The organism is Pseudomonas sp. FSL R10-1350 (assembly GCF_009600525.1).
Classification (GTDB): domain Bacteria; phylum Pseudomonadota; class Gammaproteobacteria; order Pseudomonadales; family Pseudomonadaceae; genus Aquipseudomonas; species Aquipseudomonas helleri.
Map to the genome: position 1 here is coordinate 1 of NZ_WIVR01000023.1, position 54,125 is coordinate 54,125.

Consider the following 54,125-nt stretch of genomic DNA (forward strand, 5'->3'; position numbering starts at 1 on the left):
CGCTGGAGCCGCCCGTGATGCAATCCGGGTCCCACGGGTTGCGGGCCGCGCCCTGTAGCGAGCGGTCGCCCGTCGGGCCGTAGGCGAATTCATGGGTCAGGGTTTTGCCGACAATCACCGCACCCGCCTCGCGCAAACGCTGCACACAAACGGCATCACGACGCGGCCTGAAGCCTTCGAAATGCGCCGAGCCATAGGTGCTGACGTAGTCCAACGTGTCGATGTTGTCTTTGACCGCCACGGGTATGCCGTGCAGCGGCCCCAGGTCCTGGCCTTGGGCCAAAAGGTCGTCGGCCTTGCGCGCCTGGGCCAGTGCAACCGGTGCATCCACTTGAACGAAGGCGTTCAGGGTCGGGTTCAGCCGCTCGATGCTGTCGAGAGCGGCCTGGGTCAGTTCAACGCTGGTCAAGCTGCCGTCGCGCAGGCGTTCAGCCAGTTCGACGACCGATCGACCGAAAAAATAGCCAGCATGGGCAGGTAGTACCGGGCTCATACAAACACCTCAATCAAACAGCAGCAGGAAGGGGGGAAGCAGCCGGACGGCCGCCTGGGCGCACCATCAACATCGCGCTCATGCCCAACGCGGTCGCCACGGCGGCGGCCACGAACATCGACGAATAGCCGTAGCGAACGGTCAGGTAGCCGGTCAGCATCGGGGCAATGAACGAAGCGGTGTTGGCAATAAAGTGGGTCATGCCGCTGTAGGCGCCGACGCGGTTGGAGGGCGCCGTGTCGATGACCACGGCCCAGTACACCGAGTTAGGAAGCGCGTTGAGGGCGTTGGCCAGGGTCATCAGGGCAATCACGCCCCAGACGGTCTGGGCCTGCGAAACCATGATGAAGCACAGCGTGGTCAACAGCAGGCAAGTCGCGGCCAGCCAGCTGCGGGCGACTTTCAGGTTGCCGGTACGGCGCAGCAGCAGGTCGGAGATTTTGCCGCCCAGCAGCACGGTAAAGCAGGCACCGGTCCACGGGATCATGCCCATGTACCACAGCGAGGACAGGTTGTAGTGGAACTCGTCCTGAAGGTATTTGGGGGTCCAGGTCAGCAGCAGGAAGGTCACGTAGACGAACGAGAAGTAGCCGACCGCGTTGAGCAGCAGGTCCTTGTTTTTGAAGAAGTGCCAGACCGGTGTCAGCGTGGTGGTTGGCGTCGAGGCATTGACCGCTTCGGCGCGCTCTTTGCGCAGGTAGTCCAGTTCGGCCTTGGACACTCGCGGGTTTTCATCGGGGGTGTTGGTGAAGCGCGTCATGAAGAAAATCAACAGCGCCAGGCTGATCACACCCAAAATCACGAACATGCTGCGCCAGTCGCCGGTCAGGGTTTGCAGGCCTACCGCAATCGGCGCGGTCAACAGAGCGCCCAGCGGTGTGCTGAGCAAACCCACCGACACCACAAAACCGCGCTCTTTTGGGGTCGCCCAGTTCGCCACGCTCTTGTTGATGACCGAGTAAGCCGGGCCTTCGGCGAAACCGAACATCACCCGGATGGTGGCGAAACCGGCCATCGCCGAGCCGCCCAAAAATGCCAGACCGAAGTCACCGGCAAAAGCGGTCGCGATTTCAAAGATCGACCAAGTGGCACCGGCAATCAGCCAGATACGCTTGGCGCCAAAACGGTCGGCCAGAATGCCGCCGATCAACGCCCCCAAAATGTAACCGTAACCGAAGTAACCCAGCACCTTGCCCCAGTCAGCTTTGTCGAAACCGTACTCGGGAAGGATACTCGCCGATGCGTAGGCAATGGCGCCGCGATCAATGTAATTGAGCAGCGCCATCAGCATGATCAAGAAGAAAATCTGATAGCGGAAGGAAGGGATAGCTGGGTTGTTCATAGGTATCTGACTCTTCAAATGATGGCAGAAGTCAAAAAGTCGGCCGCTTCCGGCGTATTTTTATTTTTTTACCCAAACGTTTGGGTTGACGAAATGTAGAGCGAGTAAAAATTTTAGTCAAACGTTTGGGTAAAAATTTTGTCCGGCCGAAAATCGCCCGTTCAGGTAGAATCCGCGCGCTCATAACAGACAGCAGGAAACCCCTCGAACATGCCAAACCCAGCCCGCCCCGCCACCCTCAAGTCCATGGCGACTGCACTTGGCGTGCATGTGTCCACCGTGTCCAGGGTGCTCAACGGCGATCCGGCGGGCGTCGAACGGGCGGCATCGGCCGAGGTGATTGAGCGTATTCGTGCATTGGCGAAAGAGCTGGATTATCGACCTAACACGCAGGCATCTAACCTGAAACTGCGTAAAAGTGAGGAAATCTGCGTACTGATGCCGCGCATCACCGACCTGGTGATGGCGACCATTTACGACAGCATCGACAGCAGCGCTGAACAGGCGGGCTACCTCACGTTCGTGTCCAACACCGACGACCAGCCCGTGCGCCAGATGCAACGTGCCGAACACGCCTTGCGCCGCTCGGTGGCCGGACTGATCGTGGCTGACTCCCACGTGGGGGAAACCCAGCCACTGTTCGAGTTATTGACCCGCAAACACATCCCTTACGTGCTGGTCAGCCGCCAGATAGCCGGGCAAGTCGCGTCGTGCAGTAACGATGAGCTGGGCGGCTGGTTGGCAGCGGAGCATTTGTACACCCTGGGCTGGCGCGACGTCGCGATACTGGCGGGCGAACGCCACGCCTCAACCGGCGCCGATCGCACACGCGGCTTCACCCGTTACTTTCGCGAACAAGGCATCACTTTGCGCCCGGAATGGACCCTCAACGGCCCCTTTGACAGCCTCACCGGGCACCAGCAAGGTGAGCACCTGCTGGGGCTGAGCCCGCGCCCGCAAGCGTTTTTCGCGGTCAACGACTTCCTCGCCATCGGTCTGATGGGCGCTGCACGGGACAAAGGCCTGCTGCCGGGCAAAGACATCGCCGTGGTCGGCTTCAACGACATCGCCCTCGCCCACGAACTCACCGTGCCACTGACCAGCGTGCGCTTGCCACTGGCTGAAATGGGCCAGCAGGCGGTGGAGTTATTGCTGAAACGGATCAAGGGCGAAGCCGTTGAATCGATTGTGCTGACCCCGCAGTTGCAAGTGCGGGCCAGTTCTACAGTGCTGCCCAAGCTGCTGTAATCCGTTCAGTCCCCCTCAGTAGGTGCTGCCGCAGGCTGCGATCTTTTGATTTTTTTAAAAGATCGCAGCCTGCGGCAGCACCTACGAAAGGGGGCAGATCATGTAGTAACTACGCATGTCGAAAGCCAGTTTAATTCCCCTCTTATGTAGTCCCGTTTGATATGTAACAACCCAGACAAGGCAACGGACTACACACCAAGCGGACACAACCGACATACACCCGCACTGATAAATCCTCTTACTAAAGACCCGCAAACCAGCGGGTCATAACAATAAAAAAGAGGTGTCAGCCATGAACGAAGCGGTCAGTGCAGTGCGCGTTGCGGTTGTGCAATTCGATCCGCAGGTGGGTATTCAACATAGCCAGGCCAATCTGGAGCACAGCCTTGAATTGGCCCGCGAGGCGGCCATTAACGGGGCAAATCTTATTGTGCTGCCGGAGTTGGCCAATACCGGGTATTTGTTCGGCACTCGCCAGGAAGCCTTCCTGCATGCCGAGTTGATTCCCGAGGGTCCGAGCATGCAGGCCTGGCTCGATTTTGCCCGAAAGCATCAGGTGTATCTGGCCGCAGGGCTGGCGGAACGTGACGGTGTGCAGTTGTTTGACAGCGCGGTGCTGGTGGGCCCGGGCGGTTTTATTGGCAAGTACCGCAAGGCCCACTTATGGAACCGCGAGAAGCTCTGGTTTACTCCCGGCAATCTGGGGTTTCCGGTGTTTGACACGCCCATTGGCCGCATCGGCCTGCTGATTTGCTGGGACATCTGGTTTCCCGAAGTGCCGCGCCTGTTGAGTCTGCAAGGCGCCGACATTATCTGCAGTCTGAACAACTGGATCTGGACGCCACCGCCTCTGTTCGATGACAGCGGAAAATGCATGGCCTCGTACCTGACGATGACCGCTGCTCACGCTAACAACGTGTTTATTGCCGCCGCCAACCGCATCGGTGAGGAACAAGGCGAACGCTATCTGGGCTGCTCGCTGATTACCGGGACCAATGGCTGGCCCATCGGCAAGGTGGCCTCAGCGGATGAGCAGACCATTCTCTATGCCGATATTGATCTGACCAGCGCACGCAGTGCGCCGATCTGGAACAGTTTGAACGACCTGCATCGCGACCGCCGGGTCGATGTGTATGACGCCATGCTCGGCTATACCGACCACCCTCTCCTTCCACGCTGATGAGGACGCCATCATGTCGTCTTTATCACCAAGAGCGTCTTCCACTGCGTCAGTGCGTTACCTGGTTTTGCTTGCAGCCAGCGCGCTGCTAATCATTATTTTGATGGGCGGTTTATCGTGGTTCTACTCAGCATCGGCAACCGGTTACTGGCCCGGATATGCCGACATGATGGGCGACTGGCCTTCACCGCTGGCCTGGCTGCGCTGGGTGATCGGCGATATCAGCGAAGTCGCTTTTTACAAGCACGAGTTCGCCTCGCTGGGGCTGTTGTTTGGGGGTGCCCTGGGGTATTGGGCCAATCGGTACGCCAAAACGTGGCAAGGGTTCAGCATCAGCTATGGCACGGGACTGTGGCCCTGGCTGGTCACCAGTTCACTGCTGGGGTTGGCGCTGAGCAATGCACTGTGGGGCTGGACGTTGACTGCCGACACCTGGCAGCCAACGTTTGCCGCCTTTGTGTCCTTGCCCGCCGCGATGGTGTTGCTGTTTGGTGCCGGCTGGAAAGTCACCCTCAACGGAGCGGTTCTCGGGGCCCTGCTGGTCACACCTTGTTGCCTGCTGATGGTTAACTTCGTCTGCCTGCCGTTGGGGTTGCCCGTTGTGATTGGCAATGTACTGGGCATGGCGCTGGGCAGTGCGCTGGCTTTTGGCTTGTGCCGGTGTGTGCCCGTACTGGTCAAAAGCCAGGTCGAACCCGTCGTTGAAAAGCCCGCCGCCAGGCCCAAGCCTGACTACGGGGTGATCTGGACGTTACGCCGGGTATTGGCAGACTTTTCCGAAGCGCCTTTTTTTGGCAATGAGTGGGCCAGCCTGGGAATGTTGGCTGGCGTTTTACTGGCCTATGCATTGAACCCGTTGAGCCCTGCTTATGGTTCAGGCTTGCTGCTGCATTTGGTCGCAGCACAGGCATTCACCTCGTTAGTGGGCGTGATTATTTGGCGCAGCCAATGGCAGAAACTCGGCTGGTACCCCACGTATGTGCCGCTGGTGTCAGTGGTTCCGGCTGCGGTGCTGACCTACGGCGCCAGCGCGACGGTGATGATCGCCAGCGCTGTGCTGGGGGCTCTGGTCGCCCCGCCTTTGGCCCACGCCATTGCCCGGCAGTTGCCCCAGTACATGCACCCTTACATTGGCAATGTGTTGTCGATGGCGATCAGCACGCTGCTGATTGTGCCGGTGATTGGTTATTTCATTCCGTAGGAGAAGCCGCGATCTCTTAGATCAAAAGCCAGATCAAGATCAACAGATCGCGAGACAAGCTAGCTCCTACACAGTGAACTGCCCCCCCTCTGCGCCCATCCGGGCGCATCCTCATATAACTAAAAGATATTTCATATTCGATACATATATTGGATTGTTCCTAGGGAAATGCTTTTAATCGCGGCCCCAACGTCTTGTGTTTGCTGATGTTTCAGCGACTTCTGTTTCGGTACTTTTTATGAACGCGTCTGCCGCTGTGGCGCCTGATCCGCTGATTCGTGTGTGCGGTTTGAGTAAATCGTTCGGGGCCAACCGTGCCCTGGATCGTGTGGACTTGCAGATTTACCCCGCCGAAGTCGTGGCGTTGTTGGGTGCCAATGGCGCGGGCAAATCGACGCTGGTGAAGATCCTCGCTGGCAGCCAGTCCCATGATGCGGGCGAGCTGTTGGTTGACGGGCAGTTGCAGCGTTTCAATTCGCCGCTGGCGGCGCGTGAGGTCGGGATTGTGGCGGTGCATCAGCACGTCAATGACGCGATTGCGCCGGGTTTGAGCGTGGCGGAAAACCTGCTGCTGGATGAGTTGTGCCAACCCGGTGCCGGGTTTTGGCTGGGGCGCAAACGCGTGTTGCAACGTGCCTCGGTAATCGCTGCCGGACTGGGGCTGGATCTGCCACTGGAGCAGCCGATTGAGCACCTCGGCCAGGCAGAACGCCAACTGGTGGTGTTGGCCCGGGCTTTTGCCTTGCAGCCCCGTTTGTTGATTCTGGATGAGCCGACCGCCGCTCTCTCGGACACCGAAGCGCAACGTTTATTTGCCCTGGTCGATACCTTGCGCGAGCGCGGGGTGGCGATTGTTTATATCTCCCATCGCTTGTCCGATTTGCAGCGTCTGGCGGATCGCGCCGTGGTGTTGCGTGACGGCAGGCTGGCCGGTGAATTTGCTGCCGATCAACTCACCGAAGCGGTGTACGCCATGCTCGGTGAAGCGCCGGACACCCGGCCTTTTGAGCCGCGTGCGGCGGGCCGCGAGGTGTTGAGTTTGCGCGCAGCGAAGGTCATGGCGAACGCCGCTGAGTTTGATTTGAACCTGCACGAAGGTCAGGTGGTGGCGCTCACCGGGCTGTTGGGCGCGGGCAAAAGTGAAATTGCCGAGGTGCTGTTCGGTTTGCGTCGCCCGGCTGCCGGAACGCTGCACGTGGAGGGTGTTGCCGGGCTGTTCAATTCGCCGGAACACGCAGTTAAAGCCGGGGTGTTTTACGCCGCCGAAGACCGCGCCAGCCATTCGTTGATTCCAGGGTTTTCATTGCGCAAAACCCTGACCCTGCCCTTTTTGCAGCGTTTTACCCGCTACGGATTTATCAATACGCGGCTGGAGGCGCAGGCGGTACAAGACGCCGTGACCGCGCTGGGGGTGAAGACCGCCGGGATCGAATTGCCCATGGAGACGCTGTCTGGCGGCAACCAGCAGAAAGTCGTGCTGGGCCGCTGGCTGCTGGGCAACGGCCGTGTGTTGATGCTCGATGAGCCGTTCCAGGGTGTGGATGTGCGCGCCCGCCGCGAGATTGGCCATTTGCTGCGTAACAGCTGCGAAGGCCGGGCCACGTTGGTGATTTGCACTGACGTGGACGAGGCCCTGGAGATCGCCGACAGAATTTTGGTGGTGCGTGATTTTGCCGTGGTCGCTGACTACGCTCGTGCCGGGTTGAACCGCGCCACGCTGGTGGCGCAATTGGTGGGCAGTGACGTTCCATCCCCTACCCCTTGCTCTTCCCCTTTAAACCGTACCGCAACGCCCGGGAGTAGTGCGCGTGGCTGATTTGATTTCTTCTTTGCCGGGCAGTGCCCCCAAGCCCAAGCGCGTGCTGGACGCGTTGATCCGTTATGGCCTGCTGCTGGTGCTGGCCGCCGTGGTGGTGTTTTTCAGCATTGCCGAACCGGCCTTTTTGCGGGTCAACAACCTGTTCATCATTTTGCAGTCGGTGTCCATCGTCGCCTTGCTGGCCCTTGGCGTGACCTTGACCATGGCCGTGGGCGGCCTTGATTTGTCCATCGGCGCGGTGGCGGCGATGAGCCTGATGATCGCCAGCTACGTGATGGTGGTGCTGGGCTGGGGCGCCGTGCCTGCGGTGTTGATCAGCCTGGCGGGCGGGGCTTTGGTCGGTCTTTTTAACGGCTGGCTGATCGTCAAAATGCGCGTGCCGGACATTCTCGCCACCTTGGGCAGCATGTTTTTGGTGATCGGTGTGCAACTGATTCCCACCGGCGGACGCTCGATTGCGGTGGGCATGACGCTGCCCAACGGCGAGGAAACCGAAGGCGTATTCAGTGCGGCTTTTCTGGCGCTGGGGCGCGGTCGGTTGTGGGACACGGTGCCGGTTCCGGTGCTGGTAACCGCTGTCGCAGCGCTGGCCGTGTGGCTGTTTCTGGAGCGGGCGCGCATCGGCCGGTTGTTTTATGCCATCGGCGGCAACGAGCAAGCGGCGCACCTGGCGGGCGCTCCGGTGCATCGCTACAAACTGCTGGCGTACGTGCTGTCGTCCTTGCTGGCGTCAGTGGGCGGTTTGCTGCTGGCGGCGCGGCTGGGGCGCGGCGATGTCAGCTCCGGCAACGGGCTGGTGCTGGATGCACTGGGCGCAGCGCTGATTGGTTTTGCCGTGCTGGGCGCGAAGAAACCCAACGCGTTTGGCACGTTGATAGGCGCGTTACTGGTGGCCACCTTGCTCAATGGATTGACGATGCTCAACGCACCCTATTACGCCCAGGATTTCGTCAAAGGACTGGTGTTGGTGCTGGCGCTGATTTTCACCTTTGGTGTCGGACAGCGCGTGCGCTGATCTGGACGCCCTTACTTGCAAGGATCACCTATGTACACATCCATCAAAAGCGCCATTCGCCATGCTCTGGCCGGTGCGCTGCTGTCAGGCGCGGCTTTGGGCGTGCAGGCAGCCGGCTTGCCGGGCGCCCCCGCGCCCTTCGACAAAGGCAATGTGCAGATCGCCATGGTCGGTTATCTGTTTTCCGGCGACTTCCCTGAAGCCTACCTGCAAGGCGTCGAGAAACAGACCAAAGCCCTGGGTGCGACGCTGCGGATTTTCGATGCGCGGCAACAGGCAGCCAGTCAGCGCGAGATGATCGAGCAGGCGATTGATCTGGGGGTCGACGGCATCATCGTGCAACTGGGCCTGGCCGAAACCCTCAAGGACTCGATCGATAAAGCCGTGGCCAAAGGCATCAAGGTGGTGACCTTTGACGTCGACCTGAACAACCCGAAAGTGACTCAGGTCGAGCAGGACCACCACGCATTGGCGCGTTTGGCGCTGGAGCAGGCAGTCAAAGACAACGGCACGAAGTTCGATGCCGGGTATGTGTACATCAGCGGTTTTACCCCGATGGAGTTGCGCAACGAGATCTGGACCCAGGTCAAGGCGGCGAATCCGGGCATTGTCGAGAAGGCCCGTTTTGGCACGCTCAACCCGCCGATTGCCAACTCGGTCGCCGACCAGGCCAGTGCCGTGTTGCGCGCCAACCCGGGCATCAGCGTGATATTTGCGCCGTTTGACGAGTTCGCCAAAGGCGCAAAAATTGCCGTTGATGAGGCGGGCCTGAGCTCCAAAGTGAAAATCTACAGTGCCGACATTTCCACGGCCGACATACAGATCATGAAAGAACCTGACAGCGCCTGGGTGGCGACCGCTGCGGTCAACCCGCAAGTGGCCGGGGCAATCAGTGTTCGCAGCCTGGCAATGCTGATTGCCGGCGAGAATCCGGGGCAAAAAGTATTGGTCCCGCCAACGCTGATTACCCGTCAGCAGTTGCTGGACCTTGATGTGAAGAACGTTCGCGATCTGGCGCAGAAACTACCTGCGTTTGGGGACACATCAGGGATTGCCACGGCGTCCTGGATACCGCTGGCCAAGTAACACGTTTCGCACTCAACCAACACTCAACAACAACGACAGAGCAGTACTGCCGCGACGCTAATGCCGAAAACGCAAGTTCTCGGCAACGGGCGAGTATTAGCTGCAGTTCAGGAGTTGCATATGCATAACCGTTCACTTTCTTTACTGGCTGCAGTGATCTCAACCTTTACTTTGCTGCCAGCTTACGCCGACGATCCGGCACCCGGCGCCGACAGCAGCGAGCGTCTGGACACGGTGCTGGTCACCGGTACACGCGGTAAGGCCCGTACCGTGCTGGACTCGCCGGTCCCGGTGGATGTGTTGACCGCTGCCGATCTTAAGTCGGCCGGTGCCAACAGCGGGGAGCTGGGCCAGGCGCTACAGACCTTGCTGCCATCGTTCAACTTTCCGCGCCAGTCCAACTCTGGCGGTGCTGACCACGTGCGGGCCGCGCAATTGCGTGGCATGAGCCCCGATCAGGTGCTGGTGCTGGTCAACGGCAAGCGTCGGCACACTTCGGCGGTGGTTAACGACTCGTCGAAAATCGGTCGCGGTACGGCGCCGGTGGACTTCAACTCGATCCCGATCAGCGCCATCAAACGTATTGAAGTGCTGCGCGATGGCGCGGGCGCCCAATACGGTTCCGACGCGATTGCCGGGGTGATCAACATCATTCTCGATGACGCTCCGGAAGGCGGCGAAGTGTCCACCACGTATGGCGTTTATCACACCCGTGAAAACGCCATCGGCAAGCGCATCACAGACGGCCAGAGCAGCCAGACTTCGGCCAAGATCGGCACCCGCCTGGGTGAAGACGGCGGGTTTATCCGCGTGGGCACCGAATACAAAGACCGCAATCCGACCAACCGCGCCGGTTATGACGGTTTCGCTGACACACCGGGGCAACGCAACTTCGCCATGGGCGATGGTCTGGCGCGGGATGTGAACGTGTGGTTCAACTCGGAACTGCCTGTTGGCGACAGCAAGGCCTATTCGTTCGGCACCTACAACGAGCGCCATACCACCGGCTCGGATTTTTACCGCGAAGCCTATGAACACCCGGAGTTTTACCCCAACGGCTACCTCCCCCAGTCCCTTGGCGACAACAAGGACTTATCTTTGACCACAGGCTTTAAAGGCATGCTCGATGATGACTGGGACTACGACAGCAGCCTCACCCACGGGCGCAACCGCTTCGATGGCTCAACCCAGCGCACCTTCAACCCCAGCCTCGGAGCTGATTCGCCAACCCGCTTTAACACCGGCGACTATGAGTTCCGCCAGACCACCGCCAACCTGGACTTGAGCCGCGAGGTGCGCTTTGCCGATCGCTCGTTCGTGCTGGCTGTGGGCGGAGAATACCGTTACGAAAACTACCTGACGTTTGCCGGTGACCAGGCCTCTTACTTCGGCAACGGTGCCGACGGCGCTAACGGCCTGCGCCCTAGCGAAGAGGTGAACCTGGACCGCAATGTGTTCGGTACGTACGCCGAGTTGTCTGGCGACCTCACCGACCGTTTGTTTGTCGACGTGGCCACACGCTTTGAGCATTACGACGACGCGGGCAGCAAACTCACCGGCAAGCTCAGCGGGCGCTACCGCCTGACTGAGCAACTGGCCTTGCGAGGTGCGGTGTCGAACAACTTCCGCGCGCCGTCGCTGGCACAGGTCGGGTTCCAGAACACCACCACCAACTACGGTGACAACGGCGTGCTGACCGACATCCGCACGTTGCCGGTCAACAGCCCGATCGCCCGCGCCCTGGGGGCCCAGAAGCTCGACCCGGAAACCTCGAAAAACTTCAGCCTCGGCCTCACCGCTCAGCTCAACGACCGCTTTGATGCGTCGCTGGACGTGTTCCACATCGCCGTCAAAGACCGCATCACCTTGTCTCAACGGATTGGCAGTGATGCGCTGGAGCAGTACATCAACGACAACTTTGGTGTGCCGGGCGTGCATGACGTGAGCTTCTTCACCAACGCCGCCGACACCAGCACCAACGGTGCCGAGTTGGTGCTCAACTACCACCAGCCGCTGTTCGACGGCGTGTGGGGCGTAACCGGCGCTTACACCTACAACCACACCAAAGTCACCAAAACCCGTGGCACACCTTCGCAGTTGTCGGGGCTGGGCATCGGCAGCGATGCGCTGGTGGGTGTCGAGGAACGCAACACCTTGACCGACGCGGCGCCCAAGGACCGCATCGTGCTGTCGACCAACTGGGCCAACCAGCACTGGGGCCTGATGAGCCGCCTGACGCGTCAGGGCAAAACCACCCGCGTGTTCGATTTTGGCGACTCCTGGCCGACGCAAACCTACGGTGCGGTTTGGCAACTGGATGCTGAAGCGCAATACAAATTCACCCCGGCGTTCGACATCGCGGTGGGCGGCACCAACCTGACCGACAAATACCCGGACCGCTCCAACTCGCAAATCAACTACGGGGGCAACCTGCCGTATGACGTGCTGTCGCCGATCGGCACCAACGGTGCGTACTACTACACCCGTCTTACTTACGCGTTTTAAATCTTCTGTGTAGGAGCGAGCTTGCCTCGCGATCTTTTAAAACGTCAAAAGATCGCGAGACGAGCTCGCTCCTACAGGGGGATTCGGGCTTTTGGGGAACACTCTTATGCGCGAAGACGTATCTGCCATTGCCGGTGTGCAGCGCCATTTGCCGGTTTTCCAGGCATTGCTGGTCACCCTCGGCATGGTGATTACCACCGATATTTTGAAAACCGCACCCACTGTCGCGCTCAATGTGGGCAGCGACCATTTTTATTGGGTGTGGATCCTCGGCGGGCTGCTGTCGATGGCGGGCGCCTTGTGCTTTGCAGAGATGGCCACGGCGTTTCCGCACCCCGGCGGTGACTACCATTTTTTGCGTCTGGCCTATGGCGAGCGCGTGGGGATGCTGTTTGCCTGGTCGCGCTTTTCGGTGATGCACACCGGCTGGATCGCGCTTTCAGCCTTTATGTTTGCCGATTACGTCAACGCGGTTTTGCCGCTCGGGCCTTATGGTTCCGGGCTGTTTGCCGCCGGGGTGATCATCGCCCTGGTGCTGTTGAATTTGCTCGGCCGTGAGATTGGCTTTCTGACCCAGACGGCCTTGGTGGTGTTGCTCGCCCTGGGGTTTCTGAGCATTGCGGCAGCAGGTGGCTGGCTGGCCTGGCAAGATTTTGTACCCGAGGTGCCGAAAGTCTTGGCGGTGCCTGAGCAAACCGGTTTTGCCGGATTTTCTGCAGCAATGATTTTTGTTTTTCTGGCCTTTGGTGGCTGGAGCGATGCGGCCACGTTGTCGGCTGAGGTGCGTGATGGGCGGCGTGGCATGTTCATCGCCATGCTCGGCGCGCTGAGCCTGCTGCTGGCTATTTATCTGGCCTTGAACTGGGCCTTTATTCAGGGCCTGGGCTATGAGGGGCTGGCGGCCAGCGAGGCGCCGGGTGTCGAACTGCTGAATAGGGCATTTGGTGCGCCCGGAGTCGGCCTGATTCTGCTGGTGGTGGGTATTTCAGCGATTGCCAGTATCAATTCAACCCTGCTGGTGGGTGCCCGCACCACCTTCGCAGCGGCGCGGCAAGTGCCGCAATTGAGCGGCCTCGCGGTGTGGGACAAACGCCATGGGGTGCCACGTCGGGCGTTGCTGGCGATTGGCGCCGTGTCGCTGTTGTTGGTGCTGTTTGGCAGCTTTTCGCAAAGCGGTTTTAACACCATGGTGGAATACCTGACCCCGGTGTACTGGCTGTTTCTGAGCCTGAGCACCCTGGCCCTGTTGATCTTGCGACACAAGTTTCCCGATGCGCCAAGACCGGTCAAAGTGCCTTTATACCCGGTGCTGCCGCTGCTGTTTTTCTCGCTATGCCTGTACATGCTGTATTCCAGCGTGGTGTTCGTCGGTTACGGCGCACTGCTGGGGATTGCCGTACTGGTGCTGGGCGCGATTTTGCTGGCGTTGCTGGGCAACACCAGCATCAAGCCGTCATCGACTGAGGAGCTGTTATGAAGAAGTGGGGCGTGTTTGCGCTGCTGCTGGTGGTTGCCGCCGTGGTCGCCGTGGGCGTCACGCGAGACAAAAAACTGCTGGCGGGCGACCTTGATGGCCGCCCCATGGTGCGCAGTGAGCTGTACTTTGCCGCCGTGGACCCGCAGGCGTGGGATGAGTTTTTGTCTGCCGAGGTAACGCCACGCTTCCCGGATGGCCTGAGCTGGTACAAGGTCAACGGGCAATGGCGCGGGCCGTCCGGCAAGCCGGAAAAGCTGGCGTCGCGCATCATGATCCTGATCCATGCCGACAACAGCGCCAACCGCGAAGCGCTGGCCACCATCGGCCGGTTGTTCCAGGAACGCTTCGGCTATGCGGTGTTGCAAGTGGTCAATCCGGTCCGGGCAAGCGACCCGGACTGGACAGCCGAACGTCTGGACGACAATCGGCAACTTTCACACTAGAACGACACCTGCGCCGGTTGTGACAGGCGCAGCACAGACAGATCGCCGGTGATCCGCTTCCAGGCCAGGCGAATGGCTTCGATGTCCTGCTCATGCTGCGCGTTGCCTTCGTGCAGGATGACGATCACTTTGGTGCTCAGACGCTCCGGCTCGGGGGCGCCATGGTCGCGCCATTGGCCGTAGGCTTCAAGCACGCTGAAGCCGTCCGGAAAGCGTGGCGTGACCTCCTTGTCCAAAAACTCTGTCCAGCGCTGCGGGCTGATGACGTCAGCGCCGCTGCCGCCCAACGCCCCCAATGAGAAATACAGCTCCGTGCGCAGCCATTGCGCCTGGGCGGGTCGCGTCGGGTCGCCGTGCAGTGATGAACTGGCCGGGTCTTTGGTGTGTACAGCAGCGGGCGGCGCACTGGCGCAACCGGCAAGCGCCAGAAACAGTGCAGCGAACAGAAAACGTGACGGCATGAAGCGACCTGCAATCTTGGTGGGTGGGGGTGGAAAGGCCGACACTATAGAGGGCGTTTTGATGGCTCATCCAAGACTAAAAACAGCTTTTTAAATAGCTTAAAGGCATAAGAATCGCCCCCTGCGTGTGTCTGAGCGAGCTCGCCTCGCGATCTTTTGACCCTGACATTACAAGATCGCAGCCTTCGTTCCTCGACAGCTCCTACGGGGGGGATTGGGCGTCTGTATCTGATATTTATGCTCACATCCCAGCTTAATAATATTTTATTTAAAACAGCCCTCCCCCTAGCCTTGAAGTCATGCACGAACTGAATCCAACTGCATTGCGCAAGGACAGAGACATGACGCTAGCGACAACAACAATAGACACCTTGGTAGTGGGGGCTGGTCAGGCGGGTGTGGCCATGAGCGAGCACCTGAGCAAGCAAGGTGTGCCTCATCTGGTGCTGGAGCGCAGTCGTATCGCTGAACGCTGGCGCACCGGGCGCTGGGATTCGCTGGTCGCCAACGGCCCGGCCTGGCATGACCGTTTCCCTGGCCTGGAATTCGATGACGTGGCCGCCGATGGCTTCGCCCCCAAAGAGCGCGTCGCCGATTACTTTGAAGCCTATGCACGCAAGTTCAATGCGCCGATCCGCACCGGTGTCGATGTGCTCTCGGTGGTGCGCAATGATGGCCGCCCGGGCTTTACCGTGCACACCAGCGAAGGCGTGATCGACGCCAAGCGTGTGGTTGCAGCCACCGGCCCGTTCCAGAAGCCGGTGATCCCGGCCATTGCCCCGCAAGACACTGCGCTGCATCAGATCCATTCGGCGGATTACCGCAACCCGGCGCAACTGCCTGCGGGTGCCGTGCTGGTGGTGGGCGCGGGTTCGTCCGGGGTGCAGATTGCTGATGAACTGCAACGCTCCGGGCGCCAGGTGTATTTGTCGGTCGGTGCCCACGACCGCCCTCCCCGCGCCTACCGTAACCGTGATTTCTGCTGGTGGCTGGGGGTGCTGGGCGAATGGGATCAGGCGGCGATGAAGCCGGGCCGCGAGCATGTGACGATTGCCGTCAGCGGCGCCCACGGTGGCAAAACCATCGATTTTCGTGAGCTGGCTCAGCAAGGCATGATCCTGGTGGGGCTGACCCAGGCGTTCAACAACGGCGTCGCCAGCTTCCAGCCCAACCTGCTGGAAAACCTCAAGCGTGGCGATGAAAACTACCTGGCACTGCTGGATGCGGCAGACGCTTACATCGAGCGCAATGGCCTCGATTTGCCGCTGGAGCCGCAAGCCCGCCGGGTGTTCCCGGACGCCGACTGCGTGAAAAACCCGATTCTGCAACTGGACCTGGCCGCCGCCGGGATTACCTCGATTATCTGGGCCACCGGCTTTGCCGTGGACTACAGCTGGCTGCAAGTCGATGCCTTTGACGCCGCTGGCAAACCGCAGCACCAGCGCGGTGTGTCGAGCGAATCGGGGATCTATTTCCTCGGATTGCCATGGCAGTCACGCCGTGGCTCGTCGTTTATCTGGGGCGTGTGGCACGACGCCAAATACGTGGCCGACCACATCAGCATCCAGCGCCAATACCTTGAATACCGCGACGCCGCACCGGTTGTTCGGCAATCGCCTGTCAGCGCCTGATTAACTATTTCTGGAGTTTTTTTGATGCCTACTCACACTCGCATCCGCATGTTCAACACCAAAGAAACCTACCCGAACCAGAGCCTGGACAACGACCTGTGCCAGGCCGTGCGTGCCGGTAACACGGTGTATGTCCGTGGCCAGGTGGGCACCGATTTCGAGGGCAACCTTATTGGCCTCGGCGACCCGCGAGCCCAAGCCGAGCAAGCCATGCGCAACGTCAAACAACTGTTGGAAGAAGCCGGCAGCGACCTGAGCCACATCGTTAAAACCACCACTTACCTGATCGACCCGCGCTACCGCGAGCCGGTGTACCAGGAAGTCGGTAAATGGCTCAAGGGCGTGTTCCCGATTTCCACCGGGCTGGTGGTGTCGGCGCTGGGTCAGCCGCAGTGGCTGATGGAAATTGACGTGATCGCAGTAATCCCGGAGTAAGGAGGCTCGCCATGACCTTTTCAATCGTCGCCCGTTGCGCAGAAACCGGCCAGTTGGGCATCGCCATCAGCTCATCGAGCATTGCCGTGGGCGCCCGTTGCCCGTGGCTACGCCCTGGTGTGGGGGCGGTGTCGACCCAGAACATCACGCTGCCGGCATTGGGCCCGGATGTGCTCGACCTGCTGGAGCAAGGCCTCGCGCCCGGCGCGGCCATCGACACGGCGCTGACCCGCAACGGCTACAGCCAGTACCGGCAACTGACGGCGATTGATCATCAGGGCCGCACCGTGCACTTCAGCGGCAGCGAAACCCTGGGCACGCACAATGCGCTGTCGGGCGAACAGTGTGTGGCGGCGGGCAATATGCTCGCTGACCGCACAGTGATTGCCGCAATGGTTCAGGCGTTTGAGCAAGGTGAAGGCCAGTTGGCCGACCGCTTGCTGGCCGCAATGCATGCGGCCATTGCCGCCGGCGGTGAAGCGGGTCCGGTGCATTCCGCCGCGTTGGTGGTGGTGGGCGAATTGACCTGGCCGATCATCAACCTGCGAGTGGATTGGGCCGAGGAAAACCCCATCGGTGAGCTGCAAATACTCTGGGACGCTTATCGCCCGCAGGTCCAGGATTACATCGACCGCGCCCTCGCGCCTGACCGTTCCCCTGGTTACGGCGTGGCGGGAGATGATCGATGAGCCGCAGCCGCGAACTGCTGCACACGCTGGTGGGGTTTGACACCACCAGCCGCGAGTCCAACCTGCATTTGATCGAGTTTGTACGCGATTACCTGGCAGGTTTTGGCGTGAGCTGCGAGCTGGTTCACAACGAAGAACGCAGCAAGGCCAATCTGTTTGCCAGCATTGGCCCGAGCGAGGTCCCCGGCATTGTGCTGTCGGGGCATACCGACGTGGTACCGGTTGATGGCCAGCCCTGGACAACGCCGCCGTTTGAGCTGACCGAACACGACGGCAAGCTGTTTGGCCGGGGCACGGCAGACATGAAGGGCTATATCGCCTGCGTGTTGGCACTGGTGCCGACGCTGGTGCAGACGCCGTTGCGCATACCGGTGCACATTGCCTTGTCGTATGACGAAGAAGTCGGCTGCCTGGGCGTTCGCTCGTTGCTCAGCGTGCTGGAGCAGCGCCCGGTCAAGCCGATGCTGTGCATTATTGGCGAGCCGACGGAACTCAAGCCGGTGCTCGGGCATAAAGGCAAGTTGGCGATGCGCTGTGATGTACACGGCGAAGCCTGCCATTCGGCTTATGCCCCCTATGGCGTGAATGCCATCGAGCATGCCGCCGAGTTGATTGGCGAGCTGGGCCGTCTTGGCCGCCAGTTGCGCGAACACCAGGACCCACGCTTTGACCCGCCTTACAGCACCGTGCAGACCGGGGTGATTGCCGGGGGCAAGGCGCTGAATATCGTGCCTGCCGATTGCCGCTTTGATTTTGAGATTCGCGCCTTGCCGTCACAGGACCCGGGTGAAGTGGCCGAGGCATTGCAAACCTATGCGATGCAACAGGTCCTGCCACGCATGAAGGCGGTAAGCGCGCAGAGTGCGATCCGTTTTACCGAGTTGTCAGCGTATCCGGGACTGGTCACCGATGAGCGCAGCCAGGCGGCCGAGTTGATTGCGGCGTTTTCCGGGTCTCGGGAATTCGGCACGGTAGCGTTTGGCACTGAAGGCGGGTTGTTCGATGCCGTGGGCATCCCCACGGTGGTCTGCGGCCCGGGCAGCATGGACCAAGGGCACAAGCCCGATGAGTTTGTGAGCGTGGCGCAACTGGCCGGGTGTGATGCGATGCTGCTGCGGATGCTGGATTCTATCCGCGCTTAAGTTTTGCCCTTGTAGGAGCGAGCTTGCTCGCGATCTTTTTAAAGATCAAAAGATCGCGAGGCAAGCTCGCTCCTACAGGTCCAGGCAGGGTTAGCTGAGGACTCTGGCCAGTTCTTCGCGGCAATAATCGACAAACAATTGCACCGGTTTGGTCAGCGGCGCCCGGCGCAGCCATACGGCTGACAGGCCGGAGCCGGTGACGGTTTCGGCCAAGGGGATGCACACCAGTTTCTGCCCGTCGTAGGTGTATTCGGTGAAAGGCTTGGTGACCAGAATCGAAAACCCGAACCCCCGACCGACCATGCCCCGCACCATCTCGATCGACGGCGAGCTGAAGACGATGTTCGGGGTTAATCCGCGCTCTTCGAAGATGCTCACGAAGTAGGTCCGGCTCGGCAGCACGTCGAGCAAAATCATCGGCTCCAGCACCAGGTCGGCCAACGACACTTTGGCCTGCTGCGCAAAGCGGTGGTCTGCGGGTAACAGCGCGTACGGCTGCTGCGGCGGCATCAATGGCGTGGTTTCGATACTGCCGCCCAGGTCGTGCTCGAAGAGCATGGCCATGTCGATGCTGCCCGCCGTCAGCGCCTGCACCAGCTCTTGCTGTTCGCCGTCGCGAATGCGTATTTCCACTCCCGGCCAGCGCTTTTTGAACCCTGCAATCAGGCGCGGCAAGTACAGCGGCGCGACGGTCTCGAAGCAGCCGATGTCGATCTGGCCCGACACCACGTCATTGTCCGCTAGGGCGTTTTGCTCAAATTCATGGGCCACGCGCAGCAATTCCTGCGCCTTGCGATAAAAACGCGCGCCGCTGGGGGTCAGCGAAACGCCTTGGGCGTGGTGACGAATAAACAGCTGCACGCCAAAGCTGTCTTCCAGTTGCTTGATGGCGGTAGACACCGAAGGCTGGGCGATATAAAGCTTGCGTGACGCCTCTGCGACGCTCCCGCATTCGGCCGTGGTAATAAAATATTTGAGTTGGCGCAGGTTGTAGGCAGCCATCGGAACCTCGATAAACGTGGGGTTTCGCCCCAAACAAGTGCAGAAAAAAGCCGTTTTTTTCAGCGTTGGCGGTGTATGCAACATACCGGAGCAAAAAAAGGTATGAGCTATATTTTTTAAGGTCTATAGCAACAAACTTACTAATTTACCTGCTTGCCACCATTACAGATGATCACTCCAACAACAAAGCGCTGCCCTGAAAGCGCACTGCGAAGTACGCCCACGTACTCTTCCTGCCTTGGAGTTCATCATGGTCACCACTGCAACATCCTCCGCACCACTCATCGAAAAGCACACGATTGGCTACGTGCCCCCGGAAGATCGCCATGGAAAGGTAAGAGACCTCTTCACCCTGTGGTTCGGCGGTAATATCGCGCCGTTGCCGATTGTGACCGGCGCACTGGGTGTGCAACTGTTCCACCTGAATCTGGTTTGGGGCATCGTCGCCATTCTGGTCGGCCACTTGCTCGGCGGCGTGCTGATGGCGCTGCACTCGGCCCAGGGCCCGCAAATGGGCATCCCGCAAATGATCCAGAGCCGCGCCCAGTTCGGCTCTCTCGGCGCGTTGCTGGTGGTGGTGATCGCCGGCGTCATGTACATCGGCTTCTTTGCCTCCAACATCGTGCTTGCCGGTAAATCCCTGCACGGCGTGGTCGACTCGGTGCCCGTACCGGTCGGTATCGTGATCGGCGCCATTGGCTCCGGGATCATCGGCATCATCGGCTACCGCTTTATCCACGTGCTCAACCGCATCGGCACCTGGGTGCTGGGCGCCGGTATCGTGCTGGGTTTCGGTTATATCTTCACCCACATCCAGACCACCGACTTTCTGACCCGCGGTGAGTTCAACATCTCCGGCTGGCTGGCCACTGTATCGCTGGCGGCCCTGTGGCAGATCGCGTTTGCCCCGTACGTGTCTGACTACTCGCGCTATCTCCCGGCGGATGTACCGGTGGCGTCCACCTTCTGGGCCACTTACATGGGCTCGGTGCTGGGCTCCAGCCTGTCCTTCATCTTTGGTGCGGTGGCCGTGCTCGCAACGCCGGTCGGGATGGACACTATGGACGCCGTAAAACTCGCCACCGGCGCGATTGGCCCGTTGATGCTGGTGCTGTTTCTGCTCAGCGTGATCAGCCACAACGCCCTTAACCTGTACGGCGCCGTGCTGTCGCTTATCACCTTGATTCAGACCTTTGCTTATCGCTGGATTCCAACAGCCAAAAGCCGTGCGCTGATCTCTACCGTGGTGCTGGCAGCGTGTGCGATTGCAGCGGTCTTCGCCTCGAAAGACTTTATCGGCCATTTCGTCGACATGGTGCTGGTGCTGTTGGTGGTCCTGGTGCCGTGGACGGCGATCAACCTGATCGACTTTTACGCGATTCACAAAGGCAAATACGACATCGCCTCGATCTTCCGCGTCGACGGTGGCATTTATGGCCGCTACAACCCGCAGGCATTGCTGGCCTACGCCATCGGCATTGCGGTGCAAATCCCGTTTATGAACACCCCGTTGTACGTGGGCCCGATCTCGGCACACATCGACGGAGCGGATTTGTCCTGGGTCGTAGGGCTGCTGGTGACGTCGCCGCTGTACTACTGGCTGGCGAGCCGGGACAGTGCGTACAAGCGCCGAATGAACGAATCGAAACTGGTGGGCAGCGTTTGATTAAAGGCCCGGCTTTTAAGCGCTGACGATGTATGAGGCTGCGATGGGTTGCCAAGGCACTCATCGCAGCCTTCGTGCCTTGGCAGCGACTACAAGATTTATGGGCGAGCCGCCGGTCATGGTGATCGTCTTTATCGTCAAAACACCTCAACCATGATCACTTCGGTATCGTCGATGGCCTCGACCAGCAGTTGGCTTTCATCGGTGATGGCCAGTCCGTCCCCTGCTTCCACCTGAACACCGTTAACCTTTAACGCGCCCAACGTCGGGACCAGGTAGCCCTGCCCGGTCATTGAATAGTCCAGACGCTGCCCTGCCTTGAGCGTCGCCCCGAGCACGCGGGCATCGGCGCGGATTGGCAAGGCACCTTGATCGTCCGCCTTGCCGCTGGCCAGCACAGCCCATTGGCCGGCCCGCTCGCCTTTTGGAAACGGCCGGGAGGCCCAACGCGGTTGCCCGCCGTTTTGCCGTGGTCGCAGCCAGATCTGGAACAGCCTTAACGGGACGCTTTCCTCATTGCGCTCTTCGTGGCGGATACCGCTGCCAGCGCTCATGACCTGCACATCACCCGCCACCGTGCGCCCGTACCTGCCGGTACTGTCGCGATGCGTCACGGCCCCTTCCAACAGGCAAGAGATGATCTCCATGTTTTGGTGGGGATGCATCGGGAAACCCTTGCCGGGGGCGATCACGTCATCATTCCAGACCACCAGCGCACCTAGCGGGCGGTGGGCAGGATTGCCCTCGGCCGTGACCCGGAAGTGATGGCGCGCATTGAGCCAGCCAAAGTCACCACCGCTGAGTTCAGATTTGAATCGATGTTCCAGCATGTCAGCTCCTTTGAACTTGGCTCTGCTTGAGCGCTTGAGTTACCTGAACACAGGCACAGTGGTTAAGGACGTATCAGCGACGGCGGGCGTCGAGGCTGAAGCGACCGGCACCAAAGGCAACCACTTGCAACAGGCCACCGGCCATGGAGACGTTTTTAAAGAAGTGGATGAACTGGTTTTGGTCCCCAAGTTGGTTATGGAAAGCTAGCGCCGTGGCCAGGCTAAACACTGCCAGCACTGCTGCGGCAACGCGGGCGCGGTAACCACTGAGCAGCGCCAGGCCACCACCGACTTCAACAACGATGGCCACGACCAAGGCCACTTGTGGAAGCGGCAGCCCGACAGAGCCGATGTAACCGATCATCGCCGCCGGTGCAGCGAGCTTCGAGATACCGGAGAGGATGAAAATGATGCTGAGTAGCACGCGGCCAATCAACGCTGCAGAGGCTTGAGCGGTGTCGGTTTGAGTGCCTTGGGCGCTGCCCGAATGGGCGATGGGTTGGGAGGTAGACATTGGGCTTTCTTCCGTTGGATGCGGCTCGGTATGAGCCGCTCTGTTGAAGAAATGGTGCGCCTGCCCCGCTAATCTTAATAGCTGGTTAATTTAGATCATTAGATTCGATTTATTAGACAAGCTACTCTGCTGCCATCAACGAACATTCGAGGAAACCTGCATGCTGTCTGAACCCGGCACACCGACACTGGACCAGTTGCGCGTGTTTCTGACCGTTGTGGAAGTCGGCAGCTTTGCCGCCGCAGCGCGCAAACTTCATCGAGCCACCTCGGTGATCAGCTACTCCATCGCCAACCTGGAAACGCAGCTCGGCGTGTCGTTATTTGATCGCCATACTACTCGCAAGCCGCAACTCACCGAGGCCGGGCGCACCGTGCTGGCAGAGGCCAGAACCATCACCAACGGCATTAATGGCTTGCGCGCCAAGGTCAAAGGCCTGCTGCAAGGGCTTGAAGCTGAAGTTCACTTGGTCGTGGATGTGATGCTGCCCGCCGAACGGGTGGTGGATGCCCTCAAGTCCTTTCGTGAAGCGTTCCCGACCGTGGCGCTTCACCTGCACATGGAAGCACTGGGGGCCGTAACTGAGCTGGTGGTGAACCGCGAAGCCATCATCGGCGTAAGCGGCCCGATGAATGAGGGCTTCATCGGTATCGAGCGCATTGCTGTTGGCAGTGTCGAGCTGATCCCGGTGGCTGCGCCAAATCACCCATTGGCGTCCGGAGAAGTTAACGCACCGGGCGCCGGGCGCGAACTGACGCAACTGGTGCTGTCAGATCGCTCGCACCTGACCAAGGACAAGGACTTCGCCGTCCTCAGTAACCGCACCTGGCGGCTGGCAGACCTGGGCGCCAAACACATGCTGCTGCGTGAGGGTATCGGCTGGGGCAACATGCCCACGCCGATGGTCCAAGAAGACCTGGACAGCGGCCGGCTGGTGAAATTGAAAATTCCTGAATACGAGCGCGGCGACTACACATTTGACGTGATCTACCGCACAGACGCCCCACCCGGGCCTGCCGCGAAATGGCTGATAGAGCGGTTCGCTCAGCAATCGGCCTGAAAACGGCGTGCGCCCCCTGCCCTGCTACGCTTTGTGTCTTATCGCGTGAACAGGGAGGATGCTATGAGCGTTATGTTGAAGCGGGCTTATGAACAGCCGAGTGACTCGGATGGCCAGCGCATTCTGGTCGATCGGCTATGGCCACGGGGCGTGGCAAAGGCGAAAGCCAGGATTGATCTGTGGCTCAAGGAGGTCGCGCCCAGTACAGAACTTCGCCAATGGTTCGGGCACGCACCTGAAAAATGGCCCGAGTTCAAAAAGCGCTACTGCGAAGAACTCAAGAACAACCCCGCGCTGTCGCAACTCCAACAACAGGCGCAGCAAGGCAACATCACGCTGATCTATGCGGCCAAGGATCAATCACACAATGAGGCGGTGGTGCTCAAAGAGATGCTTGAGGGCCGCCTAGTGCTGGATTGAGTTGCTGTTTTAGCGCGGTATATAGAACTCCACCTTGTGGGAGCGGGCTTGCTCGCGATACAGGCAACTCGGTGTGCCTGTAACAACTGGTCGGTGCAATCGCGAGCAAGCCCGCTCCCACAGGGTGCCAGGCTAACGACTACTTACGCGATTTGCCGAACATCATGCGCCAGCGATTGCGGTTGAGCAGCACCCAGCCGGTCAACTGCATGCACCCGGCCAGCACCAGACTGCGCATGAGGGCAGGCTCTGTAGGCTTTGGCCCGGTATAGATGCTGTACAGGGCGAAAAGGACGCCGAGCAGGCCGAGAATGAAAAAGATCAAACCGAGGATGGTGAGGCGATGCAAATTGAGCGAGGACATGGCGTAAATCGTTAAGGACTGGAGCGCTAACGTTACCCGGTAATGGGGCTGGCTGCCAATCGGTCAGCGATTCGAGGGGGCGACTCGCTGACACGCTCAGGCAACTTCAGCCCACTAGAACGTTAGCCCGCCTTGTTCGAGGGTCAAGATCAAGGCGTTCAAGTTATCGGGGGCCACGCGTATCAGACCTTTGCCCGGCACATCGATCTCCGCAATCATAAACAGTGCCAGCGCTGTAAAAATCGGCATGATGCACACCAACACATTGCTCCCGGACTTGCCCCGCGCATTGTAGCCAATCAAAAAGTTGGAACAGACCGCACTTAACACAAGCAGTGCCCATGCAACGACCGGTATCTGATGCCGCCAGCTGGACATGGTTTTTTGTTGGGCCACATACAACTCACTGCTTGCATTTAGCACGGTCACAATGACCGGGTTGGGGTTAACCTTCGCGAGCTTGCTGATTTGAAACCACATATAGGCTTGTTTTTTGATGGATTCCATGCGGATATCCGCGCGTTTGGCGTCATCATCGGTGGCATAAAATGCAATCCGCAGGGCCAGGTATTCCTCCAGCAACTTCTCTGCGGTTTCTTGTTGAGACTCTGTGAGCAACGTCGTGCGCTGGAATGCATTACCGATGGCGACGGCTTCATTTTCTTCGGCGGCCATGCGTGAGTTCAAACCGCTTATTGCAAAAGAAAGAATAAAACCTACCAATAAACCGAACATCGACAAGATGCAGCCTAGAACAACTTTTAGCTCATCATCGAAATCAGCATTGCGAACAGCTTTACCGCCCCATACCACCTTGCCTGCAAACGCTGCCAGGCACAAAACCAGCAGCATCGACACTAAAATCAACCACGAATACATATCAATGGGATGGAATATTGAGAGCATGTTTTTAATTTTTAAGTTGGGATTTTAACTAGGTATAGCACGCCAAAAAATCGCGCACGCATGATTTATCAGACGCACCTGCTGCACGAAGGAAATGAGGATTTGTAGCAGTGACTGGTTTGGCAAAAAGCTCAGGGGCGTGCAGCCCCTGAGCTTTTAATATCGTGCGCCCGAACAGCGCACATCAGTTCTGCGGAATAACTCGCGCACCGCTGCCGGAGCCTTCGATGTACACGTGCATGCCGGGCGCCAAGGCCGGGTTAACCGGCTGGGTTACTGACACCAGAACACCGCTTTTGAGGCGCACAATGAGTTGTTGCGCTTCACGAGGTTTGTCGTAATTTTGCTTCTCGGCGTAATTACCCCCCACGGCCCCCGCCAGCGCACCCGCCACCATTGCCACGTCCCGCCCGGTGCCTGCACCGATCAAACTGCCCAGACCGGCACCCGCGATACCGCCCACAATGGCGCCAATACCACTGTCATGGTTTGACTTGACTTGCGTGAGTTCAACTTGCTCAAGCACGCCCGTACGGATTTCAAACTCCCCGCCGTTATTAGATCCACTAGTGACGCAGGCGCTGAGCACTAGCGCTGCGAGGGTGATTGTTAACGTGGATATGATGCTTCTCATTGCGCACTCCCAGTTGAAAAGAAAGGTAGATTCAAACCCGAAAGAGCGTAGCACATGGTTTTCGCAGGTTCGGGGAGATGTGCGCAAGGTGGCTCGGGAGTGTTTTGGCCGGATGTTATTGAGGCAGACAGCCTATTGTTTGAAGAGAATTCCGTCACGTTGCCTGCCCAACTCGATGTTCTTGGCGAGTTCATCCTGCCATTGTTTTTTCTGCTGTTCCGTTGTCAGGTCCGGGTCCAGTTTTCCACTTTCGGTGAGGTTTGCGGCCCGTTGCGCCGCCGATGGAATCTTGTCAGCACTGAGCCGATACCACTTGTAGGCCTTGGCCATATCGGCGGAAACGCCATAACCCTTTTCATACATGTAGCCCAGATTGGCCTGTGCCATCGAGTCGTTGGCGAGTGCCGCGATTTCATACCAACGAAAGGCCGCCTTGAGGTCCTTGGCTTTTCCGTTACCCGTTGCAAAACACTTACCTGCCTGAAAGGCTCCTTGCGCCAATCCTGCCTCACCTGCTCGCGCATAGAAATCGCAAGCCTTTTGCATCGACGCATCGGCTAGGATGTTGCGCTCATTGAGCAAGCCCAACTGTAATAACGCTTTTGCATAGCCAGCTGCGGCTGCGAGATTGTAGAGATCGAGAAACTTCTGCTCAGAAAACTTAACTCCAAGTTCATGCTGGTACATAAAACCCAGGTTGTAGGTAGCTTCCGGATTTTTCTGCCTGACCGCTGCTTCCAGGTAGGTCTTGGCCAGGTCGAGATCTTGCTCGATATCGCCACCTGCCAGATACAGGGCGCCCAAGGTTGCGTTGGCCCGCTCATAATCCTTGGCCGCCAGCGCTTTCCAAATGTCCAGCGCGCCGGGAACATCCTTGGGCGTGCCTTTGCCCGTCAGCTTAAGACCCGCCATCATGTGCCTGGCCGCCAATTCATCGGGATTCGCAGCCAATTGCTGAGCCATGGAGAACGCGTTGTCATAGCGCCCTGCCGAGTACTCGGCGCGAGCATCCTCAATCGTTAACGCACTGGCAGAGGTCTGCAGAACAATCAGTGCTAACAAGCACGGGAGCAGTGTCTTAAGTGGTTTCATATCAAGCACGCTCTTGCAGATTTAACGTTGTAAACCAAGTGGTAGTGAGAGAAGCCCCTCCAGCCCAGCACATAGGGTGCAGGTAGCTTGCGAGTCCCCGAAAAGATCGCGGGCATCCGGATTGTTTTATTACCCGCCTCCACCTCGACCTCGGCACTGTAAGGTTGCTCGTAAGCCGCCCCGCGTGCGTCGTTGACGACACCACTGGATGTGATGTCCCGCACAGCACCTTGCGGCATGATCGCAGTCGCCAGATAGTCGCCCGAGTACCCGGAATCCAGTGCCACGATCGTACTTTTGCCATCCACTTTGGCGATGAAGTACAAGAATTGGTTAAAGCGCATGAAATCGCTGTTCAGGAACACCCTTGCTCGACACTCTTTTTCCAGGCTTGCAAGTTCATGAGCAGACAGGTTGATGGCAATACGCTCCGGCGAGAGATACAAACTGTCGAATCGCGAGATCATATCCAGACCAATAAGCGTCATCTGCCCTCCAACTAAAACCACAACATCGCGCATTTGCGTATTGCCGATCTTCAGTTCCTTGATCTGATACAAAGCCGCCTTCACTTTGCCAGCCCGATAATTAGTGCCTATCTCGGCGTCATAGTGCAGGGGCGTTAACTCAAGTTGCCTTGCATCCTGTTCGCTGATAAGGGTGACACTGGCACCGGTATCAAGTGCGCCGCTTACCTTCTGCCCATTTATTTCGATATCGACAACAGGCTTTGTGCTGTCTTGCAAAAAGCCCTCGCTCTCCGTACTCAAGGCAATATTGGTTTCAGCTTGGCTGATCAATCGCGTAGGCGATAAGGCTGCCAACTTTTCGAATAAAGCAACAGGAACGAGCTGGAACAACTGATTCTTTGCACGAGTATCAAGCGTTGCGAAAATACCTCGCAGATCATCGAATCTACCGTCACTGATCGCATTGGCGCTGACCAACAGCAGGCAACCCGACTTTAAACTGTCCTCTACTTGCTCACAGGGCGACCCTTGGGCGCCGTCAGCTCGTTTTCTTATCAGCGCCCTCTCCAGTATCAATGCCGATACAACATCCCCACCCTTGCGTTCGGCTATCTTGGCGATGACTTCTTTTCGCGGGTAGGCCAACGCGACGGCAATCTCCTGCAACCCCTCTGCCAAAGCCGTCTGTGCCTGCAAGACCATGCACACGATCACTACCACTCGCTGAATCACCCTTATCACCACCCTCCTGGTCGTTTGATGTTGCGCCGGCCATTGCTTCACCGCATATCGGATTTATCCTACAACTGGATTTTTACAATTTAAGTGTCCAGCGAAATCACGCACACAGGCCTGCGCAAAACCTCATTACCACCGGGATACATAACGGGGCTGGCAAGCCAGGCGGATCAATGATAGTTAGATGGCTGCCCATCCAGAACTGCAGAAGTTGTGACAATGCCGAAGAAACAAACTGCAACATCTGCAGCCGCTACTGCTGCAGATATCGAGCGCTCCATTTTGACACTCAATAAAATGGCAGAACGTTTATGGGGCGATGGCAGAGAAACCGAGGCTAAAGCACTGCTTGAAGCACTTGATGCATTAAACCGGGCGTTAGACAGAATCCGCATTGGCGAGAGCCGCCGTGTTGTGACTCTCCACTGAACACAGCAGGAACCCACCCCATGAACAAGCCTTCAGGTAACGAGGGAATAGCCAGAGCCTCCGAAAACCTTTATGACCACGGCCAGAGGATGCGCGTCAAAGCCTGGCGACTGATTCAGGCAGGTGATCGCGAAGAAGCGCAGAAACTGTTGTCCATGGCTGATATGTGTGATCGGTCGCTGGTGCCGATGCTTTCGGGTAATGAGATGGCCTGGAAGCGGGAGTGAGGGATGCGGGGTTTGGCCGGGTAACTCACTGGGTCTTAAGCCATCATTCAGTCATTGCGGGGGTCAGTAAACCCCACGGCGTGCCGTGAGGCTGTATGCCGACATCAACCAGTATTATCGCTGGCCGAAAAGCGTGAGCCCCTCGCTGTTAGATGCCCATGAGCACTGAGGGGTCGCCCGTGCGCCACACGTTGTCGACCGTCACCCGTTGAATACTCCAGACCTCACCGAGCCTGACCAAATTGATGTCGTAGCGATTCTTCATCAAGTAGTGGCGCGCAGGATCGCTTTTAAGCACATGCTGTGCCTCCACCAATGCATCAAGATGTGCCGTGTCGCCCTCGATTGTCACTCGGGGATTGCTGACCGAATGGGTCGTATCAACTTGGCTTAGCGAACTGGATAACGCGCCAACGATGACGTCCCGACCTTCAAGCACCGGATATTCAAAGCCGGCCTTGGCTGCAGCAGGCCTGAAGTCGGAAACAGCATCCTGTGTGAAAGCCGAGCGAAGCAATGCTTCGTCACGCAAATCAATGCCAGCAGCGAAGCGGTAAAGAGTGTCAACGACAGCGAGATGATCGACTGTGTTTGTTTGATAGAGGGATGACATGGGCAACTCCGGATAGGTAGAAGTCCAATGGTATATTTTGTATACCTAATATCAATTACGCACTTTGAAGCTATCAGGTATACCCAAGGAAACCCATGCGCGAAACCACCGCTCAAACCGCAGCACACTCAGGCTCTGCATCCCCGGACCGAGGCGTAGATTGCTCCAGCCGCTTTCTACTCGATCAGATCGCTGACAAGTGGTCGGTGCTGATTCTCGCAGCGCTGTGCGAGAAGCCATTGAGATTCAATGAGCTTAAACGGTGCCTGGACGGGATCACCCAAAAAGCCTTGACCCAGGCGCTAAGACGTCTGGAGCGCAATGGCATATTGGCAAGACGTGTCATTCCCTCCTCGCAGGTGGCGGTTGAATACAGCATCACCCCGCTGGGCAGGACACTTGAACACCCTTTCAACGCCCTGTATCTCTGGACGCTCGACCACTTGGCTGCGGTCGTGCAGGCCCAGGCTGATTTCGACTCCCGAGAAATCGAGACACTACCGACTTAAATGCTAGAGAAATGTGAGCCATCCCCCTAAGTTTTCCTGGAGCGCAGCTGTGGATCAACTTCTCGCCATACGGGTTTTCATCCGAATCACTGACGCCCGCTCGTTTGCGAAAGCAGCCGATTCGTTGAACATTCCACGCTCCTCCGTCAGCAAACTGCTTCAGGACCTTGAACAACACTTGGGCACCAAGCTGATCGAACGCAGTACACGCTCATTCACTATTACCCAGGCCGGTGAAGCCTACCGGGAGCAAGCCTTGAACCTGCTCGCAGGGCTCGACGAAATGGATCTCGCCGCACGTCAGGCACGCGCCAGCCCCCGAGGCAGGCTTCGCGTGGACATTGGTTCATCGCTGGCCAATCTGGTCATTATCCCGGCACTGCCGCATTTTCATGCCCGATACCCTGACCTGCAATTGCTGCTTGGGGTCAACGATCGCCCCGCGGATCTCATCGGCGATGGAGTCGACTGTGTCATTCGCGGCGGCGCATTACCGGACAGTTCGCTGATTGGACGCCACCTGTGCAATGCAGACTTCGTCACCTGTGCGACGCCTGATTACCTGGCCTCTTTTGGCATACCGACTCACCCACAAGCGCTTGAGCAAAACCACCGCACGATACGCTATTTCTTTTCGCACACCGGAAAGACACTGCCGCTTCACTTCGCCAAAGGTCATGAGACATACGAGGTCAATGGTCAGCCTGCCCTCAGCGTGAGCGAGAGTACGGCACTGACCGAAGCGGTGCTGACCGGGATGGGGATCGGGCAAATTTTTCGTTTTAGCGCGCGGGCGCACCTGGCTGCCGGGAGTTTGGTGCCGTTACTTGAGGACTGGGCCCCTGCCCCCCATCCACTGCAATTGGTCTATCCGGCAACGCGCCACCCCAGCGCAAAATTGCGTGCCTTTATCGACTGGGCAGTTGAGCTGTTCAACAACGAAAGTTGTAGCACCCAAGCCGTTGAGCGACGCTGAGGACCCGTTGCAATACACACGTCTGATTATCCATCCAGATGAATTATGTCTCTATTTTCACGGGCTTCTGCCCTAGAGACGACGCTCCTAGACTCCCCCCAAGTTACTGACCTGAACCCTTCAGGCCAGGCTATTAAGGCACCAGGAGTATTCATCATGTCCGACAGACTCGACGGCAAAATCGCACTCATCACCGGCGCCACCCAAGGTATCGGCCTGGCAACCGCCAAGCTGTTCGCCGCACAAGGTGCACATGTCTACATCACCGGACGTGACGCAGAGGCGCTAAAAACGGCGCACAACGCTATCGGCGCCAACGTCACGTACATACAGGCAGACTCGACCCGGATGGCCGACCTTGATCATGTGTTCGAACAGATCAAAACCGAGGCGGGGCGAATCGATGTGCTGTACGCAAACGCGGGCGGTGGCACGCTACTGCCCTTGGGACAGATCACCGAACAGCAAGTGGATGAGACGTTTGGACTGAACGTCAGAGCGCTGATCTTCACCGTCCAGAAAGCACTGCCACTGCTGGTCAGCGATTCGTCAGTCATTCTTGCAGGATCTAGCGCCAGCATCGCGGGCACGGCGGCATTCAGCGTCTACTCTGCGTCCAAAGCGGCGGTACGTAATCTGGCTCGCAGCTGGATTCTTGACCTCAAAGGCACCGGCATCCGGGTCAATGTGTTGAGCCCGGGGCCTGTGCGCACGCCAGCTTTGCTGGGGTACGCGGGGGATGATCCGGCGCAGCAGCAAGGCATGATCGACTATCTGGGTACCCTCATCCCGATGGGCCGAGTCGCTGAAGCGGATGAGATCGCCAAGGCTGCTTTGTTCCTGGCGTGTGACGACTCCAGTTTCGTCAATGGCGCCGAACTCTTTGCAGACGGTGGCATGGCCCAAGCCTGATCCGGTCGTTTACCCGCCAACCGACACTTCAGGCGCACGCCAGCGTGGGCCTGAAGGCTTAAACGTCGCGCTAGTAACCGACACCGCGCACACCGCCCGCTGCGCGGATGGATTCGCCTGTCACCCAGTGCGAGTCTGCAGACGCCAGAAACACGGCCAGCGGTGCGATGTCTTCAGGCTCTGCGAAACGTCCCAGCGGAGTTCCAGCAATAAGTTTCTCACCGAACGCCCCGGCGAAATTGCCGTCGGTAGCAGGAGTGTTCGTATGCCCCGGCAAAATCGAATTGACTCTGATGCCACGCGGCCCCAGCTCTCTGGCCAGTGCGAAGGTCAATGTATCGACCGCGCCCTTGGTTGCCGAGTACACACTCGACGCGAGGTAGGGATCAGTACTCAGAATTGAGCTGATATTGATGATGCTGCCTGTCGGCCCCAACAGTTTGACGGCCTCACGTACCGCAAGCAGGTAGCCCAACACGTTCAGATTGAATTGTTTGTGAAAGGCCTCTTCGGTCAGGTCATCGATCATCTGAAACACCGCGACGCCGGCATTGTTGACCAAGATATCCAGGGAGCCGTACTTCGTGCGGACTGTTTCAAACAGGCGTACAACATCAGTTGCCTGACTCATGTCAGCCTGTACGGCGAATGCTGAACCGCCGTGCTCTGTGATATGGCCCACCACAACATCTGCATCGGCCTTGCTGGAGGCATAGTTGACGATGACTGTTGCGCCCTGCGCGGCCAAAGCTTTGGCGATCCCGGCACCGATGCCTTTCGATGCGCCCGTGACAACCGCTATTTTTCCTTCGAGTTTCATGACCAGCCCTTTTGACGTTGCGTGACAGAAGGCTTCGGTGCAGTCAGTCGATAAACAACCGCAAGGCATCGAGCCGCTTGCCATCAGTATTCGGGCATTGAAGCCGCCGTGGTTTGCCGGTTAGTCGCACATACTTGCCTATTCTTATCAGTTGGCTTGCTATGCCCCGGGGTTTGGCTCACGGTGGAAGGCATGGAAAAACCAATGGCAGAACTGCGCAGCATCGTGATGCGCGCACAAGACAAGTGGACCGATACCGGATTACCCCGTGTGGCGATGGTGCGGGCCGAGGCCTGTGCCAACCAGGTTTATCAACCGATGCTGCATTTGGTGCTTCAGGGCACCAAGACCCTGTCAATCGGGGAAGAGGTTTACAGTTACTCGCCAGGCCACTATTTCCTGGTGCCTGTCGATGTGCCCGCTACGGGTCAGATTCACGCAAGTGCAGTAGATCAACCCTATCTCGCGGTCAGCCTGACGCTGGACGTTGAGGTGATCGCTGGGCTGTTGATGGACGAAGGCAAAACGCCAAGGGCGGCGCAAAGCGCATGTTTCGAGGGCGTGCTTGCACCCGCGCACATGATCGACGCATGGCTGCGCATGATGCGGCTCATGGATCACCCGTATGAGACTGCAATTTTGGCGCCGATGATTGAGCGCGAAATTTTGTTCCGCGCGTTACAGGGGCCACTAGGGGGATTCTTCGGGATGTCGCGCGGCCGGATGGCCGGATGATGCAGATCCGCCGTGTCACTCAATGGATTCGTGAGCACTACACCGAACCTTTTCGGGTAGAGCCGCTGGCCGTCATGGCAGACATGAGCGTGGCCGCCTTCTACCGGCATTTCAAATCGGTGACGGCCATGACCCCGATTCAGTATCAGAAGCGCCTGCGTTTGTTGAGGGCGCGATGGTTGTTGTTGTTCGACACACTAGATGCAACATCCATCGCCTACACCGTTGGGTATGAAAGCGCCTCTCAATTCAACCGGGAGTACGCGCGCCTGTATGGTCTGCCACCGGCGCGGGACGCTGCGCGATTCAAGCCTTCAAGGCCCGCGAAGATTGAGAGCAAAGCGCTCGCAACAGCCTCATGAACAACTGCCCCAAGCCTTAAAAATCGGTGATCCGAGTCCCTTCGATACTCTCGGCAAAACCACTTCCAAACACCTTCGCCGGTGTTGCAAAACCCGACAGGCGCTCACCGTTCAATACCCGCCGTGCCGCTTCCACTGCCGCCAGCGGCGTGTAGGTATAGCCATTCACGGTTTCGATGACTGAGCGTGCAATGGCGCCATCGCTGCCTGTGACCTCAACTGCTGCACGGGCGCGATGCGCATCCCGCTGCTCCGGGGTGGGCCCCTCGGGCAACAGTGACAGATCGCCTTCTGGAAAAGCGTCCCCCGAAATATGCACAAACATCGCGATATTAGGGATGCCGGTCGAATGCCAGCCCGTCACCAGATCACCGAAAGACAGTGGCACGCAGAGAACCGGACCTTCACCAAAATCAAAATGACGGGGCGCCGCATCGGGTGTTGCAACGAGTTCACCAGCGACCCTCGCGAGTACCCCCGCACCGATGATTTCGCTGACACTCATGGCTGATCCACGAGACATTGAGCCTGGCACCTGAAGTGCAATGTTCAGTGCAAAAGGCTGCTCAATACGCTTGGCCACCTGCACCGACAGCGCATCAGTTGGCACTACATCCCATCCGACGCCTGGCAACAGCATGACCTGCTGTAAAGCGGCTTCAGCGCCTAACCGTTCTGCCAAACGGTACACGTTGATCTCGGCCGTAATGTCCAGATAGTCGACCCCGGCCCTGATGCAGGCGCGCATTAAAACCTCAGCCGTGTGTGCAAACGGTCCCGCGAAATTGAGCAATACCGAGATGCCAGACAATGAGTTCTCGGCATCAACATCGGCATCGAACACACGAAACGGTACGCTCAGATGCGCTGCCAGTGCCGCCAGCCGGGTGTGATTGCGTCCGGCGATTTCAAAATTCAGACCAAGCGCCTTCGCCCGCTCTGCCGCCATGCGGCCGGTATAGCCTGTTGCTCCGTAGATCAGAAGAGTGCTCATTGGGTGTGCTGCCATTTTTTATAGACGAATTCCAGGCTGTATCCATCCGGGTCCAGCACATTGGCGGCGTAGTAATCGGGGTCGTAGTGCAAACGGGGACCAGGCGCACCATTGTCGACGGCGCCCTGCACCATGGCTGCACTGTAGGCCGCGTCCACCTCGGCTTTATTGTTTGCAACAAAACCTACGTGAGCGGCTCGCCCTTCGACGATCCCTTCGCGCAACCAGAAAAACACTCGCCCCCTGGCGCCAAAGCCTTTCAAGTCAGGATGCCCCGGCGGGCCGTCCTTACCGTCGTAGTCCAGACGCGCAGTGATACCCAACGGCGTCAACACTGCTTCGTAAAAGCGTACGGAGCGGCTGATATCGCTCACGGATAAAAAGACATGATCCAGCATGACAAAATCCTTCTGAGTTCAGATGATGTAGCCGCCCGCGACTTCGAGGGTCTGAGCATTGATCCACGCACTGTCCTGCGACAGCAACATTGCAATGACGCGTGCGACGTCATCCGGCTCTCCGACTCTGCCCAGCGCAGTTTGCGCGGCCAGCATCGCTTCGAACTCGTCGTTCAATCCCCCGCCCAACTCAGTACGAATGGCACCGGGTGATACGGCATTGGCCCGTATACCCCGCCCGCCAAATTCCTTGGCCATATAGCGAGTCAGCACCTCTAGCCCACCTTTGAATGCCGCATAAGGTGCAACGCCGGCGGTGGCTACACGCGTCGTGGCGCTGGTCAGATTGACGATGCTGGCGTTTTCCGCCAACAGCGGCAGCAATGTTTGAGTGAGGAAAAACGGACCTTTAAGGTGCACCTTGAACAGTCCATCGAACTGCGCTTCGCTGACGGTTGCCAAGGGATTGAACAAACCGTAACCGGCATTGTTCACCAGCCCGCTCAACGTGGTGACAGCCCAAGTCTCGTGCAATGTCTCGACCACTGACTGGCGAAACGCCTCAAAACTGCCAACGTCGGATACATCAAGCTTGAGCGCTACCGCCTTGCCACCGGCCTTTTCGATGCGCTCAACCACCTTGGCGGCCGCCTCTGGATGAGCGTTGTAAGTGAGGATGACCCCCAGACCACGCTGAGCTATATGCTCGGCGGCACTGGCACCGATGCCGCGGCTGCCGCCCGTTATGACGATTACGCTCATATGCTGTTCCTCTGTCATTCAAATGTATGACCAGAGTACTTATCGGTCCTGCCAGGAACGTACCTGTTCCTGCTCCAAACCTGCCTGTTTGTGCTTTTCGCTTGCAGGCTGCTGGCACCTGGCCTCAGCATGCCTGTATGGACAATCAACTGAACGAACTCAGGTCACTCGCGGCCACCGCTGAAAATCGCCGTACCGAAACGGGCATCCCCCGCGTGGCCATGGTTCAGGGGGAAATTCCTGAGCACATGCTCGCAGCGGTCTATGACCCGATGATCAATGTGATCCTGCAAGGCAGTAAGAGCATGACGGTAGGGGACAGAACCTTAAGGTATGACCCTGCGACATACTTTGTCATGTCTATCGAGTTGCCCGCTGTGGGCTCGGTACATCCTGCCGAATCCGGAGAGCCCTACCTGGCGGTCAGCCTGACGCTCGACCCAGTGGTGTTATCAGCGCTGTTCAGTGACCTGCCCAAACCTGCCAGCCGTATCGAGAGCAACCCTGGGTTTTCAGTCGCGTCAATGACCAGCGACCTCATGGATGCCTGGGTCCGGATGCTGAGATTAATGGGTGATCCGGACGCTATCGCTGCCCTGGCCCCGGTTTACGAGCGTGAAATTATCTTTCGGGTCCTCCAGGGGCCCCATGGCTGGATGTTGCGAGAGATAGCGGCGCCGGACAGTGCAATGGCGCGTGTAAACATGGCAATCCAATGGATCCGCCGAGACTTCGCGCAGCCCATTGGTGTTGAGCGCCTGGCAGAACGAGCGTCAATGAGCGTCTCGGCGTTCCATCGACACTTCAAGGCAGTAACCAACCTGAGCCCGTTGCAATATCAAAAACGCGTGCGCCTGCTTCAGGCCAGAACCCTGATGTTGGCAAGCGCGAAGAGCGTCATGACGGCTGCATACGAAGTCGGCTATGAAAGTGCAACACAGTTCAGCCGTGATTATGCAAAAGTGTTTGGGCTTCCCCCTGCGCAAGATGCCAACAGAATTTTAGGCCGCACCAGAGTCCGATAGCGTTTCAGATAACAGTGACTGCCAGCTATGAGAATCCGGGCGATTCAAAGAGCCCGCCGCCGAGCGCAATGCTGTTCACATAAGCGAAAGCGAACCCTGTAGGAGCGAGCTTGTCTCGCGATCTTTTGACTTTTTAAAAGCTCGCGAGACAAGCTCGCTCCTACAGTTACTCGTACGCATCTCATAAGTGAACAGCATTACGCCGCCGAGCGGGCTTTTCTTTGAGTGGCAGCAACAGTGCTGACCTCGCCGAAATGCATGCGCTCTGAAAGAAGCGCTCGACCTCAGGCCAGCGCTATTTCATTACTTGTCGACCATCTCTTTAATGGTCCCGGTAGGGACGCTAATCAACATGTATTTGCCCTTGATCTCCACCCACTGCTCATGCTGCTCAGGTGCTTTAAGCTTGCGGTTTTTCCAGTCTTTGATTTCCAGGCTCTCACGTTGATATTCAGCCGGGACTATATCGCCAATCTTCATTTCCACTGCGCCGGCACCTGGTCGATCAAGCGTCACGCTAGGCTCATCGGCGGCAAAGGACAGGCTGGACAGTGAGCAAAGCAGCCCGATGGTTAAAGCGGCAAATGGTTTTTTGTAAGTCATCAGTTATTCCCTCTGTGGACGTGGCGCAGCGAGTGCGTTGATCAATCCTCTGTCAGATCGGGCAGTGCTAAGGCAGGGCTTTCAGAATCCTTTAGCCCGTTCATAGCGAATACGTTGCTGACCCATCAAGCAGACTTTATGAAGAAGTCACCACAGCTATGCGCTCGCTGGGGTGGTATGAGGTTGACCAGCCTGCACAGGAAGCGTTCATTAAAATGACGACTAAGTGAGGTGTAATCCCGCTTGAACAATTGAGTAGGGATTTATGCATCATCCTAAAGACAGCATCGGGCATGCTGCATGAGCGCCATTAGCCACCATCCAACGCAACCGACTGAATTTAAGCGAAAAAATATTCCAGGAAAACTGGCACGGCAAATGCGACAGGCATAAGGACATTGCCGGCAAAGATCGGCACCCACCATCCTTGATAGTGAGGGAATACCATGAACGCCATCGACCTTCTGAAAGCCGACCACGAAAAAGTAAAAGGCATTCTTAGTCAGTTAAGCGAGTCGACTGATCGGGCCGTCAAGAAACGCACGGAGCTTTTGGAAAAGCTTGAACTGGAAGTAAGCATTCATACCCAGCTTGAGGAGGAAATCCTTTACCCGGCCTATAAAGCTGCAGGCGGGAAAGCTGAGGCAGAAATGTACTATGAGGCCAAAGAGGAGCATCGCACAGTCGACTCCCTGGTACTGCCTGACCTGAAGGGCACAGATCCGACAAGCCCTGAGTTCGCCGGTCGCGTAAAAGTGATCAAAGAACTCTTGGAACACCACATTGAAGAAGAAGAAACCGACATGTTTCCTCACGCGAAAAAGATCTTGGGAAAAGCCAAACTTGATGAGCTCGGGGATCAAATGCTTACTCTCAAAGCAAGCCTGAAGAAAAGTTTGACCCCATCGAAAGCTGCTTGAGAATACCTTTTCGATTTAAATCCAAGCCCGCTACTCAGCGGGCTTTCAGTTATCAAACTCATACAAATAAATAGTGGCCGCATGCCACGAATGGTAAAGTCCATCCATAATTTGGACACACCCAATGGAAGTCTTCGTTACGTTCATCCTGAGTAACCGATATCTACAAACCGAAAAAACAGCTCTGCCTAAGACAAAAACAGGCAGTGCTATTTAAAATAAAATCAATGCGTAACTAAAACCTCATCAATATGATGCAAATATTCGCCATTAAAGAAAATACTCACCCCTGTAACATTTGATTCGCCAGCAATCTTATAGGTCACTGCTTTATCAGTTAATACGTCCAGACCGATGTCTTGGGGAACCGTCAATTTAAGATCCAGCCGCAGGTCGAAAGATTTGTCCTGGTCGGGCTAACCTCCAGACTAAGCAAAATGGCTGAGTGAGGAACAGTGACAACACCATCTACCCGAAAAAAATTATCATGAGGCATACGATTGATCTGAGCTTTCCAGTTCTTGGTTTCAATATTCACAATCAATAATCCTTTTGATGTTTATTAGTTCGTTTAGAAACCTAAATGCAGCGAATTAAAAATGCGCCACAACTCCAATCAAAGCAACTCAGGAGTGAACTCTAATAGTAAGAACATCTTTCAGAAATACAATCTAACAACCCACCAAAAAAGAATTATGTAAGCCCCCATACTGAAATCGCCTTATCCCCGTAACATCCTCCCGCCCTCACTCGTCCCCGCCACATCCGGTATCGATTGCGCTTCATCTGTCAGCCCTTCGTTGGCATCTAGCACGGCTTCGACCGTACCGTTGAGATGGCAAGGCAGAGGGTGTCGAGCACGTCGCCGCTAGCGGTTCTGAAGGTCGTCGCCATAGCGTACAAACTCCAAGATTCAGCACACGCAACGCGCATCTTGAGACCACCCAGCTGCAGGACCTAGCCCACGACCCGGACCTGCATGCCGTGTATCTGAAGTGCATTGCTTTGCGGCGGCCGTAGTCCGCTCAAACTTGCGTTGAGGGCAAGCTTGAGCGCGGTGTTTGGATCCAGTCCGCCGGTGCCATGCAGCCGGCTCAATGCCGCATTCACGCTGAGAGCGAATGAGCCTGCATGGTGCTGTCCATGCTGATCGTTTGCATGCGGCATGCGCATGTCCAGAATTTTCAGCTTACCGATCGATACGGAAGGCGCAGCAGAGCCGCTGTTTGGCATGAGCAGCAACTCCAACTCCCAGGCACTGGCAGGTACCGGATACTCCATATGAACATCCACAAGCAGTGAAGCTCCATGCCGGTCCAGTGCATCCAGCAGCACCGCAGCGGGGACGTCAATCTGAGCATCGATGGTTTGGTCTGCGCCTATGCTGTTGGCGCTCAATATGGAATCGTACACCGTACCGCTGCGTACCGGCGCCAGTGGCAAGGGCCGCGTCTCACCCACAATCAACGGATGATAGGAATAGTCGAAACGATCGGCCTGCAGATAGTGCTGGAGCGGGAGGTCGCGTACCGGCGCGGCATACTCGTCGCTGAAGAACTCAAAATACTCCCCCGCCCAAGCCTCGAATTGCTCGGGCTCGGGGTGACCAGGAAGGTCTTCGGACGTCTGCATTTCAGTCCACACCTGCCAGAGCCGATCGACATTGGCGTGGTGCAGATAGAACAGCGGATCAATTGGCGAGAGCATCGAAAGCATCGTGCCGCCAACCGCGGCATGCACCGAATTATGCGGCAAGCTCTCCAATAAATCCGAGCCGCTGAACACGCTATGGTGCTGTGCCAGTTGGCCACCGAAGCCGACGAATTTTCGCGATGCCAATACTCGGTGAATAGACTCGCCACTGGTGCCTTGTTTACTATCGTCGTCGAACTCCGGATTGGCCTGGCTAAGCTCCCTTGTATTGTTGTGCTGCATAAAATACAGCCGCACCTCCGGGGCGAGGATCTCCAGTTCGGTGTAGCCGCGCAGCCCCAACAGCACGCGTTGTCGATCACTGAGTCCGCTCCAGATTCCGTCCAGGGTCTCGTCGAGCTTGTCCCTGAACACATACATGGATTGCTGGAAGATATCACTGGTCGGGTCCAGCCCAGCTGAAAAAAATTCCTCGGGCGCGCGCTGCACGTGGGTCCAGTTCCAGTACGGAAGTGCGAATGCACTGTTACCGCTCAAGTCCCGGCAGATTTTCTCGAACCAGCCAAGATAGACCTGATGCCACGGCAGAAACCACCAGTTTATGTGTGGGCAATCGAGAAGATGGACAAGCGCCTGGCGGTACCAGTTGCGTGGATCTTGCGGCGGCAGGCTCAACATCGTGGCAATGGCATTGCTGTAGTCCTGCAGAATGCCGACCGGGAAGTCTTGGGCACTGACATCCAGGCGGGTAAATCGTGCGACCCCGGAGTGGGCTGCGGACAGTGTTGGATTCATCGAGAACAGCGGACTGCTCCCAAACAGCACGCAAGTGCCAGCAACCCCGGCGCCAACGATAAAACGCCTGCGATTCATGCCACTCATTATCGACCTCCAGATCCAGGCTGAACAATCGTAAATTTGCGATACAAGCACGGATGCAGATTGTCCATCTGCATACCTCCCTGCCAGCAACGCCACGGCGGTGAAACTAACGTTCACCGGCAACGATGAGCGTGAGCGTGATTCCAATAAATCACAAACAGCGGTCAGTCCTTGATCTTGTGTCAAGGCCTGCAACCGGGCAAATCGCCGCCGCGGGTCACCCCGTCCCCCACCGATGCGTTGGAGGTGGTGATCAACCTCAACCATGCGCCTGCGGGTTTGGATTTATGCAGAGCGTATACGTCCAACCGCACGGTCAATCAGGCCTGCCGGCCGGTAGAGCCCCATTTGCAGGGTGTGCTTTCGGCTGCCGCAACAGCATTGCGTGCAGATGCCGCTGAGAAATATCGACAACGGACAAGGCCAAAGGCGACACCCTCCTCTACCAGCAAAACTCCGCCAGGATTTGTCGAAAACTCTTACACATTCAGCGCTGCGTACTTGTTTGAGCAGATGCCATCTGGGATTTGGAGATAACGGTGTCTGAACTGGGCACCTGTGTTGAAGTCTGACTCGCTCAGTTGATCAGCCCGGGGCACTTCGGTCGTCACCGGGCAGATGGGCAACCAGCCATTTCGCACTGCCACGTCATTGACGATGCTGCCCAGGCTGACACTTTCCCAACTGCCACTTCGTGTGGTTTTTCCGCTGCCGCGCATGTCGCTGGCTTTGCCTCGGATCACCAAGGTATCGGGCGGGCCTGACAACTCGACTTCATCCACGGTGTAACGTCCTAACCGGGTCAGCGCTGTGCCGATGTAGCCGAGGAAAATTTCGATGCTGGCCCCACGATTTGGCAGGGAGACGGCGCTGTCGCGGTCATCGATGCGCAGTTCAAAGTCGTCGGACTCCATTCCGGGTTTGTCAGTGGTGCGCAGCAATAGCAGGCTGTCATTGATCAACGACGTGATGTCGGCGCCGTCTGCGACGATGCGAAAGGTGGGGGTCATAAATACTCCAAATTAGAAAATTCCCACACAAAACACAGAATCAGGGAAGGTTTAAAAAAAGCCCAAACAGGCTAGTTTCGCCGCTCGCCTTCTGTCTGCTTGCTGCCACAGTCGCCTTGCCCGCTTATTTATTTGTGAGTACGATAAAATCAATGATCGTTTTCGACGATGCTAAGCGTCAAGCCAACCTTGCCAAGCATGGTCTTGACTTGGCAGATGCTGGCTTGGTGTACGACGCACCGAACAAGATCACACTCTGCTCGCCTCGACAGGATGAAGATCGGTTGCTGGACATCGCTATGGTCGAGGTTATGGGGGTTGTTCTGGTGCTGGTTTACGTGGAACGCGACTAGGATGTTCGAGCTATCTCATTGCGCCGCGCTTCAAAACAGGAGAGAAAACACTATGCAAACCTTCAGCAAGACTGATTGGGAACGTGTCCAGCGTGAAGCCGCTGCCGATGAGCCTGTAACGCCAGAAACTGGTGAGTTGTATGACCCCAATGATCCGGCAGCCGTTGATGCGTTCTTTGCTCAAGCAACTGTTCGTCGTCGAGGCGAACGCGGACCACAAAAAGCTCCGCTCAAAGAGCGGGTCACGTTGCGGCTTTCTCCAGAAGTGGTGGACTACTTCAAAGCGGGTGGTAGCGGCTGGCAAACTCGCTTGGATCAAGCACTGCAACAGTATGTGCAAAAGCACCAGAGCTAAGAGTCACCCCCACAACATCACCCCCTCCTCACTCGCCCCCACCACATCCGGCATGTGAATCACCACCCCGGCCCGATACGGTTGCACCTCATAAGCCAGCCCTTGGTTGGCATCGAGCCCGGCTTCGACTGTGCCGTTGAGATGGCCGTAGTAATTTTGGCAGAGGGTGTCGAGCACGTCGCCGCTAGCGGTTCTGCAGGTCGTCGCCATAGCGCACAAACTCCAAGGTAGAGCCCTGTTTACGGGGGATGCCGCCTTGCAGGAAGGCGGTTTGTTCTTCTTCGATGTTTTTTAAACACCAGTTGCCCTGTGCATGACGAAGCACTTAAAAACTCGCCAAGTAATGACTATGCCAAGCCTCTTCACCTATCACATCTGCTAGGTATACAACCACCAAACTCCCTGATAAACACTAGAAGCACAGCATCTTCAAACAGGTCTTAATGTATGCCAAATCTTCTTTGTTACTATCAGTACGATCCGCTTGATCGATTAATTGGATCAAACCAAAATAAACATTCAAACAGACAATATTTCTATCAAGAAAACCGTCTAACATTACACTTACACAACAAGGTGCTAACGAGTATCTTCCGCTACGGAAACTTACCTCTCGCACAAAAAAATACCTCCCAACATACGACAGACTTATTTATTAACGACAACCACAATTCAACATTACACACCACCAGCCCCGACATTAGCAGAACCTTCTCTTATACTTGCCATGGCTACAACACACACCTAACAAATTCAAATTGCTTACTAGAGTTCAGTGGAGAACACAGAGACTTCTTTACTCAACACTACATTTTAGGTAACGGCCACCGTGCCTACAGCCCAGTATTGATGCGTTTCAACACACCCGACAACTTAAGTCCATTTGACAAGGGCGGGTTAAATGCATACGCCTATTGTTTAAACGATCCAATTAATCGTAGCGATCCTAGTGGTGCAGCTTCCTTACTGGACCGAGTGCTGCGCTATCTCCCCATATTCAGAAGAAACAGAACGCCTATTCAATACAAAGCAATTGGCGCTACGCGTATAAAAAAAACATCCTCACTTATTGATCATGATGCCGATCCTTTTTATGATATCGCCGCAGATGTTATTCTGAAGGGTAATCTAGCGCTCAAACGCACTACAATCACAGTCCCAAAAACCGCAGATGATCTCAGCATACTAAATCAGCCAAACACAACCCACAAATACGTGCTCAACAAAAATAACGACTTAGCGATAGCTTCCTACCCTAAGGGAGACCCAGCGATAGCACCCTCACATCCGAGCATCACAAGATACATCTCAAATAAGTTAGGGCTGAACAATGATGTAATCAGCGCTGGCTACATAGTCAACACCAGTAACGGATACATGGTTACCAACCACTCAGGCCACTACAGACCTAAAGCCAAACACACATCTCTTACAACTTTAAAACTAAAAAGTTTGGGCGCCCAAGCATTTTCTAAAAGCTTCGATTTGGCGCAGGAGATTAAGGTCGTGAGGGGAGCTTAGTGTAAAGATACTATTCAACCCCACAACATCACCCCCTCCTCACTCGCTCCCACCACATCCGGCAAGTGAATCACCACCCCGGCCCGATACGGCTGCACCTCATCTGCCAACCCTTGGTTGGCATCGAGCACGGCTTCGACTGTGCCGTTGAGGTGGCCGTAGTAGTTTTGGCAGAGGGTGTCGAGCTCGTCGACGCTAGCGGTTCTGCAGGTCGTCGCCGTAGCCAGTGGTCAGGCCTAGTGGCTGGAGCTTGGCGCCGATGCTGCGCAGGGTGTCGAGTTGTTTGAGGCCGCCTTTAAAACCGGGGTAGATAGCGCCTTTGAGGGTGATGCATTCGCTGCCCATGCCGATGGCTTGTTGGTTTGGTCCGCTGGTAAATGGAGACTATGCTCAAGGTTAAAATCAGGTGTTGGGTGCAGGAAATCTGCAAGACTCAATGGTATTGGGAGATTGCGGTGGTGGATTTGGTTACCGTGCTTTTTTGACTCCACTCGAACTCTCTGGTCGAAAGTTAAGAACCGGGATAAACGCTTGGTGGTGTCCCGCACCGTGACCAAGTCGGTCATTGAGAAGCAGCGAGGCCAGCACAAGCTGTACGTCCTCCCTTTCGGCAAGCCAGACGGCGATGGGGACGAAACAATGGTTCACCGCATGAATGACGCAGCCTGGAAGAAGGCCAGGGTCAGGGCGGCGAAGAAATGGCAGGAGAAGTATTTGCGGCCAGCACATGATGGCTTTTCCAGAATCCGCATTCACGACCTGAAGCACACCTTTGGCAGAAGGCTGCGTGCAGCAGGCGTGACTGAGGAGGATTGCAAAGCATTGCTAGGACATAAGAACGGAAGCATCACCAGTCATTACTCAGCGGCAGAGCTGGATCAACTGATTGAGGCTGCATACAAGGTATCAGTAACCGACTCGCGCGGGTCGGTACTGACAATTCTGAAGAGGAAGCAGGCGTGAAATTTGGAGAAGTCACGCAAAAGTCCCCACACATGAAAAAGCCCAACTCGCGAAAGTTGGGCTAAGTCATTGAATAATATGGTCGGGACGGAGTGATTCGAACACTCGACCCCTAGCACCCCATGCTAGTGCGCTACCGGACTGCGCTACGCCCCGACTAGGCGTTACATCTGTGTTGCGTGTTGCTAGAACGTCGAGAAATATACCTTAAGCTTTTGAAATACGAAAGTATTTTAAATGCAGGTTTATTTGCGAAGTACCAGTAAAACGTCTTCCAATTCGGAGATCGTTTGGCGGATCAGTTGTTTGTATTGCGTGGTGTCGTCTTTGGCTTCATCGCCTGACAGACGCAGACGAGCGCCGCCGATGGTGAAACCTTGGTCGTACAGCAGCGCGCGAATTTGCCGGATCATCAGCACGTCCTGGCGCTGATAATACCGGCGGTTTCCGCGACGCTTTACGGGGTTGAGTTGAGGAAACTCTTGCTCCCAATAGCGCAGCACATGCGGTTTTACCGCACAGAGCTCGCTAACTTCGCCAATGGCGAAGTAGCGTTTGCCTGGGATCGGCGGGAGCTCGTCGTTATGACTTGGTTCCAGCATAGGCCTCTACTCGGGCTTTCAACTTCTGCCCTGGACGAAAGGTGACCACACGGCGAGCCGTGATCGGGATTTCCTCTCCCGTTTTCGGATTGCGGCCAGGCCGCTGTCGCTTGTCACGCAAGTCAAAATTGCCAAAACCTGACAATTTGACCTGTTCATTGTCTTCAAGAGCGTGCCTGATTTCTTCGAAAAACAGCTCAACCAATTCTTTGGCTTCGCGTTTATTCAGGCCCAGCTCTTCATAAAGACGTTCCGCCATTTCAGCTTTCGTCAGAGCCCCCATACGTCACTTCCTTAACGTGGCGTTCAACCTGTTTTCGAGCGAGGTGAGGATATTTTGTGTCGTGGTGTTCACCTCATCGTCATTAAGAGTGCGCGATGGATGCTGCCAGGTCAAGCCAACTGCAAGGCTTTTTCTAAGCGGATCAATACCTTTACCCTGGTAAACGTCAAATAGCCTTAGGTCTGTGAGCCATTCGCCTGCATTTTCACGGATTACATTCAGCACGTCGCTGGCTGCAACGTCACGATCGGCCAACAGCGCCAGGTCACGACGGACTTCCGGGAAACGCGACAGTTCGTGGAATTTAGGCATTTTGCCCGAAGCCACTTCTGCCAATACCAGCTCAAACAGGAACACTGGACGATCCAGGCCCAAGGTTTTAGCCAGCTCAGGGTGGATCGCACCGACGTAGCCTACTTCACGGCCATCGCGCTCAATGCGAGCGGTTTGACCAGGGTGCAGAGCTGGATGGCTACCCACTACGAAGGTGAAGTCATCAAGCGCGCCAGCAAAACCCAGCACAGCCTCTACGTCAGCCTTGACGTCAAAGAAGTCGACTACATCGCGACCTTGCGCCCAGCCTTCCGGCAGACGGGTACCGCATACAACGCCAGCCAGCATCGGCTCTTGTTTCAAGCCTTCCAGTTGCCCTACAAACCGCAGGCCACTTTCGAAAAGACGAACGCGGTCTTGCTGACGATTGAGGTTGTGCTGCAAGGACTTAACCAGGCCCGGCCACAGGGAAGCACGCATGGCCGCCATGTCGTTGGAGATCGGATTGGCCAGCAACAGAGGCTCAACACCCGGGCTGAACAATTCGAACTGCTTCGGATCGATAAAACTGTAAGTAATTGCTTCCTGATAGCCGCGCGCGACTAACAGACGACGCAATTCTGGCAGTTCGCTACGCGCTTCAGCTTTCGCTTGTGGCGCAAGGCGAGCTTGCGGATAACGAACCGGAAGACGGTTGTAACCATAAAGACGGGCCAGCTCTTCGATCAAATCAACTTCAAGGCTGATATCGAAACGATGGCTTGGCACTTCTACGCGCCACTGCCCTGCCCCGTCGGCGGAGATGGTCAGGCCCAAAGCGCTGAGCAAACGCTCGACTTCAGCAGAGTCCATTTCCAGACCCAGCATTTGGGTGATACGCGCAGCACGCAGGGTGATCGGCGCAATGGATGGCAGGTATTGCTCGTTGACGGTTTCAACGATTGGACCCGCTTCACCGCCGGTGATTTCCAGCAGCAAGCCTGTGGCCCGCTCCATCGCTTCACGTGCCAGTTTCCAGTCCACGCCACGCTCGTAACGATGCGAAGCGTCAGTGTGCAATCCGTAAGAACGCGCTTTGCCTGCAACAGCAATTTGATCGAAAAATGCGCTTTCGAGGAACACGTCGCGGGTCGTTGCCGAGACACCACTGTGCTCACCACCCATGACACCGGCAATTGCCAATGCGCGGGAGTGGTCCGCGATCACCAGCGTATCGCTACGCAGGGCGACTTCCTGACCATCAAGCAGAACCAGCTTCTCGCCTTCTTCTGCCATGCGCACGCGAATGCCGCCATTGATCTCGGCGAGATCGAATGCGTGCAACGGTTGACCCAGCTCCAGCATCACGTAGTTGGTGATATCGACAGCAGCGTCGATACTACGCACGTCTGCACGACGCAGGCGCTCAACCATCCACAGCGGCGTAGGACGGGACAGATCTACGTTACGGATGACACGCCCCAGATAACGCGGGCACGCAGCAGGCGCAAGCACTTCAACAGGGCGGACTTCATCGTGCACGGCTGCAACAGCAGCGACCACAGGACGTTTCACCTCGGCTGCGTACAGCGCACCCACTTCCCGAGCCAGGCCCGCCAGCGACAGGCAGTCACCGCGGTTAGGGGTCAAGTCAACTTCAATGCTGGCGTCTTCCAGGTCCAGATAGACGCGAAAATCTTCGCCTACCGGCGCATCGACTGGCAATTCCATCAAGCCGTCATTGCCTTCGCCAACCTGCAACTCAGCTTGCGAGCACAGCATGCCGTTGGACTCAACGCCCCGCAGCTTGGCTTTCTTGATTTTGAAATCGCCTGGCAGTTCGGCACCAATCATGGCGAACGGGATCTTCAGGCCTGGGCGCACATTGGGTGCACCACACACAACCTGAAACGTCTCGGCGCCATTGCTGACCTGGCACACGCGCAATTTATCGGCGTCGGGGTGCTGTTCGGTGCTGAGCACCTCACCCACAACAACACCGCTGAAAACACCGGCGGCCGGCGTAACGCTATCGACCTCAAGACCGGCCATCGACAAACGAGCAACCAGTTCGTCGCGACCTACCTGCGGGTTAACCCAACCACGCAGCCATTGTTCACTGAATTTCATCCTGCTCTCCTAAGAATTCGTTACGACTAGCGAAATTGCGCGAGGAACCGCAAGTCGTTATCGAAGAACAGACGCAAGTCGTTCACGCCGTAACGCAGCATGGCCAGACGCTCAACGCCCATGCCGAAAGCAAAGCCCGAGAACTCTTCCGGGTCGATTCCAGACATGCGCAACACGTTTGGATGCACCATGCCGCAGCCCATGACTTCAAGCCAGCCGGTCTGTTTGCAGACACGGCAGCCCTTGCCGCTGCACATCACACATTCCATATCCACTTCGGCCGAAGGCTCAGTGAACGGGAAGTACGACGGACGGAAGCGCACGGCCAATTCTTTTTCGAAGAAGACCCGCAGGAACTCTTCGATGGTCCCTTTCAGGTCCGCAAAGTTGATATCGCGATCAACCAGCAGGCCTTCGACCTGGTGGAACATCGGCGAGTGAGTGATATCGGAGTCGCTACGGTACACACGGCCTGGGCAGACGATGCGTATCGGCGGCTGCTGCGATTCCATGGTGCGGACCTGTACCGGCGAGGTATGGGTGCGCAACAGCATGTTCGCGTTGAAATAGAAGGTGTCATGCATCGACCGGGCCGGGTGATGGCCTGGGATGTTGAGCGCCTCGAAGTTGTGATAGTCGTCTTCGACCTCAGGGCCTTCGGCAATGCCGTAGCCAATGTGAGTGAAGAACTGTTCGATACGTTCCAGAGTCCGGGTAACCGGATGCAGACCGCCGGAGGTCTGGCCACGGCCAGGCAGAGTCACATCAATAGACTCGGCAGACAGTTTGGCGGCCAGTTCAGCCTCCTCAAACAGTGCCTTGCGCGTATTGAGAACCTCTGTGACACGTTCCTTGGCAACGTTGATCAGGGCCCCCACTTGTGGGCGCTCTTCTGCCGGCAAATTCCCCAGGGTCTTCATCACCTGAGTCAATTCACCTTTTTTGCCAAGGTATTGAACCCGGATTTGCTCCAGGGCATTGATATCTTCAGCGCTTTGCACAGCCTCTAGTGCTTGAGAGACCAGCGCATCCAGGTTTTCCATGTACAGACTCCAGATACAAAATAGGGGAAGAGCTTGAAGGCTCTTCCCCTATTTAAGACGTTTAGCGCTTACGCCCACACAGTGAGCGCAAGAACTGTCGGGGGTACTTAAGCCAAGGTGGCTTTAGCTTTCTCGACAATCGCAGCAAACGCCGCTTTTTCGTTCACTGCCAGATCAGACAGAACCTTACGGTCGATCTCGATGGAAGCTTTTTTCAGGCCAGCGATCAGACGGCTGTAAGACAGACCGTTGATACGAGCACCAGCGTTGATACGAGCGATCCACAGAGCGCGGAACTGACGTTTTTTCTGACGACGGTCACGGTAGGCGTATTGGCCTGCCTTGATTACCGCTTGCTTGGCAACACGGAATACGCGCGAACGTGCACCGTAGTAGCCTTTAGCAAGTTTCAGAATTTTTTTGTGACGTTTACGGGCAATGACGCCACGCTTTACACGAGCCATGAGTTACTTCCTCTAGTCTTGATCCAAAAATTAACGAAGGCGCAGCATGCGCTCGACTTTTGCCACGTCAGACGGATGCAGCAAGCTGCTACCGCGCAGTTGACGCTTACGCTTGGTCGACATTTTGGTCAGGATGTGGCTCTTGAAAGCGTGCTTGTGCTTGATACCGTTTGCAGTTTTCAGAAACCGCTTAGCAGCACCACTTTTAGTCTTCATCTTTGGCATGTTCGGATACTCCGCATTCAGTTGATAAACATAACCGCAAGGCCTGCCGTGCCCTGGTGGTTACTTCTTCTTTTTCGGGGCGATGACCATAATCAGTTGGCGTCCTTCCATCTTAGGATGCTGTTCGACGGTCCCGTATTCGGCAAGGTCAGCTTCAACCCGCTTCAACAGTTCCATACCCAGCTCCTGGTGGGCCATCTCACGGCCGCGGAATCGTAATGACACCTTGGCCCTGTCCCCATCACTCAGGAAACGTACCAGGTTGCGCAGTTTTACCTGGTAATCCCCTTCCTCCGTCCCTGGACGAAACTTGATTTCTTTTACTTGAATCTGCTTCTGGTTCTTCTTCGCCGCAGCAATCTGCTTCTTCTTCTCGAAGATCGACTTGCCGTAGTCCATCACCCGGCAAACAGGCGGGACTGCGTCCGCTGAGATTTCTACCAGGTCCAGCTTGGACTCTTCAGCGATACGAAGCGCTTCATCAATCGAGACGATGCCAATCTGCTCGCCGTCAGCGCCAATTAACCGAACCTCGCGTGCCGAGATATTCTCGTTGATCGGGGCTTTCGGTGCAGCTCGTTTATCTTGTCTCATTTCACGCTTAATAATAATTACTCCGAATCTGGGCGACCACGCCGGGAAACCGCTTGCGCGAGGAACTCAGCGAACTGGGCGACGGGCATCGAGCCCAGGTCAGCACCTTCACGAGTACGCACAGCGACAGTCTGCATCTCGACTTCCCGATCTCCGATAACCAAAAGATAGGGAACCTTGAGCAAAGTATGCTCGCGGATTTTAAAGCCGATCTTTTCATTTCTCAAGTCAGACTTGGCACGAAATCCGCTCTGATTGAGAGTTTTTTCAACTTCGGCGGCAAATTCTGCCTGTTTATCAGTGATATTCATGATCACTGCCTGAGTTGGCGCCAGCCACGCAGGGAACGCACCTTCGTAATGCTCGATCAAAATACCGACAAAGCGTTCGAACGATCCGAGGATCGCGCGGTGCAGCATAACGGGATGCTTGCGACTGTTGTCTTCGGACACATATTCAGCGCCAAGACGGATCGGCAGGTTGAAATCGAGCTGTAAGGTACCACACTGCCAGACACGACCGAGACAATCTTTTAGCGAGAACTCGATCTTCGGACCGTAGAATGCACCTTCACCCGGCTGCAGATCATACGCCAGACCCGCGCTATCAAGCGCTGAAGCCAATGCACTTTCAGCACGATCCCACAACTCGTCGGAACCTACACGCTTCTCAGGGCGAGTCGACAGCTTGAGCTCGATGTCTTTAAAGCCGAAGTCTGCGTACACATCCAGAGTCAGCTTGATGAAAGCGGCGGACTCGGCCTGCATCTGCTCTTCAGTGCAGAAAATATGCGCATCATCCTGAGTAAACGCACGAACACGCATGATGCCGTGCAAGGCACCCGACGGCTCGTTACGGTGGCAAGCACCGAACTCAGCCAGACGCAGTGGCAACTCACGGTAGCTCTTCAGCCCCTGGTTGAACACTTGCACGTGGCAAGGGCAGTTCATCGGCTTGATCGCGTAGTCGCGGCTTTCCGACTCAGTGGTGAACATGTTTTCAGCGTAGTTAGCCCAGTGACCGGACTTTTCCCACAGGCTGCGATCCACTACCTGAGGAGTCTTGATCTCAAGGTAGCCATTGTCGCGCTGTACTTTGCGCATGTACTGCTCAAGCACTTGATACAGCGTCCAGCCATTCGGGTGCCAGAACACCATGCCCGGCGCTTCTTCTTGAGTGTGGAACAAGCCCAGACGCTTACCGATTTTACGGTGATCGCGTTTTTCGGCTTCTTCAATACGCAGAACGTAAGCAGCCAGCTGCTTTTTGTCGGCCCAGGCCGTGCCATAAATACGCTGCAGTTGCTCGTTTTTGGCATCGCCACGCCAGTAGGCGCCCGACAGCTTGGTCAATTTGAACGATTTCAGAAAACGCGTATTCGGGACGTGAGGTCCGCGGCACATATCAACGTATTCTTCATGGAAGTACAGACCCATGGCCTGTTCGTTCGGCATGTCTTCGATCAGACGCAGCTTGTAGTCTTCGCCGCGCTCGGCAAACAGCTCGATCACTTCAGCACGCGGCGTCACTTTCTTGATGACGTCGTAATCTTTTTCGATCAGTTGCTGCATCCGCTGCTCGATAGCCGCCATGTCATCCGGAGTGAACGGACGCTCAAAGGCGATATCGTAGTAAAAACCTTCGTCAATAACAGGACCGATCACCATTTTGGCGGTCGGGTACAACTGCTTGACTGCGTGACCGACCAAGTGAGCGCAAGAGTGACGAATGATCTCCAGCCCCTCTTCATCCTTGGGCGTAATGATTTGCAAGGTGGAGTCATGCTCGATCAGGTCGCAGGCATCAACCAGCTTGCCGTTGACTTTGCCGGCCACGGTGGCCTTGGCCAAGCCTGCACCAATGGAAGCAGCGACCTCGGACACAGAGACCGGATGATCGAATGAACGTTGACTGCCGTCGGGAAGAGTAATAGTTGGCATGGCGCCTCCTCTCCTAGTGGTGACCCCTACCAAAGGTCACGTGGGTTGGGATGAGCCAGTACGCGATTCGGTGGTGTACCTGCCTCACAGTGGCAGGAGCCTTGCGGCCAACCGGAAACCGAACCAGAGTGACTGGAATTCAAATCAAAAGTTTATGGCGTTGTCGGGCGGCCCAAGAGCTCACCCTCACACAAATCAGCCAAGGGCGGCATGCTAACACAGATGCCTGAGCCTCGCCCCTCCCTCTTTTTTTACGTAAAAAACAGCCAGCGGATTTTGCGAAATGATGAACTTGAGCTTAATTAGTGCCTCAGATAGTGAGTGACACCATTTCAGATTCAACGATCGCAAGGAGCATCACATGCGCATGACTCATCTTTTGGCTTTCGCCGCACCACTGGCACTGTTGTTGCCACTGAGCGCCCAGGCTGCCTGGCCCAAAGACTTGAAAGCTCAATACACGGCCCAGTGCGTGCCCGCAGCTGCAAAAACCATCGGCGACAAGGCTGCCAAAGCGCACTGCGCATGTGGCGCCGACAAAATCGAAAAGAACTTCACCACGGCTCAAATCAAAGAACTGATGAGCCCGGAAGGCGCAAAAAACCCCCAACTGCAGCAGGACGCCTTGAATGCAATCGCGCAGTGCAAAGCACGCCCTCAACCCAAGAAATAGGGTTTAGCAAGGCAATAAACAAGGTGAAAACGGCCCAAATGCAGTTTTGAACTAAAAAATACGCCTCATTAGTTGCTTTTTTTTAAGTCCGTTTTCGCCCTGAAAGCCCCATAAAACGGGGCCCCAAGGCTTTTTTAGCGCCAGACAAAAGCTAACAATGCTGCAAACTACAGCTCAGGGGGGGTCCCAAAGCGCACATTTCGACTATGATAGCCAAGTGTGCCCAGTTGGCCTGAGCAGCACAGTACTACTGAAAATATAAGTTTCTTGGAGATACACCATGTCTAATCGCCAAACCGGCACCGTAAAATGGTTCAACGATGAAAAAGGCTTCGGCTTCATCACTCCTCAAGGTGGCGGTGACGACCTGTTCGTACACTTCAAAGCTATCGAAAGCGACGGTTTCAAAAGCCTGAAAGAAGGCCAAACCGTTTCCTTCGTGGCTGAGAAAGGCCAAAAGGGTATGCAAGCTGCACAGGTTCGTCCGGAGTAAATCTCCCGCGAACTAAAAAACCCCGTCCATGTGACGGGGTTTTTTATGCCTGAAACTCGGCTACATGCCGTTAGCCGCAGTTAACGCGGGTAATGACAGCGTTGTCATCGGCATTCAGGTTCAAACGATCAGAACGGTACTCAAGGGTGATCATGTCGTGCGGCGACAAGATCCGTGCAGTCTGCGCGCCAGCCTTGATACGGGCTTGCTCCAGCAGGCTTGCAGAGGCTTTTTGGCCAATCGCAAAATCGGCAGCTTTGGCATCGCAACGCGTATGCCCAGTGTCAGCAACAGGCTCTTTCACAGCATCGTGCGTGCTGCTGCACCCAGACAGCACTGCGACTGCCAACAATGAACCCAATGATGCTAGCTTCCAGGACATGAAGCCTCCTTAAGATAAATAGTCAGAACCCTTGCGACAGCGTTTGCGCATATAGGTTGCATGTGGACTGATCGCATTTTCAGATCAGGCCTACAGTCGCAAGAGTTTGCCCGACTGAATAACGACTGCGCACGCCTAATCGTGACGAAATATGTACGA

At 56.6% G+C, this 54,125-nt stretch carries 58 protein-coding genes, 1 tRNA gene and 6 pseudogenes; 30 read left to right on the top strand and 35 right to left on the bottom strand.

The genetic code is table 11. The features are described 5' to 3' along the window. Both GHO25_RS12490 and GHO25_RS12495 read right to left on the bottom strand, forming a co-directional pair. On the bottom strand, window positions 1-493 hold a 493-nt coding region (locus tag GHO25_RS12490; RefSeq protein WP_178110075.1), incomplete at its 3' end, for an amidase. Between the two features lie 13 nt (window positions 494-506). After that, window positions 507-1,835, bottom strand: a complete 1,329-nt coding sequence (locus GHO25_RS12495; RefSeq protein WP_153336296.1) for an MFS transporter — start codon at window positions 1,833-1,835, stop codon at window positions 507-509. A gap of 210 nt (window positions 1,836-2,045) precedes the next feature. Here GHO25_RS12495 and GHO25_RS12500 point away from each other — a divergent pair, with 210 nt between their 5' ends. The 9 genes from GHO25_RS12500 to GHO25_RS12540 all read left to right on the top strand — a co-directional run bounded on the left by GHO25_RS12500 (window position 2,046) and on the right by GHO25_RS12540 (window position 13,809). After that, window positions 2,046-3,083, top strand: coding sequence for a LacI family DNA-binding transcriptional regulator (locus GHO25_RS12500; protein WP_153390904.1), 1,038 nt, complete (start codon window positions 2,046-2,048; stop codon window positions 3,081-3,083). Between the two features lie 292 nt (window positions 3,084-3,375). Continuing rightward, complete coding sequence (locus GHO25_RS12505; RefSeq protein WP_153336298.1) at window positions 3,376-4,263, top strand: nitrilase family protein; 888 nt, start codon at window positions 3,376-3,378, stop codon at window positions 4,261-4,263. 13 nt (window positions 4,264-4,276) lie between these two features. Next, window positions 4,277-5,464, top strand: a complete 1,188-nt coding sequence (locus GHO25_RS12510; protein WP_153390905.1) for a hypothetical protein — start codon at window positions 4,277-4,279, stop codon at window positions 5,462-5,464. A 238-nt stretch (window positions 5,465-5,702) separates the two neighbouring features. Beyond that, window positions 5,703-7,280 (top strand): sugar ABC transporter ATP-binding protein, encoded by a 1,578-nt coding sequence (locus GHO25_RS12515; RefSeq protein WP_153390906.1) that lies wholly within the window; start codon window positions 5,703-5,705, stop codon window positions 7,278-7,280. A 1-nt stretch (window position 7,281) separates the two neighbouring features. Next, entirely contained in the window at window positions 7,282-8,298 is a 1,017-nt protein-coding gene (locus tag GHO25_RS12520; protein WP_088500386.1) for an ABC transporter permease, read from the top strand. Window positions 8,299-8,328: 30 nt separating this feature from the next. Then, window positions 8,329-9,384 carry a substrate-binding domain-containing protein gene (locus tag GHO25_RS12525; protein WP_048369296.1) on the top strand — a complete coding sequence of 352 codons (1,056 nt, stop codon included), beginning with the start codon at window positions 8,329-8,331 and terminating at the stop codon, window positions 9,382-9,384. 120 nt (window positions 9,385-9,504) lie between these two features. After that, complete coding sequence (locus GHO25_RS12530) at window positions 9,505-11,889, top strand: TonB-dependent siderophore receptor (protein ID WP_153390907.1); 2,385 nt, start codon at window positions 9,505-9,507, stop codon at window positions 11,887-11,889. Between the two features lie 106 nt (window positions 11,890-11,995). After that, a complete protein-coding gene (locus GHO25_RS12535) occupies window positions 11,996-13,366 on the top strand; it encodes an APC family permease (protein WP_153390908.1) in 1,371 nt (456 codons plus the stop codon). Then, entirely contained in the window at window positions 13,363-13,809 is a 447-nt protein-coding gene (locus GHO25_RS12540) for a DUF3574 domain-containing protein (protein ID WP_153390909.1), read from the top strand. Before GHO25_RS12535 ends, GHO25_RS12540 begins: the two co-directional genes overlap by 4 nt. On the opposite strand, the gene GHO25_RS12545 is transcribed toward GHO25_RS12540, so the two are convergent. Further along, the gene (locus GHO25_RS12545; RefSeq protein ID WP_153390910.1) at window positions 13,806-14,270 is read right to left on the bottom strand and encodes a DUF3574 domain-containing protein; all 465 of its coding nucleotides are present in this window, start codon (window positions 14,268-14,270) and stop codon (window positions 13,806-13,808) included. The genes GHO25_RS12540 and GHO25_RS12545 overlap by 4 nt on opposite strands. Before the next feature lie 299 nt (window positions 14,271-14,569). Here GHO25_RS12545 and GHO25_RS12550 point away from each other — a divergent pair, with 299 nt between their 5' ends. The 4 genes from GHO25_RS12550 to argE are packed head-to-tail and all read left to right on the top strand — an operon-like array spanning window position 14,570 to window position 18,167. After that, window positions 14,570-15,901, top strand: coding sequence for an NAD(P)/FAD-dependent oxidoreductase (locus GHO25_RS12550; RefSeq protein ID WP_178110076.1), 1,332 nt, complete (start codon window positions 14,570-14,572; stop codon window positions 15,899-15,901). 24 nt (window positions 15,902-15,925) lie between these two features. Then, window positions 15,926-16,336, top strand: a complete 411-nt coding sequence (locus tag GHO25_RS12555; protein ID WP_047293191.1) for a RidA family protein — start codon at window positions 15,926-15,928, stop codon at window positions 16,334-16,336. An 11-nt stretch (window positions 16,337-16,347) separates the two neighbouring features. Then, window positions 16,348-17,025 (top strand): DUF1028 domain-containing protein, encoded by a 678-nt coding sequence (locus GHO25_RS12560; RefSeq protein ID WP_153390912.1) that lies wholly within the window; start codon window positions 16,348-16,350, stop codon window positions 17,023-17,025. Continuing rightward, a complete protein-coding gene (gene argE / locus GHO25_RS12565) occupies window positions 17,022-18,167 on the top strand; it encodes an acetylornithine deacetylase (RefSeq protein ID WP_047293187.1) in 1,146 nt (381 codons plus the stop codon). The genes GHO25_RS12560 and argE overlap by 4 nt, the downstream gene beginning before the upstream one ends. 90 nt (window positions 18,168-18,257) lie before the next feature. On the opposite strand, the gene GHO25_RS12570 is transcribed toward argE, so the two are convergent. Then, the gene (locus GHO25_RS12570; protein WP_047294692.1) at window positions 18,258-19,169 is read right to left on the bottom strand and encodes a LysR family transcriptional regulator; all 912 of its coding nucleotides are present in this window, start codon (window positions 19,167-19,169) and stop codon (window positions 18,258-18,260) included. A 250-nt stretch (window positions 19,170-19,419) separates the two neighbouring features. Here GHO25_RS12570 and GHO25_RS12575 point away from each other — a divergent pair, with 250 nt between their 5' ends. Next, window positions 19,420-20,835, top strand: a complete 1,416-nt coding sequence (locus GHO25_RS12575) for a cytosine permease (protein ID WP_047294695.1) — start codon at window positions 19,420-19,422, stop codon at window positions 20,833-20,835. Window positions 20,836-20,972: 137 nt separating this feature from the next. Here the strand turns inward: GHO25_RS12575 and GHO25_RS12580 are convergent, their stop codons facing one another. Continuing rightward, the gene (locus GHO25_RS12580; protein WP_153390913.1) at window positions 20,973-21,665 is read right to left on the bottom strand and encodes a pirin family protein; all 693 of its coding nucleotides are present in this window, start codon (window positions 21,663-21,665) and stop codon (window positions 20,973-20,975) included. Window positions 21,666-21,738: 73 nt separating this feature from the next. Continuing rightward, window positions 21,739-22,179, bottom strand: a complete 441-nt coding sequence (locus GHO25_RS12585) for a DoxX family protein (protein ID WP_153328644.1) — start codon at window positions 22,177-22,179, stop codon at window positions 21,739-21,741. 160 nt (window positions 22,180-22,339) lie between these two features. Here GHO25_RS12585 and GHO25_RS12590 point away from each other — a divergent pair, with 160 nt between their 5' ends. Together GHO25_RS12590 and GHO25_RS12595 are read left to right on the top strand one after the other, a co-directional pair. After that, window positions 22,340-23,239 carry a LysR family transcriptional regulator gene (locus tag GHO25_RS12590; RefSeq protein WP_153328646.1) on the top strand — a complete coding sequence of 300 codons (900 nt, stop codon included), beginning with the start codon at window positions 22,340-22,342 and terminating at the stop codon, window positions 23,237-23,239. A 63-nt stretch (window positions 23,240-23,302) separates the two neighbouring features. Further along, window positions 23,303-23,659 (top strand): DUF488 domain-containing protein, encoded by a 357-nt coding sequence (locus GHO25_RS12595; RefSeq protein WP_153328648.1) that lies wholly within the window; start codon window positions 23,303-23,305, stop codon window positions 23,657-23,659. Between the two features lie 139 nt (window positions 23,660-23,798). Here GHO25_RS12595 and GHO25_RS12600 read toward each other — a convergent pair whose 3' ends face one another. From GHO25_RS12600 to GHO25_RS12620, 5 genes are all read right to left on the bottom strand, one after another. Beyond that, window positions 23,799-24,023 (bottom strand): hypothetical protein, encoded by a 225-nt coding sequence (locus GHO25_RS12600; RefSeq protein ID WP_047294701.1) that lies wholly within the window; start codon window positions 24,021-24,023, stop codon window positions 23,799-23,801. Between the two features lie 114 nt (window positions 24,024-24,137). Further along, window positions 24,138-24,875 carry a hypothetical protein gene (locus GHO25_RS12605; protein ID WP_228392691.1) on the bottom strand — a complete coding sequence of 246 codons (738 nt, stop codon included), beginning with the start codon at window positions 24,873-24,875 and terminating at the stop codon, window positions 24,138-24,140. A gap of 238 nt (window positions 24,876-25,113) precedes the next feature. Beyond that, on the bottom strand, window positions 25,114-25,563 hold the full coding sequence (locus GHO25_RS12610; protein ID WP_153390914.1) for a glycine zipper 2TM domain-containing protein: 450 nt from the start codon (window positions 25,561-25,563) through the stop codon (window positions 25,114-25,116). 132 nt (window positions 25,564-25,695) lie between these two features. Next, window positions 25,696-26,655 (bottom strand): tetratricopeptide repeat protein, encoded by a 960-nt coding sequence (locus GHO25_RS12615; protein ID WP_153328650.1) that lies wholly within the window; start codon window positions 26,653-26,655, stop codon window positions 25,696-25,698. Beyond that, a complete protein-coding gene (locus GHO25_RS12620; RefSeq protein WP_153390915.1) occupies window positions 26,652-27,845 on the bottom strand; it encodes a retropepsin-like aspartic protease in 1,194 nt (397 codons plus the stop codon). Before GHO25_RS12620 ends, GHO25_RS12615 begins: the two co-directional genes overlap by 4 nt. Before the next feature lie 237 nt (window positions 27,846-28,082). On the opposite strand from GHO25_RS12620, the gene GHO25_RS12625 reads away from it, so the two are divergent. Both GHO25_RS12625 and GHO25_RS12630 read left to right on the top strand, forming a co-directional pair. Next, complete coding sequence (locus GHO25_RS12625; RefSeq protein WP_082148698.1) at window positions 28,083-28,292, top strand: hypothetical protein; 210 nt, start codon at window positions 28,083-28,085, stop codon at window positions 28,290-28,292. A gap of 20 nt (window positions 28,293-28,312) precedes the next feature. After that, complete coding sequence (locus GHO25_RS12630) at window positions 28,313-28,519, top strand: hypothetical protein (protein ID WP_123751518.1); 207 nt, start codon at window positions 28,313-28,315, stop codon at window positions 28,517-28,519. Window positions 28,520-28,667: 148 nt separating this feature from the next. Here the strand turns inward: GHO25_RS12630 and GHO25_RS12635 are convergent, their stop codons facing one another. Further along, complete coding sequence (locus tag GHO25_RS12635) at window positions 28,668-29,132, bottom strand: nuclear transport factor 2 family protein (protein WP_048369312.1); 465 nt, start codon at window positions 29,130-29,132, stop codon at window positions 28,668-28,670. Window positions 29,133-29,227: 95 nt separating this feature from the next. Between GHO25_RS12635 and GHO25_RS12640 the strand changes: the two genes are divergently transcribed. The 3 genes from GHO25_RS12640 (at window position 29,228) to GHO25_RS12650 (ending at window position 31,529) form a co-directional block, all read left to right on the top strand. After that, window positions 29,228-29,641 (top strand): helix-turn-helix domain-containing protein, encoded by a 414-nt coding sequence (locus tag GHO25_RS12640; RefSeq protein ID WP_048386881.1) that lies wholly within the window; start codon window positions 29,228-29,230, stop codon window positions 29,639-29,641. A gap of 49 nt (window positions 29,642-29,690) precedes the next feature. Beyond that, on the top strand, window positions 29,691-30,617 hold the full coding sequence (locus GHO25_RS12645) for a LysR family transcriptional regulator (protein ID WP_178110077.1): 927 nt from the start codon (window positions 29,691-29,693) through the stop codon (window positions 30,615-30,617). Between the two features lie 156 nt (window positions 30,618-30,773). After that, complete coding sequence (locus tag GHO25_RS12650) at window positions 30,774-31,529, top strand: SDR family oxidoreductase (RefSeq protein WP_153390916.1); 756 nt, start codon at window positions 30,774-30,776, stop codon at window positions 31,527-31,529. A 70-nt stretch (window positions 31,530-31,599) separates the two neighbouring features. Here GHO25_RS12650 and GHO25_RS12655 read toward each other — a convergent pair whose 3' ends face one another. Continuing rightward, the gene (locus GHO25_RS12655; RefSeq protein ID WP_048386876.1) at window positions 31,600-32,349 is read right to left on the bottom strand and encodes a glucose 1-dehydrogenase; all 750 of its coding nucleotides are present in this window, start codon (window positions 32,347-32,349) and stop codon (window positions 31,600-31,602) included. A 204-nt stretch (window positions 32,350-32,553) separates the two neighbouring features. Here GHO25_RS12655 and GHO25_RS12660 point away from each other — a divergent pair. Then, a pseudogene (locus GHO25_RS12660) lies at window positions 32,554-33,446 on the top strand (AraC family transcriptional regulator N-terminal domain-containing protein). Window positions 33,447-33,462: 16 nt separating this feature from the next. Here the strand turns inward: GHO25_RS12660 and GHO25_RS12665 are convergent. From GHO25_RS12665 to GHO25_RS12675, 3 genes are read right to left on the bottom strand one after another with little or no spacing between them, the layout of a single operon-like run. Continuing rightward, the gene (locus GHO25_RS12665; protein WP_153390917.1) at window positions 33,463-34,440 is read right to left on the bottom strand and encodes a trans-acting enoyl reductase family protein; all 978 of its coding nucleotides are present in this window, start codon (window positions 34,438-34,440) and stop codon (window positions 33,463-33,465) included. Further along, window positions 34,437-34,838, bottom strand: a complete 402-nt coding sequence (locus tag GHO25_RS12670) for a VOC family protein (RefSeq protein WP_153390918.1) — start codon at window positions 34,836-34,838, stop codon at window positions 34,437-34,439. The genes GHO25_RS12665 and GHO25_RS12670 overlap by 4 nt, the downstream gene beginning before the upstream one ends. Before the next feature lie 18 nt (window positions 34,839-34,856). Further along, window positions 34,857-35,600 carry an SDR family NAD(P)-dependent oxidoreductase gene (locus GHO25_RS12675; protein WP_153390919.1) on the bottom strand — a complete coding sequence of 248 codons (744 nt, stop codon included), beginning with the start codon at window positions 35,598-35,600 and terminating at the stop codon, window positions 34,857-34,859. A 137-nt stretch (window positions 35,601-35,737) separates the two neighbouring features. Here GHO25_RS12675 and GHO25_RS12680 point away from each other — a divergent pair, with 137 nt between their 5' ends. After that, on the top strand, window positions 35,738-36,625 hold the full coding sequence (locus GHO25_RS12680) for an AraC family transcriptional regulator (RefSeq protein WP_153390920.1): 888 nt from the start codon (window positions 35,738-35,740) through the stop codon (window positions 36,623-36,625). Window positions 36,626-36,928: 303 nt separating this feature from the next. On the opposite strand, the gene GHO25_RS12685 is transcribed toward GHO25_RS12680, so the two are convergent. Continuing rightward, window positions 36,929-37,228: an RcnB family protein gene (locus GHO25_RS12685; protein ID WP_048369322.1), complete on the bottom strand. Its 300-nt coding sequence runs from the start codon at window positions 37,226-37,228 to the stop codon at window positions 36,929-36,931. Window positions 37,229-37,674: 446 nt separating this feature from the next. Between GHO25_RS12685 and GHO25_RS12690 the strand changes: the two genes are divergently transcribed. Then, window positions 37,675-38,148: a hemerythrin domain-containing protein gene (locus tag GHO25_RS12690; protein ID WP_153332644.1), complete on the top strand. Its 474-nt coding sequence runs from the start codon at window positions 37,675-37,677 to the stop codon at window positions 38,146-38,148. Between the two features lie 224 nt (window positions 38,149-38,372). On the opposite strand, the gene GHO25_RS26740 is transcribed toward GHO25_RS12690, so the two are convergent. The 4 genes and pseudogenes from GHO25_RS26740 to GHO25_RS12705 all read right to left on the bottom strand — a co-directional run. Next, complete coding sequence (locus GHO25_RS26740) at window positions 38,373-38,522, bottom strand: hypothetical protein (RefSeq protein WP_306108769.1); 150 nt, start codon at window positions 38,520-38,522, stop codon at window positions 38,373-38,375. 347 nt (window positions 38,523-38,869) lie between these two features. Next, window positions 38,870-39,042: pseudogene (locus GHO25_RS26535) on the bottom strand (tail protein X). Between the two features lie 63 nt (window positions 39,043-39,105). Continuing rightward, window positions 39,106-40,683 (bottom strand): tyrosinase family protein, encoded by a 1,578-nt coding sequence (locus tag GHO25_RS12700; RefSeq protein ID WP_178110078.1) that lies wholly within the window; start codon window positions 40,681-40,683, stop codon window positions 39,106-39,108. A gap of 533 nt (window positions 40,684-41,216) precedes the next feature. Then, window positions 41,217-41,693 (bottom strand): annotated as a pseudogene (locus GHO25_RS12705) (late control protein); the annotation flags it as partial. A 152-nt stretch (window positions 41,694-41,845) separates the two neighbouring features. Between GHO25_RS12705 and GHO25_RS12710 the strand changes: the two are divergent. Together GHO25_RS12710 and GHO25_RS12715 are read left to right on the top strand one after the other, a co-directional pair. Further along, complete coding sequence (locus tag GHO25_RS12710) at window positions 41,846-42,046, top strand: BrnT family toxin (RefSeq protein WP_256677218.1); 201 nt, start codon at window positions 41,846-41,848, stop codon at window positions 42,044-42,046. A 52-nt stretch (window positions 42,047-42,098) separates the two neighbouring features. After that, window positions 42,099-42,401 (top strand): BrnA antitoxin family protein, encoded by a 303-nt coding sequence (locus GHO25_RS12715; protein ID WP_153390922.1) that lies wholly within the window; start codon window positions 42,099-42,101, stop codon window positions 42,399-42,401. A gap of 3 nt (window positions 42,402-42,404) precedes the next feature. Here GHO25_RS12715 and GHO25_RS12720 read toward each other — a convergent pair whose 3' ends face one another. Together GHO25_RS12720 and GHO25_RS12725 are read right to left on the bottom strand one after the other, a co-directional pair. Continuing rightward, the gene (locus GHO25_RS12720; protein WP_153390923.1) at window positions 42,405-42,611 is read right to left on the bottom strand and encodes a tail protein X; all 207 of its coding nucleotides are present in this window, start codon (window positions 42,609-42,611) and stop codon (window positions 42,405-42,407) included. Further along, window positions 42,586-42,708: pseudogene (locus GHO25_RS12725) on the bottom strand (phage tail protein); the annotation flags it as partial. The pseudogene GHO25_RS12725 and the gene GHO25_RS12720, both read right to left, overlap by 26 nt. 140 nt (window positions 42,709-42,848) lie before the next feature. On the opposite strand from GHO25_RS12725, the gene GHO25_RS12730 reads away from it, so the two are divergent. Beyond that, window positions 42,849-43,922, top strand: a complete 1,074-nt coding sequence (locus GHO25_RS12730; protein ID WP_153390924.1) for an RHS repeat-associated core domain-containing protein — start codon at window positions 42,849-42,851, stop codon at window positions 43,920-43,922. Window positions 43,923-43,936: 14 nt separating this feature from the next. On the opposite strand, the gene GHO25_RS12735 is transcribed toward GHO25_RS12730, so the two are convergent. Further along, the gene (locus tag GHO25_RS12735) at window positions 43,937-44,149 is read right to left on the bottom strand and encodes a tail protein X (protein WP_153390929.1); all 213 of its coding nucleotides are present in this window, start codon (window positions 44,147-44,149) and stop codon (window positions 43,937-43,939) included. Further along, window positions 44,130-44,288, bottom strand: a pseudogene (locus tag GHO25_RS12740) (phage tail protein); the annotation flags it as partial. The gene GHO25_RS12735 and the pseudogene GHO25_RS12740, both read right to left, overlap by 20 nt. A 20-nt stretch (window positions 44,289-44,308) precedes the next feature. On the opposite strand from GHO25_RS12740, the pseudogene GHO25_RS12745 reads away from it, so the two are divergent. Then, window positions 44,309-44,885 (top strand): annotated as a pseudogene (locus GHO25_RS12745) (tyrosine-type recombinase/integrase); the annotation flags it as partial. A 79-nt stretch (window positions 44,886-44,964) separates the two neighbouring features. On the opposite strand, the gene GHO25_RS12750 reads toward GHO25_RS12745, so the two are convergent. The 9 genes from GHO25_RS12750 to thrS form a co-directional block, all read right to left on the bottom strand. Continuing rightward, window positions 44,965-45,041, bottom strand: a tRNA-Pro gene (locus tag GHO25_RS12750). An 89-nt stretch (window positions 45,042-45,130) separates the two neighbouring features. After that, window positions 45,131-45,487: a MerR family transcriptional regulator gene (locus GHO25_RS12755; RefSeq protein ID WP_019829202.1), complete on the bottom strand. Its 357-nt coding sequence runs from the start codon at window positions 45,485-45,487 to the stop codon at window positions 45,131-45,133. After that, on the bottom strand, window positions 45,468-45,770 hold the full coding sequence (gene ihfA, locus GHO25_RS12760) for an integration host factor subunit alpha (protein ID WP_002553164.1): 303 nt from the start codon (window positions 45,768-45,770) through the stop codon (window positions 45,468-45,470). Before ihfA ends, GHO25_RS12755 begins: the two co-directional genes overlap by 20 nt. A 3-nt stretch (window positions 45,771-45,773) precedes the next feature. Next, a complete protein-coding gene (pheT, locus tag GHO25_RS12765; protein ID WP_153390925.1) occupies window positions 45,774-48,152 on the bottom strand; it encodes a phenylalanine--tRNA ligase subunit beta in 2,379 nt (792 codons plus the stop codon). 26 nt (window positions 48,153-48,178) lie between these two features. Then, complete coding sequence (gene pheS / locus GHO25_RS12770; RefSeq protein WP_048369332.1) at window positions 48,179-49,195, bottom strand: phenylalanine--tRNA ligase subunit alpha; 1,017 nt, start codon at window positions 49,193-49,195, stop codon at window positions 48,179-48,181. Between the two features lie 107 nt (window positions 49,196-49,302). Beyond that, window positions 49,303-49,659 (bottom strand): 50S ribosomal protein L20, encoded by a 357-nt coding sequence (gene rplT / locus GHO25_RS12775; protein WP_048369333.1) that lies wholly within the window; start codon window positions 49,657-49,659, stop codon window positions 49,303-49,305. Between the two features lie 30 nt (window positions 49,660-49,689). Further along, window positions 49,690-49,884, bottom strand: coding sequence for a 50S ribosomal protein L35 (rpmI, locus tag GHO25_RS12780; RefSeq protein WP_002553160.1), 195 nt, complete (start codon window positions 49,882-49,884; stop codon window positions 49,690-49,692). Between the two features lie 60 nt (window positions 49,885-49,944). Further along, window positions 49,945-50,496: a translation initiation factor IF-3 gene (gene infC, locus GHO25_RS12785; protein ID WP_173430611.1), complete on the bottom strand. Its 552-nt coding sequence runs from the start codon at window positions 50,494-50,496 to the stop codon at window positions 49,945-49,947. After that, window positions 50,496-52,418, bottom strand: coding sequence for a threonine--tRNA ligase (thrS, locus tag GHO25_RS12790; protein ID WP_153329768.1), 1,923 nt, complete (start codon window positions 52,416-52,418; stop codon window positions 50,496-50,498). Before thrS ends, infC begins: the two co-directional genes overlap by 1 nt. Before the next feature lie 361 nt (window positions 52,419-52,779). Between thrS and GHO25_RS12795 the strand changes: the two genes are divergently transcribed. Further along, entirely contained in the window at window positions 52,780-53,091 is a 312-nt protein-coding gene (locus GHO25_RS12795; RefSeq protein ID WP_153329770.1) for a hypothetical protein, read from the top strand. 280 nt (window positions 53,092-53,371) lie between these two features. Then, entirely contained in the window at window positions 53,372-53,584 is a 213-nt protein-coding gene (locus tag GHO25_RS12800; protein ID WP_003179963.1) for a cold-shock protein, read from the top strand. A gap of 70 nt (window positions 53,585-53,654) precedes the next feature. Here GHO25_RS12800 and GHO25_RS12805 read toward each other — a convergent pair whose 3' ends face one another. Continuing rightward, window positions 53,655-53,966, bottom strand: a complete 312-nt coding sequence (locus GHO25_RS12805) for an I78 family peptidase inhibitor (protein WP_153336228.1) — start codon at window positions 53,964-53,966, stop codon at window positions 53,655-53,657. Window positions 53,967-54,125 lie beyond the last annotated feature (159 nt).

What these genes read in the sequence shown, in the direction of transcription:
- GHO25_RS12805 (WP_153336228.1), bottom strand. Translation starts at nt 53,966, where the DNA reads ATGTCCTGGAAGCTAGCATCATTGGGTTCATTGTTGGCAGTCGCAGTG.
- GHO25_RS12500 (WP_153390904.1), top strand. Translation starts at nt 2,046, where the DNA reads ATGCCAAACCCAGCCCGCCCCGCCACCCTCAAGTCCATGGCGACTGCA.
- GHO25_RS12615 (WP_153328650.1), bottom strand. Translation starts at nt 26,655, where the DNA reads ATGAAACCACTTAAGACACTGCTCCCGTGCTTGTTAGCACTGATTGTT.
- GHO25_RS12680 (WP_153390920.1), top strand. Translation starts at nt 35,738, where the DNA reads ATGGACAATCAACTGAACGAACTCAGGTCACTCGCGGCCACCGCTGAA.
- GHO25_RS12555 (WP_047293191.1), top strand. Translation starts at nt 15,926, where the DNA reads ATGCCTACTCACACTCGCATCCGCATGTTCAACACCAAAGAAACCTAC.
- GHO25_RS12795 (WP_153329770.1), top strand. Translation starts at nt 52,780, where the DNA reads ATGCGCATGACTCATCTTTTGGCTTTCGCCGCACCACTGGCACTGTTG.
- GHO25_RS12690 (WP_153332644.1), top strand. Translation starts at nt 37,675, where the DNA reads ATGAACGCCATCGACCTTCTGAAAGCCGACCACGAAAAAGTAAAAGGC.
- GHO25_RS12800 (WP_003179963.1), top strand. Translation starts at nt 53,372, where the DNA reads ATGTCTAATCGCCAAACCGGCACCGTAAAATGGTTCAACGATGAAAAA.
- GHO25_RS12575 (WP_047294695.1), top strand. Translation starts at nt 19,420, where the DNA reads ATGGTCACCACTGCAACATCCTCCGCACCACTCATCGAAAAGCACACG.
- rplT (WP_048369333.1), bottom strand. Translation starts at nt 49,659, where the DNA reads ATGGCTCGTGTAAAGCGTGGCGTCATTGCCCGTAAACGTCACAAAAAA.
- rpmI (WP_002553160.1), bottom strand. Translation starts at nt 49,884, where the DNA reads ATGCCAAAGATGAAGACTAAAAGTGGTGCTGCTAAGCGGTTTCTGAAA.
- GHO25_RS12755 (WP_019829202.1), bottom strand. Translation starts at nt 45,487, where the DNA reads ATGCTGGAACCAAGTCATAACGACGAGCTCCCGCCGATCCCAGGCAAA.
- GHO25_RS12665 (WP_153390917.1), bottom strand. Translation starts at nt 34,440, where the DNA reads ATGAGCACTCTTCTGATCTACGGAGCAACAGGCTATACCGGCCGCATG.
- GHO25_RS12635 (WP_048369312.1), bottom strand. Translation starts at nt 29,132, where the DNA reads ATGTCATCCCTCTATCAAACAAACACAGTCGATCATCTCGCTGTCGTT.
- GHO25_RS12525 (WP_048369296.1), top strand. Translation starts at nt 8,329, where the DNA reads ATGTACACATCCATCAAAAGCGCCATTCGCCATGCTCTGGCCGGTGCG.
- GHO25_RS12715 (WP_153390922.1), top strand. Translation starts at nt 42,099, where the DNA reads ATGCAAACCTTCAGCAAGACTGATTGGGAACGTGTCCAGCGTGAAGCC.
- GHO25_RS12655 (WP_048386876.1), bottom strand. Translation starts at nt 32,349, where the DNA reads ATGAAACTCGAAGGAAAAATAGCGGTTGTCACGGGCGCATCGAAAGGC.
- argE (WP_047293187.1), top strand. Translation starts at nt 17,022, where the DNA reads ATGAGCCGCAGCCGCGAACTGCTGCACACGCTGGTGGGGTTTGACACC.
- GHO25_RS12580 (WP_153390913.1), bottom strand. Translation starts at nt 21,665, where the DNA reads ATGCTGGAACATCGATTCAAATCTGAACTCAGCGGTGGTGACTTTGGC.
- thrS (WP_153329768.1), bottom strand. Translation starts at nt 52,418, where the DNA reads ATGCCAACTATTACTCTTCCCGACGGCAGTCAACGTTCATTCGATCAT.
- GHO25_RS12720 (WP_153390923.1), bottom strand. Translation starts at nt 42,611, where the DNA reads ATGGCGACGACCTGCAGAACCGCTAGCGGCGACGTGCTCGACACCCTC.
- GHO25_RS12605 (WP_228392691.1), bottom strand. Translation starts at nt 24,875, where the DNA reads ATGCTGCTGGTTTTGTGCCTGGCAGCGTTTGCAGGCAAGGTGGTATGG.
- GHO25_RS12590 (WP_153328646.1), top strand. Translation starts at nt 22,340, where the DNA reads ATGCTGTCTGAACCCGGCACACCGACACTGGACCAGTTGCGCGTGTTT.
- GHO25_RS12570 (WP_047294692.1), bottom strand. Translation starts at nt 19,169, where the DNA reads ATGGCTGCCTACAACCTGCGCCAACTCAAATATTTTATTACCACGGCC.
- GHO25_RS12625 (WP_082148698.1), top strand. Translation starts at nt 28,083, where the DNA reads ATGCCGAAGAAACAAACTGCAACATCTGCAGCCGCTACTGCTGCAGAT.
- GHO25_RS12545 (WP_153390910.1), bottom strand. Translation starts at nt 14,270, where the DNA reads ATGCCGTCACGTTTTCTGTTCGCTGCACTGTTTCTGGCGCTTGCCGGT.
- GHO25_RS12530 (WP_153390907.1), top strand. Translation starts at nt 9,505, where the DNA reads ATGCATAACCGTTCACTTTCTTTACTGGCTGCAGTGATCTCAACCTTT.
- pheS (WP_048369332.1), bottom strand. Translation starts at nt 49,195, where the DNA reads ATGGAAAACCTGGATGCGCTGGTCTCTCAAGCACTAGAGGCTGTGCAA.
- GHO25_RS12550 (WP_178110076.1), top strand. Translation starts at nt 14,570, where the DNA reads ATGCACGAACTGAATCCAACTGCATTGCGCAAGGACAGAGACATGACG.
- GHO25_RS12670 (WP_153390918.1), bottom strand. Translation starts at nt 34,838, where the DNA reads ATGCTGGATCATGTCTTTTTATCCGTGAGCGATATCAGCCGCTCCGTA.
- GHO25_RS12730 (WP_153390924.1), top strand. Translation starts at nt 42,849, where the DNA reads ATGCCAAATCTTCTTTGTTACTATCAGTACGATCCGCTTGATCGATTA.
- GHO25_RS12650 (WP_153390916.1), top strand. Translation starts at nt 30,774, where the DNA reads ATGTCCGACAGACTCGACGGCAAAATCGCACTCATCACCGGCGCCACC.
- GHO25_RS12685 (WP_048369322.1), bottom strand. Translation starts at nt 37,228, where the DNA reads ATGACTTACAAAAAACCATTTGCCGCTTTAACCATCGGGCTGCTTTGC.
- GHO25_RS12540 (WP_153390909.1), top strand. Translation starts at nt 13,363, where the DNA reads ATGAAGAAGTGGGGCGTGTTTGCGCTGCTGCTGGTGGTTGCCGCCGTG.
- GHO25_RS12595 (WP_153328648.1), top strand. Translation starts at nt 23,303, where the DNA reads ATGAGCGTTATGTTGAAGCGGGCTTATGAACAGCCGAGTGACTCGGAT.
- GHO25_RS12610 (WP_153390914.1), bottom strand. Translation starts at nt 25,563, where the DNA reads ATGAGAAGCATCATATCCACGTTAACAATCACCCTCGCAGCGCTAGTG.
- pheT (WP_153390925.1), bottom strand. Translation starts at nt 48,152, where the DNA reads ATGAAATTCAGTGAACAATGGCTGCGTGGTTGGGTTAACCCGCAGGTA.
- GHO25_RS12675 (WP_153390919.1), bottom strand. Translation starts at nt 35,600, where the DNA reads ATGAGCGTAATCGTCATAACGGGCGGCAGCCGCGGCATCGGTGCCAGT.
- GHO25_RS12510 (WP_153390905.1), top strand. Translation starts at nt 4,277, where the DNA reads ATGTCGTCTTTATCACCAAGAGCGTCTTCCACTGCGTCAGTGCGTTAC.
- GHO25_RS12505 (WP_153336298.1), top strand. Translation starts at nt 3,376, where the DNA reads ATGAACGAAGCGGTCAGTGCAGTGCGCGTTGCGGTTGTGCAATTCGAT.
- GHO25_RS12495 (WP_153336296.1), bottom strand. Translation starts at nt 1,835, where the DNA reads ATGAACAACCCAGCTATCCCTTCCTTCCGCTATCAGATTTTCTTCTTG.
- GHO25_RS12640 (WP_048386881.1), top strand. Translation starts at nt 29,228, where the DNA reads ATGCGCGAAACCACCGCTCAAACCGCAGCACACTCAGGCTCTGCATCC.
- GHO25_RS12535 (WP_153390908.1), top strand. Translation starts at nt 11,996, where the DNA reads ATGCGCGAAGACGTATCTGCCATTGCCGGTGTGCAGCGCCATTTGCCG.
- GHO25_RS12585 (WP_153328644.1), bottom strand. Translation starts at nt 22,179, where the DNA reads ATGTCTACCTCCCAACCCATCGCCCATTCGGGCAGCGCCCAAGGCACT.
- GHO25_RS12560 (WP_153390912.1), top strand. Translation starts at nt 16,348, where the DNA reads ATGACCTTTTCAATCGTCGCCCGTTGCGCAGAAACCGGCCAGTTGGGC.
- GHO25_RS12515 (WP_153390906.1), top strand. Translation starts at nt 5,703, where the DNA reads ATGAACGCGTCTGCCGCTGTGGCGCCTGATCCGCTGATTCGTGTGTGC.
- GHO25_RS12710 (WP_256677218.1), top strand. Translation starts at nt 41,846, where the DNA reads ATGATCGTTTTCGACGATGCTAAGCGTCAAGCCAACCTTGCCAAGCAT.
- GHO25_RS12630 (WP_123751518.1), top strand. Translation starts at nt 28,313, where the DNA reads ATGAACAAGCCTTCAGGTAACGAGGGAATAGCCAGAGCCTCCGAAAAC.
- GHO25_RS12700 (WP_178110078.1), bottom strand. Translation starts at nt 40,683, where the DNA reads ATGAGTGGCATGAATCGCAGGCGTTTTATCGTTGGCGCCGGGGTTGCT.
- ihfA (WP_002553164.1), bottom strand. Translation starts at nt 45,770, where the DNA reads ATGGGGGCTCTGACGAAAGCTGAAATGGCGGAACGTCTTTATGAAGAG.
- GHO25_RS12600 (WP_047294701.1), bottom strand. Translation starts at nt 24,023, where the DNA reads ATGTCCTCGCTCAATTTGCATCGCCTCACCATCCTCGGTTTGATCTTT.